The organism is Streptomyces sp. NPDC016677, from assembly GCF_055562815.1.
Genome location: NZ_JBVHEO010000014.1, coordinates 54704 through 112374 on the forward strand (window position 1 = coordinate 54704; position 57671 = coordinate 112374).

Sequence of the window (57671 nt, forward strand, 5' to 3'; positions counted from 1 at the left end):
CCGGCCCGTCCTCAACCGGAGCGGACGCGCCGTGCGGGTCGCCGACATCGACCGCGCGGTACGGCTGTCCCGGCGCGTGAGCTGGCTCGCGCTGGGCGTGTGCGCGGGCGCACGGATCGTGGGAGCGCGACTGAGGAAAGGACGTACGGCATGAACGGCGGTCTGCTCGTCGCCGGTACCACCTCCGACGCCGGGAAGAGCGTCGTGACCGCCGGGATCTGCCGGTGGCTGGTGCGGCAGGGCGTGAAGGTGGCGCCGTTCAAGGCGCAGAACATGTCCCTCAACTCGTTCGTGACGCGGGAGGGCGCCGAGATCGGGCGGGCGCAGGCCATGCAGGCGCAGGCGTGCCGCGTGGAGCCGACCGCGCTGATGAACCCCGTCCTGCTCAAGCCGGGCGGCGAACAGAGCAGCCAGGTCGTGCTGCTGGGCAAGCCGGTCGGTGAGATGAGCGCCCGCGGCTACCACGGCGGGCGGCAGCAGCGACTGCTCTGCACCGTACTGGAGTGCCTGGCCGAGCTGCGGGGCACGTATGACGCGGTGATCTGTGAGGGGGCGGGCAGTCCGGCCGAGATCAACCTGCGCCGGACCGACATCGTGAACATGGGGATCGCCCGGGGTGCCGGGCTGCCCGTCCTCGTCGTCGGCGACATCGACCGCGGCGGGGTCTTCGCCTCGTTCTTCGGCACGGTGGCGCTGCTGGCTCCCGAGGACCAGGCGCTGGTCGCCGGGTTCCTGGTGAACAAGTTCCGGGGCGATGTCTCGCTGCTGGAGCCGGGCCTGGAGATGCTGCGCGGGCTCACCGGGCGGCCCGCCTACGGCGTGCTGCCGTACCGGCACGGGCTCGGCATCGACGAGGAGGACGGGATGGCGGTGTCGCTGCGCGGCGCCGTCCGGGAGTCCCGGGTCACCGCCCCCGTCGGCGAGGACGTGCTGCGGGTCGCCGTCTGCGCGGTCCCCCTCATGTCCAACTTCACGGACGTGGACGCGCTGGCCGCCGAGCCGGGTGTCGTCGTGCGGTTCGTGGACCGGCCGGAGGAGCTGGCCGACGCGGATCTCGTCGTCGTGCCGGGGACGCGGGGGACGGTCCGGGCCCTGGAGTGGCTGCGGGAGCGGGGGCTCGCGGACGCCTTGGCGCGCCGGGTCGCCGAGGGGCGGCCGGTGCTCGGGGTCTGCGGCGGCTTCCAGCTCCTCGGCGAGCACATCGAGGACGACGTCGAGTCGCGCGCCGGGCACGTCGACGGGCTCGGTCTGCTGCCCGTGCGGGTGCGGTTCGCCCGTGAGAAGACGCTCACCCGGCCGGTGGGCGAGGCCCTCGGCGAGCGGGTCGAGGGGTACGAGATCCACCACGGGGTCGCCTCCGTGGAGGGCGGTGAGCCCTTCCTGGACGGCTGCCGGGTCGGCCAGACCTGGGGCACGCACTGGCACGGTTCGCTGGAGTCGGACGGGTTCCGGCGGGCGTTCCTGCGCGAGGTGGCCGCCGCCGCGGGCCGCCGCTTCGTGCCGGCCCCCGACACCTCGTTCGCCGCGCTGCGCGAGGAGCAGCTCGACCGGCTCGGCGACCTGATCGAACAGCACGCGGACACGGACGCGCTGTGGCGGCTCATCGAGTCCGGCGCGCCACAAGGACTGCCCTTCATTCCACCGGGAGCGCCCGTATGAGCACTGTCTTGTTGTTGTCGACCGCCGACACGGATCTGCTGGCGGCCCGTGCCGCGTCCGGTGCCTCGTACCGGATCGGCAACCCCACCCGGGTCGACGTCCAGGAGGAGCTGCCCGCGCTGCTCGACGGCGCGGACCTGGTCGTCGTACGGCTGCTCGGCGGGAAGCGGGCCTGGGAGGACGGGCTGGCCGCGCTGAAGGCGTCCGGGCTGCCGACCGTGCTGCTCGGCGGGGAGTCCGTGCCGGACGCGGAGCTGATGGCCCAGTCGTCCGTGCCGGCCGGCGTGGTCGCGGAGGCGCTGCGCTACCTGGTCGAGGGCGGCCCGGACAACCTCACCCAGCTCGCCCGGTTCCTCTCCGACACCGTGCTGCTGACCGGCGAGGGCTTCGACGAGCCGCGGAAGATGCCGGAGTACGGCGTCCACGGCGACCGCCCGTACGTCGAGGGCCGCCCGACGGTCGGCGTGCTCTTCTACCGGGCCCACGAGCTGAGCGGCAACACCGCCTTCGTGGACACCCTGTGCGACGCGATCGAGGCGAAGGGCGCCAACGCGCTCCCCGTGTACTGCGGTTCGCTGCGCGGCGCGGACGCCGGGCTGTACGAGCTGCTGGGCCGGGCGGACGCCCTGGTCGCCACCGTCCTCGCGGCCGGCGGCACGCACGCCTCGCAGGCGTCGGCCGGCGGGGACGAGGAGGCGTGGGACATCGGCGCGCTCGCCGACCTGAACGTGCCCGTGCTGCAAGGGCTCTGCCTCACCTCGTCGAAGGCGGCCTGGGAGGCGTCCGACGCCGCCCTCTCCCCCATGGACGCGGCGATGCAGGTCGCGATCCCGGAGTTCGACGGGCGCCTGGTCACCGTGCCGTTCTCCTTCAAGGAGCAGGGACCGGACGAGGTCCCGGTGTACGTCGCCGACCCCGAGCGGGCCGGGCGGGTCGCCGGGATCGCCGTACGGCACGCGGCGCTGGGGCACAAGGCGAACGCGGAGAAGAAACTGGCGCTGGTCTTCACCGCGTACCCGACCAAGCACTCGCGGGTCGGCAACGCGGTGGGTCTTGACACGCCGGCGTCGGCGGTGCGGGTGCTGGACGCGCTGCGGGCGGCGGGGTACGCGGTCGACGGGTACCCGTCCGGCGGCGACGAGCTGATCCACCGGCTGATCGAGGCCGGCGGTCACGACGTGGAGTGGCTGACGGAGGACCAGTTGGCGGCGGCGCCCGCGCGGGTGCCGCTGGCGGACTACCGGGCGTGGTTCGAGACGCTCGACCCGTCGCTGAAGGAAGCGATGCTGGAGGCGTGGGGCGAGCCGCCGGGCTCGCTGTACGTGGACGGCGACGACATCGTGCTGGCCTCCCTCCAGTTCGGGAACGTCGTGGTCATGATCCAGCCGCCGCGCGGCTTCGGGGAGAACCCGATCGCGATCTACCACGACCCCGGCATGCCGCCGTCCCACCACTACCTGGCCGCCTACCGCTGGCTGGACAACAGCTTCGGCGCCGACGCGATCGTGCACATGGGCAAGCACGGCACGATGGAGTGGCTGCCGGGCAAGGGGCTCGGGCTGAGCGCCGGGTGCGCGCCCGACGCGGTGCTGGGCGACCTGCCGCTGATCTACCCGTTCATCGTCAACGACCCCGGCGAGGGCACCCAGGCCAAGCGGCGCGGCCACGCCACGGTCGTCGACCACCTGGTGCCGCCGATGGCCCGCGCCGACACCTACGGCGACCTGGCCAAGCTGGAGCAGCTGCTCGACGAGTACGCGCTCGTCTCCGACCTGGACCCGGCGAAGGCGCCGGCCGTGCGGGCGCAGATCTGGACGCTGGTCAAGGCGGCGGAACTCCACCACGACCTGCACGTGGACGACCAGCCGGACGACGACGCGTTCGACGAGTTCGTCATGCACATCGACGGCTATCTGTGCGAGATCAAGGACGTGCAGATCCGCGACGGCCTGCACATCCTGGGCGGCGGTCCGGAGGGCGAGCCCCGCGTCAACCTCGTCCTGGCGGTGCTGCGCGCCTCGCAGGTGTGGGGCGGTCAGGCCAACGCGCTGCCCGGTCTGCGGGCGGCGCTGGCCGCGCACTTCGGGCTGGTGGAGAAGGAGCTGCTGGCCGAGCCGGGCGCCGCGGTGAAGGTGCCGGTGGAGCTGACCGGGCTGGTGGACGGCCCGGCCAGGACCGGCGCCGACGCGATCGACCTGCTGGAGCAGCTCTGCCGGCGGTTCGCGGAGGGCATGGAGGCGCGGGGCTGGGACGCGGCGGCGGTGCCGGGTCTGGTGCGGGAGGTGCTGGGCGCCGGACTGCCCGAGGCGGTCGCCGTGCTGGAGTTCGCCTGCGTCGAGGTCGTGCCGCGGCTCGCCCGCACGACGGACGAGATCGGGCACATCCTGCGGGCGCTGGAGGGCGGTTACGTGCCGGCGGGGCCGTCCGGCTCGCCGACCCGCGGGCTGGTCAACGTCCTGCCGACGGGACGGAACTTCTACTCCGTCGACCCCAAGGCGATCCCGTCCCGGCTGAGCTGGGAGGTGGGGCAGTCGCTGGCGGACTCCCTGGTCCAGCGGTACCTGGCGGACACGGGCGAGTATCCGAAGTCGGTCGGCCTGACCGTGTGGGGCACGTCCGCGATGCGCACCCAGGGCGACGACATCGCGGAGATCCTGGCGCTGCTGGGCTGCCGCCCGGTCTGGGACGACGCGTCGAGGCGGGTGACCGGCTTCGAGGTGGTGCCGGTGGCCGAGCTGGGCCGGCCGCGGATCGACGTCACGGTCCGCATCTCGGGCTTCTTCCGGGACGCGTTCCCGCACGTGGTGGGGCTGATCGACGACGCGGTACGGGCGGTGGCGGAGCTGGACGAGCCCGCCGACGCCAACTACGTACGGGCGCACGCCGACGAGGACACCGCCGAGCACGGCGACCGGCGGCGGGCCACGGCACGCGTCTTCGGCTCCAAGCCGGGGGCGTACGGCGCCGGTCTGCTGCCGCTGATCGACGCCCGCAACTGGCGCTCCGACGCGGACCTCGCCGAGGTGTACGCGGTGTGGGGCGGCTACGCCTACGGGCGGGGGCTGGACGGGCGGGCGGCCCGGGGGGACATGGAGACGGCGTTCCGGCGGATCGCCGTCGCCGCCAAGAACGTCGACACCCGCGAACACGACCTCGTCGACGCCGACGACTACTTCCAGTACCACGGCGGCATGGTGGCGATGGTCCGGCATCTGACGGGCGCGAGCCCCGAGGCGTACGTCGGTGACTCCGCCACCCCCGACCAGGTGAAGACGCGGACGCTGGGCGAGGAGACCCACCGCGTCTTCCGGGCCCGGGTGGTCAACCCGCGCTGGATGGCGGCGATGCGGCGGCACGGCTACAAGGGCGCCTTCGAGATGGCGGCGACCGTGGACTACCTGTTCGGGTACGACGCGACGGCCGGGGTCGTGGACGACTGGATGTACGAGAAGTTGTCGGCGGAGTACGTGTTCGCCCCGGAGAACCGGGAGTTCATGCGGCAGTCCAACCCCTGGGCCTTGCGCGGGATCACCGAACGGCTGCTGGAAGCAGCGGACCGGGGGCTGTGGGCCGAGCCGGACGCTCAGACGCTGGAGCGGCTGCGCGCCACGTATCTGGAGCTTGAGGGCGACTTGGAGGGTGACGACCAGTGATCACGACCCCGTTCCCGTTCACGGCCGTCGTCGGCCAGGACGACCTGCGCCTCGCGCTGCTGCTGAACGCCGTGTCCCCGGCGGTCGGCGGCGTCCTGGTCCGCGGCGAGAAGGGGACCGCGAAGAGCACGGCGGTACGGGCTCTCTCGGCCCTGATGCCGCAGGTGGACGTCGTCTCCGGGTGCCGTTTCTCCTGTGACCCCGACTCCCCCGACCCGGCCTGCCCGGACGGGCCGCACCAGCCGGGGGCCTTCGAGGCGCGGCCGGCCCGGATGGTGGAGCTGCCGGTCGGGGCCTCCGAGGACCGGCTGGTCGGGGCCCTCGACATCGAGCGGGCCCTCGCCGAGGGCGTGAAGGCGTTCGAGCCGGGGCTGCTGGCCGACGCGCACCGCGGGATTCTCTACGTCGACGAGGTCAACCTGCTCCACGACCACCTGGTCGACCTGCTGCTGGACGCGGCGGCGATGGGTGCCTCGTACGTCGAGCGCGAGGGTGTGTCGGTGCGGCACGCCGCGCGGTTCCTGCTGGTCGGGACCATGAACCCGGAGGAGGGCGAGCTGCGGCCGCAGCTCCTCGACCGGTTCGGGCTGACCGTCGAGGTCGCCGCCTCCCGCGAGCCCGACCAGCGGGTGGAGGTCGTCCGGCGGCGGCTCGCCCACGACGACGACCCCGCCGGTTTCGCGGCGCGCTGGGCCGACGAGGAGGCCGCCGTACGGGCGCGGATCGTGGCGGCGCGGGAGCTGCTGCCGTCGGTGCGGCTCGGGGACGGGGCGCTGCGGCAGATCGCGGCGACCTGCGCCGCGTTCGAGGTGGACGGGATGCGGGCCGACATCGTGATGGCGCGGACGGCGACCGCGCTGGCGGCGTGGGCCGGGCGGACCGAGGTGCTGGCGGAGGACGTGCGGCAGGCCGCGCTGCTGGCCCTTCCGCACCGGCGGCGGCGCAACCCGTTCGACGCGCCGGGGCTGGACGAGGACAAGCTCGACGAGACGCTGGAGGAGTTCGGGGACCGGGGCGACGGGGACGACGACCCCGACGGTCCCGGCGGTCCGGGCGGGGGCGGTGGGCAGCCGGCTCCCGAGGACGACGGTCCGCGGGGCGGTGACACCGCCGCGCGGCCCGAGGCCGGGGAGGGCGGCGAGCCGCAGCCGTCCGGCGGGGCCGGTGAGCAGCGGCCCGCGCCGGCCGCGGAGCCGTTCCGTACCAAGGTGCTGAGCGTGCCGGGTCTTGGCGAGGGTGCCGCCGGGCGGCGTTCGCGCGCGCGGACCGAGCACGGGCGGACGACCGGCGCCCGGCGGCCCCGGGGCGCGCTGACCAAGCTGCACCTGGCCGCGACCGTGCAAGCCGCGGCGCCGCACCAGCGGGCGCGCGGCCGGTCGGGGCCGGGGCTGGTGATCCGGCGGGACGACCTGCGGCAGGCGACGCGGGAGGGCCGCGAGGGCAATCTCGTGCTGTTCGTGGTGGACGCCTCCGGGTCGATGGCCGCGCGGCAGCGGATGAGCGCCGTGAAGGGGGCCGTCCTGTCGCTGCTGCTCGACGCCTACCAGCGGCGGGACAAGGTGGGGCTGGTGACCTTCCGGGGGACGTCGGCCGACGTCGCGCTGCCGCCGACCTCGTCGGTGGACGCGGCGGCGGCCCGCCTGGAGTCGCTGCCCACGGGCGGGCGTACGCCCCTGTCCGCCGGGCTGCTGCGCGCCCACGAGGTGCTGCGCGTGGAGCGGCTGCGGGACCCGGCGCGGCGGGCGCTGGTCGTGGTGGTGACCGACGGACGGGCCACCGGTGGCCCCGAGCCGGTGGCGCTGGCGGGACGGGCGGCGCGGCTGTTCGCGGCCGACGGCGTCGCCTCCGTGGTCGTGGACTGCGAGGCGGGGCCGGTGCGGCTGGGGCTCGCCGGGCAGCTCGCGGGCGAGCTGGGCGGTACCGCCGTGACGCTGGACGAGCTGCGGGCGGACTCGATCGCCGGGCTGGTCAAGGACGTACAGGGAAACAGGAGGGCGGCCTGATGCCGCAGGGACAGCCGAGTGTGGTTCCGGACGACGGTCTGACGACCCGTCAGCGGCGCAACCGGCCGCTGGTCGTCGTGCACACCGGGATCGGCAAGGGGAAGTCGACCGCCGCCTTCGGGCTGGCGCTGCGGGCCTGGAACCAGGGGTGGCCGATCGGGGTGTTCCAGTTCGTCAAGTCGGCGAAGTGGAAGGTCGGCGAGGAGAACGCGCTGCGGGTGCTGGGCGCCAGCGGCGAGGGCGGGTCCGTCGACTGGCACAAGATGGGCGAGGGCTGGTCCTGGGTCCAGCGCGACATCCAGGGTGACAACTCGACGAACGAGGAGAAGGCCCGCGAGGGCTGGGAGCAGGTCAAGCGGGACCTGGCCGCCGAGACGTACAAGCTGTACGTGCTCGACGAGTTCGCCTACCCGATGCACTGGGGGTGGGTGGACACCGACGAGGTGGTGCAGGTGCTGCGGGACCGGCCCGGTAGCCAGCACGTCGTGATCACCGGGCGGAACGCGCCCGAGAAGCTCGTGGGGTTCGCGGACCTGGTCACCGACATGTCCAAGGTCAAGCATCCGATGGACGCCGGGCAGAAGGGGCAGAGGGGCATCGAGTGGTGACCTCCTCCGTTCCCCGGCTGGTCGTCGCCGCGCCCTCGTCGGGGAGCGGCAAGACCACCGTCGCCACCGGGCTGATGGCCGCGTTCGCCGCGCGGGGGCTCGCCGTGTCCCCGCACAAGGTCGGGCCGGACTACATCGACCCCGGGTACCACGCGCTCGCCACCGGGCGCGTGGGACGCAACCTCGACGCGTACCTGTGCGGTGCGGAGCTGATCGCTCCGCTGTTCCTGCACGGGGCCGCCGGGTGCGACCTCGCGGTCGTCGAAGGCGTGATGGGGCTGTACGACGGGGCGTCGGGGGAAGGGGAGCTGGCGTCCACCGCGCACGTGGCCAAGCTGCTGCGGGCGCCGGTCGTGCTGGTCGTCGACGCGTCGGCGCAGGCGCGGTCGGTGGCGGCGCTGGTGCACGGGTTCGTCTCCTGGGACCCACAGGTGCGGGTCGGCGGCGTGATCCTGAACAAGGTCGGGTCGGACCGGCACGAGGCTGTGCTGCGGGAGGCGTTGCAGTCGACCGGGGTGCCCGTGCTGGGGGCGCTGCGGCGGGCCGCGCCGGTCGGGGTGCCGTCGCGGCATCTCGGGCTGGTGCCGGTCGCCGAGCGGCGGGCGGAAGCGGTCGACGCCGTCGGGGCGATGGCGGGGCAGGTGGTACGGGGGTGTGATCTGGACGCCCTTGAGCTGCTCGCCCGGTCCGCCGGGCCCCTGCCAGGGGGCCCCGCCCCCTGGACCCCCGGGCCTTCGCCCGCCCACCGCCCGGCTCGGCCGGCCGACAAGCCGGGTCCCCGCGTCGCCGTCGCCGGTGGGGCCGCGTTCACCTTCTCCTACGCGGAGCACACCGAGCTGCTCACCGCCGCCGGGGCGGAGGTCGTGCCCTTCGATCCGCTGCGGGACGAGGAGTTGCCGGAGGGGACGGACGGGCTGGTGATCGGCGGGGGCTTCCCCGAGGTGTACGCCGCCGAGCTGTCCGCCAACGAGCCGCTGCGGAAGTCGGTCGCGCGGCTCGCGGAGCGCGGTGCCCCGGTCGCGGCCGAGTGTGCCGGGCTGCTGTATCTGTGCCGGGAGCTGGACGGGATGCCGATGTGCGGGGTGCTGGACGCCACCGCGCGGATGGGCGAGCGGCTGACGCTGGGCTACCGGGACGCCGTGGCCGTCTCCGACAGCGCGCTGGCCGCCGCCGGGACGCGGATGCGGGGGCACGAGTTCCACCGGACGGTGATCGAGCCGGGGGCCGGTGCGGCTCCGGCGTGGGGGATGCGGGCGCCCGAACGGCGCCTGGAGGGTTTTGTACAGCGGGGTGTGCACGCGAGCTATCTGCACACGCACTGGGCGTCCGAGCCCGGTGTCGCCCGTCGGTTCGTGGAGAGGTGCCGGACGTCATGAGCAACACGCTGACCGGAGTGGGGGTCGGTCCCGGCGACCCCGAGCTGGTGACCGTCAAGGGGGTCAACGCGCTGCGGGCCGCCGAGGTCGTCGTCGTACCCGTGATGGACACGGGCGAGCGGGGGCGGGCCGAGGCGACCGTCCTGCACTACGTGGCGCCGGAGAAGATCCGCCGCGTGGTGTTCGCGCTCAACGAGCGCGGCGACCGGGCGCGGCGCGAGGCCGCCTGGGACGCGGCCGGTGAGACGGTGGCCGGGCTGCTGCGCTCCCACGGCTCGGTCGCCTTCGCGACCATCGGCGACCCCAACGTGTACTCGACGTTCACCTATCTCGCCCAGACCGTCGCCGTGTCCGTGCCGGGGACGGTCGTGGAGACCGTCCCCGGGATCACCGCCATGCAGGACCTCGCGGCGCGGTCCGGGGCCGTGCTGACCGAGGGGACCGAGCCGCTGACGCTGGTGCCGGTCACCGCGGGGGCCGCCGTGCTGAAGGACGCTCTGAACGGGCCGGGGACGGTCGTGGCGTACAAGTTCGGGCGGCAGGCGGCCGAGGTGGCCGAGGCGCTGCGGGAGACCGGGCGGCTGGACGACGCCGTGTGGGGGTCGGCGCTGGGCCTTGAGGAGGAGTCGATCCGGCCGGCCGCCGACCTCGACGGCACTCCCCTGCCGTACCTGTCGACGCTGATCGCGCCCGCGCGGCGGGACGGCGGCCGGGGCGGGAAACTGTGACCGGCGCCGCGCTATTCGGCGATGCCGACCACCAGCCAGATGAACCCCGCGCCGGCGACCGTGCACAGCAGGGTCGAGCGGGCGGGGTGCTCGTGGTGGGCCTCGGGGAGGATCTCGGCGGCGGCGAGGTAGAGCAGGACGCCGCCGAAGAGGCCGAGATAGGCGCCGAGGGCCTGTTCCGGGATGCTGAAGAGGAGGGTCGAGGCCGCGCCGAGCACGGGGGCGCAGGCGTCGGCGACCAGCATGGCGACGGCGCGGCGACGGGCGTTGCCGTAGAGGCTGGTGAGTGTGTAGGTGTTGAAGCCGTCCGCGAAGTCGTGGGCGATCACCGCCAGGGCGACCGCCACGCCCATGCTGCCGCCGACCTGGAAGGCCGCGCCGATCGCCACGCCGTCCATCGCGCTGTGCCCGACCATCGCCGCGGCGGCCGTCAGGCCCACCTCGGGGGCGTGGTGACCGTCCTCGCCGGCGCCGTGCGCGGCGCGGCGGGCGGCCAGCAGGCGTTCCACCAGGTGGGCCAGGAGGAACCCGGCGACGAACAGCAGCAGGGCCTCCGGGACGCCGAACACCTCGCGGCCGGCCGCCTCCAGCGCCTCCGGCAGCAGGTCCAGGCCGACCACGCCGAGCATCAGGCCCCCGGCCAGGCCCAGCACCAGGTGGCGGCGGTCGGTCACGCGCTGTGCCGTCCAGCCGCCGGCCAGCGTCATCAGGAACGCGCCGAGCGCGACGAAGACCGCCATGTGCCCTTGCTATCCGATCGTCCCGCGTCCCCGCGCGTCCGACAGCCGCAACCGCAGTAAGTATGAGTAGGAGAGGACCCGATTCCATGGCCGATGCCGATGCCCCCGCGGGCAAGGTGACCTTCGTCGGTGCCGGCCCCGGTGCCGCCGATCTGCTGACGTTCCGTGCCGCGCGCGCCATCGCCGAGGCCGATGTCGTGATCTGGGCGGCCAGCCTGGTGCAGGCCGAGGTGCTGGAGCACGCCCGGGAGGGCGCCGAGGTGCTCGACTCCGCGGCGATGTCGCTGGAGGACGTCGTCGCCGTCTACGAGCGGGCCCACCGGGAGGGTCTGGCCGTGGCCCGGGTGCACTCCGGCGACCCGGCGCTGTGGGGCGGCACGCAGGAGCAGCTCGACCGGTGCGCGGCGATCGGCATCGCGACCGAGATCGTGCCCGGCGTGTCGTCGTTCTCCGCCGTCGCCGCGCTCGCGGGGCGGGAGCTGACCATCCCGGAGGTGGCGCAGTCCGTCGTCCTCACCCGGCTGGGCGGCGGCAAGACGCCGATGCCGCCCGGGGAGGAGGTCCGCGAGTTCGCCCGGCACGGCACGACCATGGCGGTGTTCCTGTCGGCCGCCCGCAGCGGACAGCTGGTGCGGGAGCTGCTGGAGGGCGGCTACCCGACGGACACGCCGGTGGTCGTCGCCTACCAGGCGACCTGGCCGGAGGAGCTGATCGTCAGGTGCACGATCGGCACGCTGGAGGAGACGGTCAAGGAGCACAAGCTGTGGAAGCACACGCTGTTCCTGGTCGGTCCGGCCCTCGACGCGCGCGGCACCCGCTCGCACCTCTACCACCCGGGCCACTTCCACGGCTACCGCAAGGCCGACCCCCAGGCCCGCAGGGCGCTGCGCGGCCGGAAGACCGGCGACGCCCCCACCCGTACCGAAGGAGTTCCCCAGTGATCGGCCTTGTCTCCGCCACGGCGGCGGGTGCGGCGGCCCGCGACCGGCTGGCCGCCGCGTGGCCCGAGCGCACCCGTGTCTACGAGGGTCCGGTCGCGGACGCCGTACGGGCCGCGTTCGCTCAGTGCGAGCAGCTCGTGTGCTTCCTGGCGACGGGGGCCGTGGTGCGGCTCGTCGCGCCGCTGCTGGCGGACAAGCGGACCGACCCGGGCGTGGTCTGCGTCGACGAGGCGGGACGGTTCGCGGTGTCGCTGCTCGGCGGGCACGGCGGCGGGGCCAACGGGCTCGCCGCCGAGGTGGCCGGGGTGCTGGGCGCCGAGCCGGTGGTGACGACGGCGACGGACGCGGTGGGCGTACCGGGCCTGGACACGCTCGGGCTTCCCGTCGAGGGCGATGTCGCCGGGGTGACCCGGGCCCTGCTGGACGGGGAGCCGGTGGCGCTGCGGGCCGAGGTGTCCTGGCCGCTGCCGCCGCTGCCGCTGGCCGCCGAGGGGGCGTACACGGTCCGGGTGACGGACCGGCTGGTCGAGGAGACCGCCGGGGAAGTGGTCCTGCGTCCGCCGTCGCTCGTCGTCGGGGTCGGGGCGTCCCGGGGCGCGCCCGCCGAGGAGGTGCTCGGTGTCGTCGAGGGCGCCCTGCGCGAGGCCGGGCTCTCCCCCGCGTCCGTGGCCCGGATCACCACCGTGGACGCCAAGGCGGCCGAGCCCGGCATCGTGACCGCGGCGCGGCGGCTCGGGGTGCCGCTCGTGACGTACCCGGCCGGGGAACTGGCCGGTGTCGAGGTGCCCCACCCCTCCGACGCGCCGCTCGCCGCCGTCGGCACCCCCTCCGTCGCGGAGGCCGCCGCCCTGCTGGGCGGCGGTGAACTCCTCGTGCCCAAGCGGAAGTCCGAGCGCGCGGACGGCCGGCCGGCGATGGCGACCTGCGCCGTCGTACGGCGGCCGGGGCGCGGGCGGCTCGCGGTGGTCGGGCTCGGCCCTGGCGCCCGCGACCTGCTCACCCCGCGCGCGGCGGCCGAGCTGCGGCGGGCGTCGGTGCTGGTCGGCCTGGACCAGTACGTCGACCAGATCCGCGACCTGCTGCGGCCCGGCACCCGGGTGCTGGAGTCGGGGCTGGGCGCCGAGGAGGAGCGGGCCCGCACCGCCGTCGAGGAGGCCCGGCGCGGCCACGCCGTCGCGCTGATCGGCAGCGGCGACGCGGGCGTGTACGCCATGGCCTCGCCGGCGCTGGCCGAGGCGTCCGACGACATCGACGTGGTCGGGGTGCCGGGGGTGACCGCGGCGCTGGCGGCCGGGGCGGTGCTGGGCGCGCCGCTCGGCCACGACCACGTCTCCATCAGCCTGTCCGACCTGCACACGCCGTGGGAGGTCATCGAGCGCCGGGTGCGGGCGGCGGCCGAGGCCGACCTGGTGGTGACGTTCTACAACCCGCGCAGCCGGGGCCGCCACTGGCAGTTGCCCAAGGCGCTGGCGATCCTGGCGGAGCACCGGGAGCCGGCGACACCGGTCGGGGTGGTGCGCAACGCCTCCCGCGCCGACGAGTCGGCCCGGCTGACGACGCTGGCCGCGCTGGACCCGGGAGCCGTCGACATGATGACGGTCGTGACGGTCGGCAACACCGCCACCCGCGAGATCGCCGGGCGCATGGTGACGCCGCGCGGCTACCGGTGGCAGGAGAGCGCCCGATGACCCCCGAACCGCTTCACTTTTCCCGATTCCCCGAGGAGACGTTGTGACCACCCCGCCCGCCCTGCTCATCGCCGGACACGGCACCCGGGACGACGCCGGGGCCGAGGCGTTCCGGGACTTCGTGCGCGAGCTGGGCCGCCGCCACCCCGGACTGCCCGTCGCCGGCGGGTTCATCGAGCTGTCCCCGCCGCCGCTGGGCGACGCGGTCGCCGAGCTGGTGGAGCGGGGGGTGCGCCGGTTCGCCGCCGTGCCGCTGATGCTGGTGTCCGCCGGGCACGCCAAGGGCGACATCCCGGCGGCGCTGGCCCGCGAGAAGGAACGGCACGCCGGGATCTCGTACACCTACGGCCGTCCGCTGGGTCCGCACCCGGCGCTGCTGCGGGTCCTCGAGCGGCGGCTGGCCGAGGCGATGGACCCCGGCTGGGACCCGGCCGAGGTGACCGTGCTGCTGGTCGGGCGCGGGTCGACGGACCCGGACGCCAACGCCGAGGTGTTCAAGGCGGCGCGGCTGCTGTGGGAGGGGCGGGGGTACGCGGGCGTGGAGACGGCGTTCGTGTCGCTGGCGCGGCCGGACGTGCCGGGCGGCCTGGAGCGGTGCGCGCGGCTCGGCGCCCGACGGATCGTGGTGCTGCCGTACTTCCTGTTCACCGGCATCCTCCCGGACCGGGTCCGGTTCCAGACCGAGGAGTGGGCGGGGGCGCGTCCGGAGATCCAGGTGCGTTCGGCGGACGTCATCGGGCCGGAGCCGGAGCTGCTCGACCTGGTGTGGGAGCGGTACGAGGAGGCGGTGGGCGGTGATCTGCGGATGAACTGCGACTCGTGCGTGTACCGCATCGCGCTGCCGGGCTTCGAGGACAAGGTGGGGGCGCCGCAGCAGCCGCACTTCCACCCCGACGACGACGGCCATCACCACCACGGCCACGGGCACGCGCACTCCCATGCTCACTGAGGGGACCGTGCCCGCCGGGAGCGGCCACGACCTGCGCCACCACGGCGACGCCGAGGTCCGGGGCGACGGGGCCGCGCTGGTGGACCTCGCGGTCAACGTCCGCGCGGGCACCCCGCCGGCCTGGCTGCGCGAGCACCTCGCGGCCTCGCTCGGCTCGCTCGCGGCCTACCCGGACGGCCGGGCGGCGCGGGCGGCGGTGGCGGCGCGGCACGGGCTGCCGGTGGAGCGGGTGCTGCTGACGGCGGGCGCGGCGGAGGCGTTCGTGCTGCTGGCGCGGGCGCTGAAGGTGTGCCGGCCGGTCGTGGTGCACCCGCAGTTCACGGAGCCGGAGGCGGCGCTGCGGGACGCGGGGCACACGGTGGACCGGGTGCTGCTGCGCGCCGGGGACGGCTTCCGGCTGGACGCGGCGGCCGTGCCCGAGGACGCCGACCTGGTGGTGGTCGGGAACCCGACCAACCCGACGTCCGTGCTGCATCCCGCCGCAGCGGTCGCCGCGCTGGCCCGGCCCGGGCGGACGCTGGTGGTGGACGAGGCGTTCATGGACGCGGTGCCGGGCGAGCGGGAGGCACTGGCCGGGCGCACGGACGTGCCCGGTCTGGTGGTGCTGCGCAGCCTCACCAAGACCTGGGGGCTGGCCGGACTGCGGATCGGGTACGTGCTGGCGGCGCCGGACGTCATCGGCGAGCTGGAGCGCGCGCAGCCGTTGTGGCCGGTGTCCACGCCGGCGCTGGCGGCGGCCGAGGCGTGCGTGGGGCCGCGGGCGCTGGCGGAGGCCGCGCACGCCGCCCACCGCGTCGCCGCCGACCGGGACCGTCTGGTCGCCGGGCTGAAGGGGTTCGCCGGTCGGGGGCTGCGGGTGGTGGAACCGGCCGAGGGGCCCTTCGTCCTGGTACGGCTGCCGGGGGCCGCCGACGTACGCCGGCGGCTGCGGGAGCTGGGGTACGCGGTCCGGCGGGGGGACACGTTCCCGGGGCTGGACGAGGGGTGGCTGCGGCTGGCGGTACGGGACCGGGCGACGACGGACGGCTTCCTGCGGGCGCTGGAGCGGGCGGTCGGGCGGGGCTGAGCGGGGGGCGGCGGGGCGGGAACGGCGGGCCGGGACAACCGTCCGGAACTCACCCCCTCACTTTTGACATGACATTGACAATCCTGTGCGAGGCGTTGGTACACAAGTGGGCCTGAGCGCTCTCTGTGAGCACTCTGTGTCTACGGGGACAAGGAGCCCGCCATGGCGAGACCACGCCTGCGCACCCGCTTACCAGCCCGCCTCCGCACCCGGTCACGACTGCGCGCCGCCCTGGTCGGCGCCGCGGCGACCGCGCTGCTCCTCGGTTCGGCTCCGGCCGTACCCGCCCAGCAGGGCGATCAGAGATCCGCCGCCGGACCCGACACCAGTGACCCGCGCGAGGGCTGGCGCTCCAACAGTGAGCGGGCCGACGACGAACCCGGGTTCTGGGACCGCCTCTTCGGGGACGACGGCGGGGACGACGGCCGGGACGACGGGACCGCGGCCGCCGGCGACCCGGGCCGTATCACTCTGGACCGAGGACGCGGCTCCTCCCCCGTCTCCTGGCGGGTGGCCGGCGCGGCGAAGGGCGTGACGATCCGCGCGCCCCGCACGCTCCACCCCACCGGCGCGGAGCTGACCTGGAGCGCCTACCAGGGCAAGGACCTGCTGGAGTACGAGGTCCACCGCTCCACGGCGAAGGACTTCACCCCGAGCGCCGAGACGCTGCTCGCCCCCGTCGGCCGCGACAGCCGCGCCTTCACCGACCGTACGGCGGCCCCGGCCCGCGCGGGCGCCGACGGACCGGCGTACACCTACCGCGTCGCGGTGCGCACCACGCAAGGCAGGCTGCTGGCGAGCCCGGCACGCACGGTCGAACTGCCGGACCTCGGGCAGGCCGCGGCCCCGGAGGCCTACTTCCTGCCGTACACGCCCGCCCGGGTCGTCCCCGGCGAGCGGTACACCGTCGAGGCGACCCTCACCAACACCACGGACACGGTGTGGAAGAAGGGCGAGCGGGTCCTGTCGTACCGCTGGACACTGGGCGGCAAGGACGTCACCAACCTGCTCAACAAGGACGCCACGCCGCTGCCGCAGGACATGGCGCCCGGCGCCAGCGTCACCTTCGAGGCGGAGCTGAAGGCCCCCGTCCTCGCCGACCCGCTGGACAAGCGGCTTGCCTTCGGCCTGGAGTGGGACCTCAGGGAGAAGACCACCGGGAAGTGGCTCTCCGAGACGGACGGCGTGCCGCCCTCCGTCCACCGGGTCACGGCCGAGTACCCGACCTCCGGCCAGCTCGGCCTGGAGGACTTCTACTCCTACGCCGGGAAGAACACCGGCGCCGGCTCGGCGCTGATGAGCAACCTGTACGCGGGCAACGCCGTCTGGTCCTACGACGCCTTCTCCAACCCCTCCCTGGGCTTCTCGACCTTCCTGCGGCTGGCGTACAACTCGCAGGACGCCTCGCACACCCCGGCCGGTCCCGGCTGGTCGCTCCAGGCGTCCTCACCGGTGCGCCTGGGCTCCCCGCTGGACTTCCACCCCTCCGCGCTGCTGCCCGCGCAGATCACGCTGACCGACGGCGACGGCACCAGCCACGTCTTCAGCAAGAACAAGAAGGGCGGCTGGGACAGCCCCGCCGGGGTCCACTTCCGGGTCGAGCAGCTGGAGAAGGACTGCCTGCTCAAGCCGCACCAGCGGGAGGCGTGGGAGTTCCTGCGCCCGGACCGCACCCGGTTCCTCTTCGACTGCCAGGGCTATCCGAGCGCCCAGGTGGACAAGAACGGCAACCGGATGGAGTTCACCTACGAGAGCCACCTCCTCGGCCACAAGCGGCTCGCGTACGTCACCGACGCGGAGGGCCGGCGCACCCTCTCCCTCGACTACTGGGAGACGGGCGAGAAGTACGCGTACGTCGACAAGGACGGCGAGGTCCGCACCGGTGACCACCTGCTCAACCCGCTGATCATCGGCAACGTCCAGTCCGTCACCGACATCTCCGGCCGCCGCGTCGACCTCACCTTCACCGCCAAGGGCCTGCTCGCGCGGCTCACCGACGGCGCGAACGCCGAGGCGAAGCTGCGCAAGGTCTTCCGGTTCGACTACGGCACGGAACTCGACGTTCCGGCGGTGAAGCTGGAAAAGATCACCGACCCGCGCGGCAACGCGACCCGCCTGGACTACGTCGGCCCGCACGACGACAAGGACCAGCTCCCCTTCCTGGGCCGCACCAAGGCGGTCGAGGACCGGCTCGGCGGGCTGACCCGCTACCGGTACGAGGACGCCGACGGGCACGACGGCAAGGCGGTGCGGACCGTCGTCACGGACGCCGAGGACCATCCGTCGGCCCAGCTGATGGACAGCTACGGCCGCCCGGTGAAGCTCACCGACGCCAAGCAGCGCACCACGAAGCTGGCCTGGGACGCGGACAACAACGTCACGCGCCTGGAGGAGAACAACGGCGCCGCCCGCACCTGGACCTACGACCCGAAGACCGGCTACCCGCTGGAGACCAGGGACGCGGAGAGCGTCGAGCACGACCGTCCCGCCGCGACCTTCGCCTACGCCACCGGTGAGGACGGCTACATCGCCGACCTGGTGCGCAGGGTCTCCCCGGAGGGCCGGACCTGGGAGTTCGGCTACGACGCGCGCGGCAACCTGACCTCGGTCACCGACCCCAAGGGCGTCGAGAGCGAGGCCGACGGCGACTACACGTCGACCAACACCTACGACGGCCGCGGCCGGCTCGCCACCGCGACCGACGCCAACGAGCACACCACCCGCTTCGAGGACTACCACCCCTCCGGCTACCCGCGCGCCCTCGTCGACGCGCTCGGCAACCGCACGCAGACCACGTACGACGTGCGCGGCAACGTCACCGGGCTGCAGGAGGCGAACGGGGCGACGACCACGCAGACGTACGACGTCTTCGGCCGTCCGCTGGAGAACCGCCGGCCCAAGGACCAGGAGGCCGGCGACTTCATCGTGACGCCCGCCCCCGAGTACGACGCCAACGGCAACACCCTGGTGTTCACCGCCCCGAACGAGGTGCGGGGCACCAGCGAGTACGACGCCGCCGACCAGCTCGTGAAGTCCACGCAGCCCGGCGACGAGGAGGGCTCGCCGGCCCGGGTGTCGACGTTCACCTACGACAAGGCAGGCAACCAGCTCACCTCCACCGAGCCCAAGGGCAACCTGACCGACGAGCCGGGCGACTTCACCTCCACCACGAAGTACGACGAGGTGTACCAGCCCGTCGAGGCGGTCAACGCGGCCGGCGGGCGGGCCACGGCGGTCTACAACGACGTCGGTGACCTGGTGGAGGTCCGCGACGCCCGCAAGAACGAGAGCGAGGACCCGGACGACTACACCACCCGGTTCCGCTACGACCTCGACCACCGGCTCCTGGAGACCACCGACGCGGCCGGGAAGTCGACGACGAGCACCTACGACTGGGACGGGCTGACCACCGCCACCACCGACGCGGACGGCAACCGCACCGAACTGGTCCTGGACGCCCGCGCCGCCCTGGTCGAGGCCCGCGCCCCGCACGACGACTCCGTCACCCGCGCCACCCGCTTCGAGTACGACGAGGTGGGCAACCAGACCCGCGTCATCACCCCGCGCGGGGTGGAGACCGGCGACGACGACCGGGACTTCGCCGCCGAGACGGTCTACGACGAGCTGAACCGGGTCAAGGAGACGCTCACCCCGTACGACCCCGACGACACCCGGTACGACACGCCGGACCGGACGACGTACACGTACGACGAGGTGAGCCGGCTGACGAAGGTCAGCGCGCCGCCGTCCGAGGGCCAGTCGGTCCGCAACGAGACGGAGTACACCTACTTCGACACCGGCTGGATCAAGACGTCCACGGACGCCTACGACATCGTCAACCGCTACGAGTACAACGACCTCGGCCAGCAGATCCAGAACACGCTGACCAGCGCGGGCGGTTCGGTCTCCCGGACGCTGAACTCGTCGTTCTACCCGAGCGGCGCGCTGAAGTCCCGGTCGGACGACGGTGTCCCGGTCGGTCTCGCGGTCGCGCTGGTCGACAACTCCGACATCAACAACACGGCCACCCGGGGCACCTGGGAGGAGACGGCGCCCGCCGGGTCGTACGGCTACAACGCCCACACCCACCCGGCCGGTTCGGGCGAGGCCCGCTTCGTCTGGCAGCTCACCGTGCCGCAGGACGGCGACTACACCGTCTACGTCCGCCACCCGGAGGTCGACGGCGCGGCGAAGGACGCCAGGTACGAGATCAAGCACAAGGACGGGACGGAGACCCGGACCCTCGACCAGACGGAGCTGCCGGGCGAGTGGCGGTCCCTGGGCGAGTACGCCTTCACCGAGGAGCCCGGGCAGGCCGTCACCCTCACCGACGAGGCCACCGGCACGGTCGTCGCCGACGCCGTGCGGCTGGTCCGCGACAACGAGGGCGACACCGACAACGAGGCCAAGGACTTCGCCTACCGCTACGACGCCAACGGCAACCAGACCGAGATCACGGACAACAGCCCCGGGGTCCAGGTCGACCGCTACACCCTGGAGTACGACGGCCTCAACCAGCTCAGCAAGGTCGTCGAGCACGCCGGGGACACCGTCCGCAACACGACGGCGCTGACCTACGACGCCAACGGCAACCCGCTCACCACCACCCACGACCTGACCTGGAGCAAGCTGGAGTACGACGCCCTGGACCGGGTGCAGCGGATCACCAACGCCGACTCGCCCACGGCCGGGGACCGGCAGGTCACGACCCTGGAGTACACCGCCCGCGGCGAACTGGCGAAGCAGACCAAGCCCAACGGCAACGTGCTCACCGTCGACTACTACCTCGACGGGTCCACCAAGAAGACCAGCGAGCACAAGCCCGACGGCACGGTCGTCGCCGAGCACGCCCTGAAGTACACCGCCAACGGTCACAAGCTCGAAGACGTCCTGAAGCTGATGGACGCCGACGACCACGGCTCGACCATCGACAACACCTACGCGTACACCTACGACCCGCGGGACCGCATCGCGAAGGTCGCGAAGTCCGGCGACGACGAGGCGACGGAGGAGTACCGGCACGACGCGGCCGGCAACGTGGTGTGGCAGACGGTGGACGACACCACCACCACCCACCGCTACGACCGCAACCGCCTGCTGACCTCCACCGCCGACGGTGTGTCCTCGACGTACAACTACGACCCGCTGGGCCGGCTCGACACCGTCTCCTTCGGCGGCGAGACGATCCAGAAGTACCGCTACGACGGCTTCGACCGGCCGGAGTCCGTCACGGCGGGCGCCGGGGAGGCTGCGAAGACCACGCGGATGACGTACGACGCCTTCGACCGCACGGTGAAGGAGACGGCGGGCAGCGGCGACGACGCGAAGACGACCCTGTTCACCTACCTGGGCATCACGTCGCACTCCTTGAAGGAGTCCGTCACCGACGAGGGCACGACCGCCTTCCAGTACGCGTCCTGGGGCCAGAAGCTGACGCAGATCAAGGACGAGGAGGCCGACGAGAACGCGGACCCGGAGACCGCGCAGTTCCTGTACCACCCGCACGGTGACGTCGAGGCCCTGACCGGCGAGGACGGGAACACCGAGACGACGTACGGGTACACCGCCTACGGCAAGAACGACAACGCCCAGTTCACGGGCGCGGACGCGCCGGGAGCGGGTGGTGAGGAGCCGTCGGAGCCGTACAACTCCTACCGCTTCAACGCCAAGCGCTACGACACCACGTCCGGCACGTACGACATGGGCTTCCGGCAGTACGACCCGGGCCTGAACCGGTTCCTGACCCGGGACATGTACGGCGGCGCGCTGGCCGACATGGGGCTGACGACCGACCCCTTCACCGGCAACCGGTACGCCTTCGCGGGCGGCAACCCGGTCTCCTTCATCGAGATCGACGGCCACCTGTTCGGGCTGTCCTGGTCCGACATCGGGCACGCGGCCCTGGACGTGGTGGGTCTCATCCCGGCCGTGGGCGAGGTCGCCGACCTGGCCAACTGCGGCTGGTACGCGGCCGAGGGCAACTACGTCGACGCCGGCCTGTCCTGCGCCTCGGCGATCCCGTTCGCGGGGTACGGGGCGACGGCGGCGAAGGCGGCGCGCTACGGCGACCGGGCGCTGGACGCCGTCGACACGGCGGGCGACGCGGCCCGCGCGGCGGACAACGTGGCGGACGCGGGACGCGCGGCGGACGCCGGCACGCCTCCGGCGGCGACGACGCCGGACGCGCCGACGACACCGCGGGACCCGGACCCGGCTCCGGCCCCGGCCGACCCGGCCCCCGCGCCGGCGGCGCCGGCCGCCCCCGCGCCGGCCCCGCCGAAGGTCCCCGAGGCCCCGCCGGCCAGCGGCGCGGCGTGCAAGCTGGGCAACAGCTTCGTGCCCGGCACCGAGGTCCTGATGGCGGACGGCACGACCAGGCCCATCGAGGACATCGAGGAGGGCGACAGGGTCGCCGCGTCCGACGTGGAGACGGACGACGCCCAGTCCCGCACGGTCACCCGCACCATCGAGGGCGACGGCACCAAGCACCTGGTGACCATCACCGTCGACACGGACGGCCGGGCCGGCGGCAGGACCTCCACCCTCACCGCGACCGACGGCCACCCGTTCTGGCTGCCGGACCTGGCCCGGTGGGTCGAGGCCGGCGACCTGGAACGCGGCCAGTGGCTGAGCACGGGCAGCGGCAACTGGGTCCGGATCACGGCGGTGACGTCCCGGACGGCCGAGGCGACGGTGCACAACTTCTCGGTCGAGGGGTTGCACACGTACTACGTGATGGCCGGGGGCGTGCCCGCACTGGTGCACAACTGCGGGGACGGCTCCGTCTCCGACCAGGTGATGAACGAACACATCCTGCCCAGGCACGACCCGAACCACACGGACGCCTGGACGGAGTGGCCTGAGAAGTCCAAGTTCGACGACTGGGTCACCCCCGGCCACATCCGCAACTGGGCCCGGCTGGCGATGAAGAAACCGATCGACGGCCTGAACGTCGGTACCGGTTCGGCCCACCAGCACATCCTCACCATCACGGGCCGCACCAACCCCGTCGGCTACGACGCGGACAACAATCCCCTGTTCTCCATCGCGGTATGGGTGGAGAACGGCAATGTCACCAGCGTCCATCCGAACTGAACGAGGGAGTCCATGATCAACCTTCAGGTGCGCACGGGGAGCGGCGACATCGTCTCGCGCGGGTCCTGCGGACTCGACTGGGCGACGGCTCTCCAGCGCATCGACGAGGACAGGTTTCCGTTCCTGGGCAGCCTGCTGCCCTACGCGGACACCATGTTCAACTCACGGCAGACCCGACGGCTGCTCAGGGAGACCGCGGACCCGGCCGTCCGTGACCTGCTCGGTCAGGAGGCCGTGACGGAGATCGAGCGGCTCTGTCGCGAAGTCGAACGACAACCGCACCGGTACCTGTGGTTCCTGGGCGACTGAGAGGTGGTGGACGGGCGGGTCACCGGGAAGTCACCCCACGACCCGCCCGTTCACCACCACCCGCGACGGGACCCCCAGCACCCGCACATCCGCCCGGGGGTCCCGTTCGTACACCACCAGGTCGGCCGGGGCGCCCTCCCGCAGGGCGGGGCGGCCGAGCCAGGCGCGGGCCGACCAGGTGGCGGCCGAGAGGGCGGTGAGCGGCGGGATGCCGGCCGTGACCAGTTCCGCGACCTCCGCCGCCACCAGCCCGTGCGGCAGCGTGCCGCCCGCGTCCGTGCCGACGTAGACCGGGACCCCGGCGTCGTGGGCGTCGCGGACGGTGTCGTAGCGGCGGGCGTGGAGCCGGCGGAGGTGGGCGGACCAGCGGGGGAACTTGGCCTCGCCGCCGGCGGCCAGGTCCGGGAAGGTCGCGATGTTGACCAGGGTGGGGACGATCGCGACGCCCCGGGAGGCGAACAGCGGGATCAGCTCGTCGGTGAGACCGGTGGCGTGTTCGACGCAGTCGATGCCCGCCTCCACCAGGTCGCGCAGGGAGTCCTCGGCGAAGCAGTGCGCGGTGACGCGGGCGCCCAGGCGGTGGGCCTCGGCGATGGCCGCCTCCACCGCGCCGCGCGGCCAGCACGCCGACAGATCCCCGAGGTCGCGGTCGATCCAGTCGCCGACCAGCTTGACCCAGCCGTCGCCGCGCCGGGCCTCCCGGGCGACGTAGGCGGGCAGGTCCTCGGGTTCCACCTCCCAGGCGTAGCCCCGGATGTAGCGGCGGGTGCGGGCGATGTGCCGCCCGGCCCGGATGATCTTCGGCAGGTCCTCGCGGCCGTCCACCCAGCGGGTGTCGGAGGGCGACCCCGCGTCCCGCAGCAGCAGCGCCCCCGCGTCCCGGTCGGCCAGCGCCTGCCGCTCGGCGACGTCGGCGGGGACCGCCCCGTGCCGGTCGAGGCCGACGTGGCAGTGGGCGTCGACCAGGCCGGGCAGGGTCCAGCCCTCGACGGTACGGACGTCCCGGGCGCCGGCCGGACGGTCGTAGGAGACCCTGCCGTCGATCACCCACAGCTCGTCGCGGACCTCCTCCGGTCCGACGAGCACCCGGCCCTTCACGTGCAGCACCGCGCCATCGCTCATGTCCCGCAGCCTAGTCAGCCCCCGCGAGGGCTCGCCGTGCGGTCGGGTGACCGCCCGCCGCCGTAGCGGAAGCCAGGGTTCCGGGCGTGACCGTGTCGCAACGGACGGGCTCCGGCGCGAGTCGGGAGGCGTGCCGCGGTTACCCTCGACCCGTACGCCCCGCGTACGCCGACCCGTGTGCAGTGACCCCTGTGCTGTAGTGAAGAGAGCGCCACCGTGACCAACCCCTTCCTGGACCTCCCCCCGCTGAGCGCCGGCCGTTTCGCCGCGATCGAGGACCGGGTGGCGCGGCTGCTCGGCACCGCACAGGACGTGGTGATCACCCAGGGCGAGGCGCTGCTGCCGCTGGAGGGCGCGATCCGCGGGACGGCCGGGCCGGACACCGTGGCGCTGAACGTGATCACGGGACCGTACGGGCAGACCTTCGGCGACTGGCTGCGGGACTGCGGCGCGACGGTGCACGACCTGGCGGTGCCCTTCCACGAGGCGGTGACGGCGGACCGGGTGCGGGAGGCGTTGGCCGCGCACCCGGAGATCGACTTCGTGTCGCTGGTGCACGCCGAGGCGGCGACCGGGAACACCAACCCGGTCGCGGAGATCGGCGCGGTGGTGAAGGAGCACGGCGCGCTGTTCTACCTGGACGCCGTGGCCTCCGTGGGCGCCGAGCCGGTACAGCCGGACGCCTGGGGCGTGGACCTGTGCGTGATCGGGGCGCAGAAGGCGATGGGCGGTCCGGCCGGGGTGTCGGCGGTGTCGGTGAGCGAGCGGGCCTGGGCGCGGATGGCGGCGAACCCCGGGGCGCCGCGCCGGTCGTACCTCTCCCTCCTGGACTGGAAGGAGCGCTGGATCGACGGCGGGCGCACGGCGCTGCCGCACGCTCCGGCGCAGCTGGAGATGCTCGCCCTGGAGGCGTGCGTGCAGCGGATCGAGGCGGCGGGCGCGGCGTCGGTCATGGCGCGGCACGCCTCGGCCGCGGCGGCCACCCGCGCGGGAGCCCTGGCGCTGGGCGGGGGCCTCACGCCGTACGTGCGCGCGGCGCGCGACGCGGCGCCGGTCGCCACGACGCTGCGGGCGCCGGCCGGCCTGGACGCCTCGGAGCTGGTGGCGCGGGCCCTGGAGCTGGACCCGGCGCTGCCGCTGGCCGCGGGCGGGGGCGCGCTGGCCAAGGAGATGATCCGGGTCAACCACTACGGGCCGCACGCGACCCGCGGGGCCGTCCGCGGCTGTCTGGACGCGCTCGGCGCCGCGCTGGCCGAGAAGGGCCTGCCGACCGATCCGGAAGGCGCCCACCGGGCCGCCGAGGGCGCCTGGCAGGCGTAACGGGATCTGAATTCGGGATTCCTTCGGGGAGATAATCAAAAACAATTCAGAATTCTTTCCAGGGCAGCTTCCCGTATTCTTCTGCCCGCTTTCCCGAGGGCTAAACACTAAGATTTCGCGAACGCTTCCACCGGGTTACCTGATTGTGACCCGTTACACAAGCGGTCCGTTTCGCACCATAAGTCCCGGGCAAATCACCACAAACCCCAGGCCCCTCCTGCGACCACTCGCGCCCGCGTGATAACACACGCCATCGCCATTCGTAACCCCGCCCGGCGATGCAATTTTGCATTTCCCTGGGTAAGTTCAATTTGCATGACTGCCGCACAAGCAGACCTGCACATCGATCGTCCGAGAGTGGCGGACGGAGCCGCGCTGTGGCGTATAGCGAGGGATTCGAAGGTCCTGGACCTGAACTCCTCCTACGCCTATCTGCTGTGGTGCCGTGACTTCGCCGCGACCTCGGCCGTCGCTCGCGCGGCGAGCGGCGAGGCGGTCGGGTTCGTCACCGGCTATGTGCGGCCGGACCGTCCCGGCACCCTGCTGGTCTGGCAGGTGGCGGTGGACGAGGCGTACCGCGGTCGTGGACTGGCCGCGCAACTGCTCGACGGTCTGGTCGCGCGCGCCGTGACGGAGCAGGCGCTGACCACGCTGGAGACGACCATCAGCCCGGACAACCTCCCCTCCCGACGGCTGTTCACCTCGTTCGCCGAGCGCCACGGCGCCGCGCTGGAGCGAGAGACGCTGTTCGACGCCGGTCTGTTCCCCGACGGACCGCACGAGCCCGAGGTCCTGTACCGCATCGGCCCCCTGTCAGCGGCCCGCTGACACCGGACCCCCACCGACTTCGACTTCCCTCACCTCACCCCTCACCGCACCGAGGAGCGATTCGTCGTGACCATCACCCAGCCCGACCTGAGTGTCTTCGAGACCCTGGAGTCCGAGGTACGCAGCTACTGCCGCGGCTGGCCCACCGTCTTCGACCGCGCGCACGGCAGCCGCATGTACGACGAGGACGGCCACGAGTACCTCGACTTCTTCGCCGGAGCCGGGTCGCTCAACTACGGGCACAACAACCCCGTGCTGAAACGGGCGTTGATCGACTACCTGGAGCGGGACGGCGTCACGCACGGTCTCGACATGTCGACCACCGCCAAGCGCCGCTTCCTGGAGACCTTCCAGAACCTGGTGCTGCGCCCCCGTGACCTGCCGTACAAGGTCATGTTCCCCGGTCCGACCGGCACCAACGCGGTGGAGGCCGCGCTGAAGCTGGCCCGCAAGGTCAAGGGCCGCGAGGCGATCGTCTCCTTCACCAACGCCTTCCACGGGATGTCGCTGGGCTCGCTCGCCGTGACCGGCAACGCCTTCAAGCGGGCCGGCGCCGGCATCCCGCTGGTGCACGGCACCCCGATGCCGTTCGACAACTACTTCGACGGCACGGTCGAGGACTTCCTGTGGTTCGAGCGGCTCCTGGAGGACCAGGGCTCGGGCCTGAACAAGCCCGCCGCCGTGATCGTGGAGACCGTGCAGGGCGAGGGCGGCATCAACGTGGCCCGCCTGGAGTGGCTGCGCGCGCTCGCCGAGCTGTGCGAGCGGCAGGACATGCTGCTGATCGTCGACGACATCCAGATGGGCTGCGGCCGGACCGGCGCCTTCTTCTCCTTCGAGGAGGCGGGCATCACGCCGGACATCGTCACCGTCTCCAAGTCCATCAGCGGCTACGGCCTGCCGATGTCGCTGTGCCTGTTCAAGCCCGAACTGGACGTCTGGGAGCCGGGCGAGCACAACGGCACCTTCCGCGGCAACAACCCCGCCTTCGTCACCGCGACCGCCGCCCTGGAGACCTACTGGGCCGACGGCTCCGCGATGGAGAAGCAGACCCGCGCCCGCGGCGAGCGGATCGAGCAGCACCTGATCTCGATCACCGAGGAGAACCTCGCCGACATCAAGGAGTACCGGGGTCGCGGCCTGGTCTGGGGCCTGGAGTTCCACGACAAGGACCGCGCCGGCCGTGTCGCCAAGCGCGCCTTCGAGCACGGGCTGCTGATCGAGACGTCCGGCCCGGAGAGCGAGGTCGTCAAACTGCTCCCGGCCCTCACCCTCACCCCCGACGAGCTGGACGAGGGCATGAAGACCCTCGCCCGAGCCGTCCGCGAGACCGTCTGAGACGGTTCCGCACCCCCCCTGTAACACCCGAGTAGGAGGCATCGCCACACCGTGATCGTCCGTTCCTTCGACGAATTCAAGGGCACCGACCGGCACGTCAAGTCCGAGGGCGGGACCTGGGAGAGCACCCGCATCGTCCTCGCCAAGGAGGGCGTCGGCTTCTCCGTCCACGAGACCATCCTGTACGCGGGCACGTCGACGGACATGTGGTACCAGAACCACATCGAGGCCGTCGTCTGCACCAAGGGCGACGCCGAGCTGACCGACCGCGAGACCGGGAAGACGTACCACATCACGCCCGGCACCATGTACCTCCTCAACGGCCACGAGCGGCACACGCTCAAGGTCAAGGAGGACTTCCACTGCATCTGCGTGTTCAACCCGCCCGTGACCGGACGGGAGGACCACGACGAGAACGGCACCTACCCGCTGCTCACCGAGGAGGTGTGAGGAACCCGTGACCGCGACCACCGAGACCCCCGCGACCACTGTCACCGATCTCTACCCCACCCGAGGCGCCACCGAGGTGGCCACCCCCCGCCAGGACCCGGTCGTCTGGGGCGCGCCCGACGCGCCCGGGCCGTTCGGGCCGAGCGACCTGCAGTCCTTCGAGCGCGACGGCTTCTTCGCCATCGACCAGCTCATCACGCCGGACGAGGTCGCCGTCTACCGGGAGGAACTGGACCGCCTCGTCACCAGCCCGGAGATCCGCGCCGACGAACGCTCGATCGTCGAGCCGCGGTCCAAGGAGATCCGGTCCGTCTTCGAGGTGCACAAGATCAGCGAGGTCTTCGCCCGGCTCGTGCGCGACGAGCGGGTCGTGGGCCGTGCCCGGCAGATCCTCGGCTCGGACGTCTACGTCCACCAGTCGCGGATCAACGTCAAGCCGGGCTTCGGCGCCAGCGGTTTCTACTGGCACTCGGACTTCGAGACCTGGCACGCCGAGGACGGTCTGCCGCGGATGCGTACGGTGTCGGTCTCCATCGCGCTGACCGAGAACCACGACACCAACGGCGGACTCATGATCATGCCGGGGTCGCACAGGACGTTCCTCGGGTGCGCGGGTGAGACGCCGAAGGACAACTACAAGAAGTCGCTCCAGATGCAGGACGCGGGCACGCCGTCCGACGAGGGGCTGACCAAGATGGCCTCGGAGTACGGCATCAAGCTGTTCACCGGCAAGGCCGGCTCGGCGACCTGGTTCGACTGCAACTGCATGCACGGGTCCGGGGACAACATCACCCCGTTCCCCCGCTCCAACGTCTTCATCGTGTTCAACAGCGTGGAGAACGCGGCGGTGGAGCCGTTCGCGGCGCCGGTACGGCGTCCGGAGTTCATCGGCGCGCGGGACTTCACGCCGGTGAGGTGACCGGCTGACGCGGCCACCGGGCCGGTGCCTCCTCGTGCGGTACGGGAGGCACCGGCCCGGTCGCGTCACCCCAGGGCGTCCAGCAGCCGGTCGACGTCCGCCTCCGTGTTGTACAGGTGGAAGGCGACGCGCAGGTTGCCCGCCCGGTCGGCGACCTGGATGCCGGCCCGGCTCAACTCGCCCTGCCGCCGGCCGAGTCCGGGCACCGAGACGATCGCCGAGCCCGGCGCGGGCACCGGCTCGTGCCCGAGCGTGGCCAGCCCGGCCCGGAACCGGTCGGCGAGCGCGAGGTCGTGGGCGTGCACGGCGTCCACCCCGAGTTCCTCGATCAGTGCCAGGGAGTGCCGGGCGGCGGCGTAGGACAGCAGGGCGGGGCTCTCGTCGAACCGGCGGGCGGAGCGGGCCAGTTCCTGGACCGGACCGTAGGTGCTCTGCCAGGGGTGCTCGCCCGCGGCCCAGCCGGCGAACAGCGGGGTCAGCCCGCCCAGGTCCTCGGGGACGACGAGGAAGGCGACCCCGCGCGGGCACAGCACCCACTTGTAGGCGACGACCGCGACGTAGTCGACGTCGGCGACGGCCAGCGGCAGCCAGCCGGCCGACTGGGAGGCGTCCAGGAAGATCCGCGCGCCGTGCTCCCGGGCGGCGGCGCGCAGTGCGGGCAGGTCGACGAGCCGCCCGTCGGCGGACTGCACGGCGCTCACGGCGACGAGGGCGGTGTCCGCGGTGACCGACTCGGCGATCCGCTCCAGCGGCACGGCCCGCACCTTGAGGTCGCCGCGTACGTGGAAGGGGTTGACCAGGGAGCTGAAGTCGTCCTCGGCGGTGAGGACTTCGGCGCCCGGCGGCAGCGAGGCCGCGATCACGCCGCTGTAGACGGCGACCGACGCGCCGACGGCGACCCGGGAGACGGGCACCCCGGCGATCCGCGCGAACGCGGCCCGGGACGCCTCGACGTCGGCGAACATGTCCGACGGCTGCCCGGCCGCCACGGACGCCACCGCGTCCCGCAGCGCGGCGACGGACCGGGCGGGCAGCAGCCCCAGAGTGGCGGTGTTCAGATAGACGGTCTCCGGCCGGAACTCGGCACGGACGAGACGATCGAAGCTCTGCATGCCCCCTACTGTGCGGCCCCGGCCGTCCCCCGTCCATCGTGTTCTCCGGCTCGCGGCACCGCGCAGCCGTCGGGGCCGCAGGCGTCGCCGCCCTCCACGGCCGCCTGCGTGCCCTGGACCATGGCGAGCGGCGCCCGCGCCTGCCACGCCTGGGTGAGTGCCTGTGCGAAGACCTCGGCGGGCTGGGCGCCGGAGACGCCGTACGCCCGGTCGAGGACGAAGAACGGCACACCGTTCGCGCCGAGCCGCGCGGCCTCCCGCTCGTCGGCGCGCACCTCGTCGGCGTACGCCGTCGGGTCGGCGAGGACCTCGCGCGCCGCGTCCGTGTCGAGACCGGCGGCGCCGGCCAGCCCGACGAGGCGTTCGTCGTCGTCGAAGACGGACCGCTCCTCGGCGAAGTTCGCCCGGTACAGCAGGTCGAGCAGCTGTGGCTGGCGGCCCCGCTCGCGGGCGAAGTGCAGCAGGCGGTGCATGTCGAAGGTGCTGCCGTGGTCGCGGCCCCGGGTGCGGTAGGGCAGGCCCTCGGCGGCGGCCTGGGTGCCCAGGTTGTCCTCACCGGCCTCGGCCTGCGCCTCGCTCATGCCGTACTTCCTGGTGAGCATCGCGATCACCGGCTGGATGTCGTCCTTGGCGCGGCCCGGGTCCAGCTCGAAGGAACGGTGCACGACCTCGACCTGCTCCCGGTGCGGGAAGGCGGCCAGCGCCTTCTCGAAACGGGCCTTTCCGACATAGCACCAGGGGCAGCCGATGTCAGACCAGATTTCCACGCGCATCGCGATCGGCACTCCAGGTCGTACGGGTACGGAGACTCCCTCCGGCGACTGCGTGAACATTCAAGGAGCCGCTTCCATTCCCCGGCCGCCCCGGCCCGTGCCTCTCAGCTACCGTCCCGCAGGTCATGCGGCCAGTGGGGCCGGTACTCGATGTGGTCGTACGTCACCACGCACCCCTCCCCCGTCGGCGACTGGGTCATGAAGCCGATCAGGGCGGCCCCCGTCTCCGTCTCGTCGCCGAGGGTGAAGAGGCGGACGAAGGTCCAGCGCTCGCCGTCCCCGGAGGCGTGGAAGGCGAAGGCACGACCGGTGCGGCTCACCCGGAGCCAGACGGAACCGCCGTCGACGGTGAAGGAGTTGGCGTCGTCGGAGTGGCCCCGGGTGACCACGGTGCAGACGGTGGGCACGTCCGGCGAGTACTCCAGGCAGAGCTTGGCCCACGCCCGCTCGCCCACGTGGACGTAGAGGACGCCCGCGTCGAAGGAGGCGGCGAAGCCGACCGTGACGCGGGCGATCAGCTGGAAGTCGCCCTCGGGCGCGCCCAGCAGGCGCGGCGCGTCCGAGGCCGGGTCCAGTGCCTCGTCGGTGGGCGGCACGAAACGGTCCTGCCGGGGTCCGGCCCATCCGGTGAGGACGCCGTCCTCGTGGGACCAGTGGCCGTCGGGGCCGTAGGTGCGCAAGGGGAAGGGCAGTTCGGGGATCTTCAGGTCCATGGCGGGATTGTCGCAGGGCGTGATCCGGGCGTACCGGTCAGCGGCCCTGGAACGCGTCCAGCGCCACGGCCTGGGCGATGGCGAGGCGCGGGTCCAGACCGGGCGCGGCCATGTCCACCACATAGCGGTCGCGCAGCCCGGGCTTCTTGTCGACCGTCATCACCGGCTCGCCGTCCGCCTCGAAGTCGAAGTGGTACGGCCACGGGAACGGCACCTGGTCCAGCGGCAGGAAGCCCCAGACGCGGCGGAGGACGGCCACGAACCAGTTGTGCTCCCGCCCGACGGCCGCGGGCGAACCCGGCTGTTCCAGGACCCACGTCGAGCGCACCAGGGAGGTGAAGAACTTCTCCTCGAACGCGCCGATGAGGTCGCCCTCCGCGTCCCGTACGTCGTAGCCGTCGCCGAGGTCGCGGAGGCCGCGGTCCGTCACGGTGAACAGGACCCGCTTCCTCGACTCGTCGGCGTAGAAGGCCGTCTCCTCCTTGAGCGAGAACCACTTCAGCTCGGCGACGGCGAGGACCGCGCCGTCGGAGCCGTCCGGCAGCGACTCCCGCACGGTGTACCGGCGGGCCGCGAGGGCGGCCTCCTGCCGCACGGTGAAACGTCCGCCGGTCCACTGTCCCGCACTGTCCACTGCTGCCTCCCGAAGACGCCCGTGCCCACGCCGTCGCCCGTGTGCGTACGGCACAGCCATCGTCACCGCGCGCCCCGCCCCGGAGCAGTCTCCGTAAGTCGCCCTCCGCAACGACCGAAGAGGACAGGCCCTCGGCGGCCGGACGTTCACTTTCGTCGCCGGAGACCGCGCCGAAGGAGGGATGCGGGCGCCCGGGGGCGAGCCTCTATCGTCTGCGCGTGGACGCAGTCGAAACACCCCGCACCGGCCTGCCGCTCCGTCACCGGCTCGCCGCCGCCTCCCCCTGGCCCCGCAAGCGGATCGTCGGGGAGGCCGTACTCGCCGTGGCGCTCTCCGGTATCGCGGGCTCGCTCTACTCGACGGAGTCCGGGTCCGTGGCGCGGGGCGTCGCCCTGGCCCTGGCCGTCGCCGTGCTGTCGCTGGCCCGCCGCGCCCTGCCGGCCACCGTGCTGCTGGTCTCGTCGGCCCTGGCCGGGTCGGTCCTCGGTACGTTCGCGCTGCTGATCTGCGCCAGTTGGTCGGCGGGCAGCCGCATCGGACGTCCGGCGCGCGCGCTGGCCGCGTACGCGGCCGGACTCGTGCTCTACGCCGTCCTCACCGTCACGACCGACGAGGTGCTCCGGTCGTCGCCGCTGGTCGCGGTCGCGCTGGGCGGCAGCCCGTTCCTGGTGATGGCGGTCGTGCCGGGGCTCGCCGCCCGGTACCGCGCCCAGCGCCACGCCCTGCTCGACGCCCTGCGCCGGCACAACGCCCAACTGATGCGCGAACAGGCGATGGTGGCGCGGCAGGCCCGGCTGCTGGAGCGGCAGCGCATCGCCCAGGACATGCACGACAGCCTCGGCCACCAGCTCGCCCTGATCGCCGTGCACACCGGGGCGCTGGAGGTGGACCCGGAGCTGAACGACCGCCAGCGGGAAGGCGTCGGCATCCTCCGGGAGGCCGCGAGGTCGGCGATGCGGGAGCTGCGCGAGGCCGTGGGCATCCTGCGGGACGACGCGGAGGCGGCCCCGCCCGGCTCCCGGGACGCCGGGCCTTCGACGGACCGCGCGGCGGCCTCCGTCGACACCCTGGTCGCGTCGTCGCGGGCCGCGGGCACGACGGTCGAGCTGCGCCGGTCCGGCGCCGAACGGGCCCTCACGCCCGCCGTGGACCGCGCGGTGTACCGCATCGCCCAGGAGGGCCTGACCAACGCCCACAAGCACGCGCCGGGCGCCCCGATCACCGTGGCGCTGCGCTACGAACCGGACAGCCTGGTGGTCGAGGTGGCCAACGGGCCGGTGCCGGCCGGGGCGCCGGCCGGGCCCCCCGCGATCAGCGGCGGCCAGGGACTGACGGGCCTGCGGGAGCGGGCCCGGCTGGTCGGCGGCATGGTGCACACCGGCCCCACCCCCGACGGCGGTTTCCGGCTCGCGGGTGTACTGCCGTACGGCGGCGACGCCGACGGCGAGCGGCCGTCCCGTGCGGACGACGCGACTTTCGTCGCCGCGGGCGGCGACTTCCGGGGGCAGACCGGCGGGGGCCCCGCGGGCGACGGTGGTGACGTCATCGAACGCACCGATCCGCACAAGGAGTTCGCGACCATCATGAGCAGCAGGAAGAACGTCGCCCTGGGATGTGCCCTCACCGCCGTGGTCCTCGTCGTGGGCATCGGCGCCCTTCTGGTGTGGGCGGGCTCGAAACTCGTGGACGAGGTGGAGAACGGCGTCATCCCGGCGAGCGTGTACGAGTCGGCCCGGGTCGGCGACGACGAGGCGGAGCTGCGGAAGAAGTTCCCGAACGGCGATTCGCTGCTCACCGACGGCGTGGAGAAGGACGGCCCGCCGCTGCCCGAGGACGCCGTGTGCGAGCACTTCGTGGACGACGAGGAGGACATCGTCTACCGGTTCTGCTTCAGCGACGGGAAGCTGTCCTCGAAGGAGTCCTACAAGCACGAGGTATGACACGGCCCGTGGCCGCGTGCGCGGCGGCATCGGGCATGATGGGCGGGCTCCACCACCCGTTCTTCCCATCGCCCTACCGACACCGCGCAGGAGGCCGCGTGATCCGGGTCCTCGTCGCCGACGACGAACCGCTCATCAGGGCCGGCATCAGGATGATCCTCACCTCGGCCGACGACATCGACGTCGTCGCCGAGGCGCGGGACGGCAGGGAGGCGGTGGAGACCGCCCGGAGCACCGCGGTCGACGTGGCCCTGCTGGACATCCAGATGCCCGTGATGGACGGGCTGACCGCGCTGGCCGAGCTGGGCCGCGCCGCGCCGGGGGTGCGCGTGCTGATCCTGACCACGTTCGGGGAACGGGACAACGTCCTGCGGGCGCTCGGCCACGGCAGCGCGGGCTTCCTGCTGAAGGACTCCGCGCCGCAGGAACTGATCCACGCGGTCCGCGCGGCGGCGGCCGGCGACGCCTATCTGTCCCCGGCCGCCACCCGGCACGTGGTGGACACCCTCGCCTCGCCCTCCGCCACGGTGCGCGGCGAGGAGGCGCGCCGCCGCCTGGCCGGGCTGACGGCGCGCGAACGCGAGGTGCTGGCCCTGCTCGGCGAGGGCCTGTCCAACGCGGACGCCGGCGCCCGCCTGCACATGAGCGAGGCCACGGTGAAGACCTACGTCAGCCGCATCCTGACCAAGCTCGACTGCGAGAACAGGGTGCAGGCGGCGCTCCTGGCCCGCGACGCGGGCCTGGAGCCGAGCGCGGGCTGAGCCTCAGCGCTCCAGCACCCCGTTGAACCGCCGCGGCAGCCCCAGCTCGTTGGCGTCCCGCAGTTCCACCGGCAGCAGCGCCTCCGGCGTGTTCTGGTACACGACGGGCCGCAGCCACCGCTCGATCGCCGTCCCGCCCACCGACGTGGACGTCGACGTGGTCGCCGGGTACGGCCCCCCGTGGTGCTGGGCCGGAGCCACCGCGACCCCCGTCGGCCAGGCGTTCACCAGCACGCGCCCGGCCAGCGGCGTCAGCTCCTCCAGGATCTCCGCGCCCCGTCCCTCGCCGGCCGCCTCGCCGGAGGACAGGTGCACCGTCGCCGTCAGGTTGCCCGGCAGCCGCGACAGCACGGCCTCGACCTCGCCCTGGTCCTCGTAGCGCACCACGACCGTGACCGGTCCGAAGCACTCCTCCAGGAGCAGGTCGTACTCGCCCTCCCGCGCCAGCCTGCTCGCCGGCACCGTGAGGAAGCCGGGGCTGACGGTGTGCTCGTCGCCCGGGCCCGGGGTCACCGGGGCGTCGACGTCGGGCAGCTCGGCCCGCTCGGCGACGCCGGCGATGAAGTTGTCCCGCATGCGGTGGTCGAGCAGGACCCCGGCGTCGGTGCCGCTGACGGCCTCGGTCAGGGACTTGACCAGCTGGTCGCCGGCCGTGCCGGCGGGGGCCAGCACCAGGCCGGGCTTGACGCAGAACTGCCCGACGCCCATCGTCATCGACCCGGCCAGCCCGGTGCCGATCGCCTCGGGGCGCTCGGCCGCCGCGGCCTCGGTGACGACGACCGGGTTGAGGGAGCCCAGCTCGCCGTGGAAGGGGATCGGCACGGGGCGGGCCGCCGCCGCGTCGAAGAGGGCGCGTCCGCCGCGTACCGAGCCGGTGAAGCCGGCCGCCGCGATCAGCGGGTGCTTGACCAGCTCGACGCCGGCCTCGAAGCCGTGCACCAGACCGACGACGCCCTCGGGGATCTCGTGCCGGGCGGCGGCGCGGCGCAGCACGGCGGCGACCTGCTCGGACAGGGCCGGGTGGTCGGGGTGGGCCTTGACCACGACCGGGCAGCCGGCCGCGAGCGCGCTCGCGGTGTCGCCGCCGGGGACGGAGAAGGCGAAGGGGAAGTTGGAGGCCGAGTAGACGGCGACCACGCCGAGCGGCACCTTGTAGCGGCGCAGGTCGGGGATGGGCGGCGTCGCGGTGTCGTCCGGGTGGTCGATGACGACACCCAGGAACTCGCCCTCGTCGACGATCTTCGCGAAGGCCCGCAACTGGTAGCAGGTACGGGCGAGTTCGCCGTTCAGCCGGACCGGGCCGAGAGCCGTCTCGGCGTCCGCGACCTCGACGAGCGCGTCCTTGGCCGCCTCCAGCTCGTCGGCGGCCGTCCGCAGGAAGGCGGCGCGGACCGCACGGTCGGCGAGCGCCTCGCGCGCGGCGTGCGCGGCGCGGACGGCGGCGTCCACGTCCTGGGCCGTCGCCTCCACCGCGACCTGTTCGCGCTGCTTCCCGGTACGGGGGTCGACACTCCAGACTGGTGTTGCTGCCACCGCGGGTCCCTCCAGATCTAGGGACGTTCGATATACTGAACGCTGTCTCCATGGATGAATACCTTCGGAGACTATTTCCCGTCCGACGAAGGGGTCAAGGCCGATGCCGACAGGCGAGACAGGCGGCGGAGCGCAGGTCAAGTCCGCGGTGCGGACCGTCGAACTGCTGGAGTACTTCGCCGGACGCCCCGGCATGCACTCCCTCGCCTCGGTCCAGGAGGCCGTCGGGTACCCGAAGTCGAGCCTTTACATGCTGCTGCGCACCCTGGTCGACCTCGGCTGGGTGGAGACGGACGCGACGGGCACGCGGTACGGCATCGGCGTACGGGCGCTGCTGGTCGGCACCTCCTACATCGACGGCGACGAGGTGGTCGCGGCGGCCCGCCCGACCCTGGACCGGCTGAGCGACGACACCACCGAGACCATCCACCTCGCCCGCCTGGACGGCACCAACGTGGTCTACCTGGCCACCCGCCAGTCCCAGCACTACCTGCGCCCCTTCACCCGCGTCGGCCGCCGCCTGCCCGCCCACTCCACCTCCCTCGGCAAGGCGCTGCTGAGCACGTACACCGACGAGCAGGTCCGCAAGCTGCTCCCCGAGACGCTGCCGGCGCTGACCGAGCACACCCTCACCGACCGGGAGGAGCTGATCGGGGAGCTGCGCCAGATCCGCGAGCAGGGCTTCGCCGTGGACCGCGAGGAGAACACGCTGGGGCTGCGCTGCTTCGGCGTCGCCATCCCCTACCGCACCCCCGCGCGGGACGCGATCAGCTGCTCGGTGCCGGTGGCGCGGCTGACCCCGGCCCACGAGCAGTCGGTCAAGGACGCCCTGTTCGACGCCCGCGACCGGCTGCTGCTGGCCACCCGGAGGCTCTGAGCGATGCGGGTGGCGCTGCGCGAGGTGCACGACAGCGACCTGCCGGTCTTCTTCCGGCACTTCCAGGACCCCGAGGCGCTGCGCATGGCGGCGTTCACCCCCGAGGACCCGGCCGACCACGCCGCCTTCGAGGCGCGCTGGAAGCGGATCAGGTCCTCGGCCGACGTGGCGCGCACGATCGTCGCCGACGGGGACGTGGTGGGCAACGCGGCGGTGTACGGGGAGCCGGGCGAGCGCGAGGTGACGTACTGGGTGGACCGCGCGTACTGGGGCCGGGGCGTGGCGACGGCCGCGCTGCGCGCGCTGCTGGCCGAGGTCCCGGAGCGCCCGCTGTACGCGCGGGCGGCCGCCGACAACGCGGGTTCGCTGCGGGTGCTGGAGAAGTGCGGCTTCCGTCCCGGGGCACGGGTGAGGGCCTTCGCGCAGGCGCGGGGCGAGGAGATCGAGGAGATCGTGCTGACGCTGTCGCGTTCATGAGACGACGCGTTCATGAGACGAGGATGAGAAATCGGACGGGAGGGAACGATTCCCTCCCGCCTTTCGTCGTCTCAGCGGGATGAACAAGACGATCAGGCGCGCGTCGGTCTTCACACTGCTCCTGGTGTTCGCACTGCTGGTGCGGGCCACCTGGGTGCAGTTCTACGAGGGCCAGGCGCTGGCGGACGACACGGACAACCGACGCAACGCGATCCAGACGTACGCGGGGCCGCTCGGGAACATCATCGTGGCCGGCGAGGCGGTCACCGGATCGGCGCGGACGGAGGGCAGTGACCTCGCGTACAAGCGCACGTACAAGGACGGTGAGCTGTACGCGGCGGTGACGGGCTACGCCTCGCAGGCGTACGCGCCCACCCAGCTGGAGGGCATCTACGAGGACCTGCTCAACGGCACCGACCCGCAGCTGAGGACGGTGATGGACACCGTCACCGACCAGCGGGCCGACCCGGGCAACGTGATCACGACGATCGACCCGGACGTGCAGCAGGCCGGGTTCGAGGCGCTGGGCGACAACAAGGGCGCCGCGGTGGCGATGGACCCGAAGACCGGCAAGATCCTCGGAGTCGTCTCCACCCCGTCGTACGACCCGACGTCACTCACCGACGCCAACACGGCCGGTACGGCGTGGAAGAAGCTGAACGCGGACGACGACAAGCCGCTCACCAACCGCGCCCTGCGCCAGCCGCTGCCGCCGGGTTCGACGTTCAAGCTGGTGGTGGCGTCGGCGGCGCTGGAGGACGGCCTGTACGCCTCGGTGGACGAGAAGACCGACAGCCCCGACCCGTACACCCTGCCCGGAACCGTCACCCCCCTCACCAACGAGAACCCTTCCGCCCCCTGCGAGAACGCGACCATCCGCGTCGCGCTCCAGTACTCCTGCAACAACGTCTTCGGCAAGATGGCCGTCGACCTGGGCCAGGACAAGGTGCGGGCGATGGCGGAGAAGTTCGGCTTCAACGACGACGAGCAGGACGTCCCGGTGCGGGCGTACACCAGCGTCTACCCGTCCGACATGGACGAGGCGCAGACCGGCCTGTCGGGCATCGGCCAGTTCGACGTGACCGCGACCCCGCTCCAGATGGCGATGGTCTCCGCCGCCCTCGCCAACGGCGGCGAACTGGTCACCCCGCACATGGTGGCGCAGACCACCGACAGCGACGGCGACGTGCTGGAGGACTACGACGAGGACGCTTCCTCCGAGCGCGTCGTCAGCTCCTCCACCGCCGAGCAGCTCCAGTCGGCGATGCGGACGGTGGTCGAGGACGGCACCGGCTCCAACGCCCAGATCGACGGCGCGACGGTGGGCGGCAAGACGGGCACGGCACAGCACGGCGAGAACAACAGCAAGACGCCGTACGCCTGGTTCACCTCGTACGCCACCGACGACTCGACGGGCGAGCAGGTCGCCGTAGCGGTGATGGTCGAACAGTCGGACGCGGCCCGCTCCGAGGTCAGCGGCAACGGGCTGGCCGCGCCGGTGGCGAAGGCGATGATGGAGGCGGCGCTGGACGACTGACTAGCCCAGCAGCTTGACGAGCTGGGCGTCGAGCAGGGCACCGGGGACATCGGGCGTACCACTGAGGTAAGCGACGGTGTCCCCGGCCCGCAGCACGAAGGCCCGCGTCCCACCGGCGCTCAGCCCGACCGCCTGATCGGCCCCGTCGGGCGCGGTAGCGGCAACGACCTTCCCGAACTCCCGCCGCTCACCATCGACAGTCCCCTCGAACCCCTCCGCACAGGAGTCGAACGCGGCCCCGATCGCGTCCAGCGCACCGGCGGCCTGACCGGCCCCGTACTCGGCGACCACGACCCGCACCTCGACACCCTCCCCCGCCACGTCCCGCACGACGACGGACGAGGGCGCACCGACGACCGAGCCGGCCAGCACGGACCCGAGCGGAGCACAGGCGTCCACGCCGACGGTGACCTCGGCCCGCGCCCCTTCCTCCACGCTGAACCCCTCCACGTCCTGCCCACCGAGCACGGCACCATCCACCCCACCCGGCCTCGCGGAGACACTCGCCTGAACACTCGGCTTCAGCAACCCCTCCGCGGAGTCACCCCCACCGGCGACCACGTCACACGCCGCCAGCGCCCCGCACAGAACGGCCAGCACCCCACTGCGCCCCACCCGCCGCACATCCACCGTCGCGCTCCGCTCAACTAGTACTGCAGCCGCAGTTGCTGTGACCGCTGGGCTCAGGTCACGAGGACAATGCTGCTCGCTCGGATTCGGCCAGCAGTATGCAGAACTCGTTGCCTTCCGGGTCGGCGAGAATCACCCAGCCCCAGCCGTCGGGCTTGCGGTGATCGGCGACCAGGGAGGCGCCCAGCTTCAACAGCCGCTCAACCTCTGCGTCCCGTGAGGTATCCGGGCGCAGGCACAGATGGAGCCTGTTCTTGGCCGACTTCGGCTCTGGGACCTCGTTGAAGTGCAAGGCCGGGCCGCCGGGCAGCATGATCTCCGTCTCGTCGTCACCCGGAGCGTCCTCGGGATCCAGCGGGTGTCCGGTCACATCGCTCCAGAACCGCGCCAGTCGGTAGGCGTTTGCACAGTCGATCGCTATGTTCGTCACCGTTGAAGGCATGCGCGCGATCCTGTCGGAGCGGCGCCCCGCCCGCCACCGGAATATAGCCGCACCCGCGGACTGCAGCCGAGATTACGGGGGTCTATGGCCTCGGCGGCGGTAGTGGCTGAGACGGGCACGGTGTTGATGGCGGCGCCGCCAGCGTGACCAGTGCAGGATGTGACCGGCTTCGTGCCGGACGGCGTGAGCGAATCTGGTCAGCAGACGGCGGATCTCGTTCACACTCAGCGGGATCAGGTCGCGGCTGGGTCCCCCTTTTCGTGCTCAGTCGCGCGGGTGGCGGCCAGGTGGGCGGCGGCCATGGCCAGGGTGATGTGCCGGTACCAGGCCGGGTATTGGCGTACTTGGTAGTGGTCCAGGCCGGCCTCGTTCTTCGCGGCCTGGAAGCACTCCTCGATCGCCCAACGGGCGCCGGCGGCCCGCACGATCTCGGCCGGCGCCGTGCCTCTTGGGGCGTGGGTGAGGTAGTAGGCGCGCTCACCGTCGGCGAGGCTGCGGCGGATCAGCAGTGCGTCTTCGAAGTCGTCGTCGCCCTCGCCGGGCAGCGGGACCAGGGCCCAGGCGTATTCGCGCAGGCCGTGGGCGCCCTCCCCGGCCGAGCGGATCTCCCAGGCGTGCTCCGGCAGGATCGCCGAGATAGTGCGGGCGTTCTGTCCGCGTGGCCCACATCGATGCTTGCAGGAGATCGCGAGCACGTAGCTCAGGCGCTGCTCGGCCAGCCAGCCTCGCAGGACGGGATCCTGGCCGTATACCTCGTCGCCGGTTACCCAGCGAAAGGGAAGCTTCGCGGCGAGGGCCCGCTCCAGCATCGCGCGAGCCAGGGCAGGCTTGGTGTGGAAGGTGACGTCGTAGCCGATCTTCGCGTCCGCCCGGCGGGCCGGATCCTCGATCCAGGAGATGGGCAGGTACAGCTCGCGGTCGATCAACGCCCGTCCCCTGGTGGAGGCGTAGGCCAAGAACACGCCCAGCTGGCAGTTGTCGATCTTCCCGGAGGTGCCGGTGTATTGCCGTTGCACGCCGGCCGACCGGATGCCCTTCTTGATGGAGCCGGTCTCGTCCACGGCCAGCACGCCGTCCTCGGCACCGAGGTGCTCCAGCACGAAGCCGCGGACCTCGTCGCGGACCGCGTCGGCGTCCCAGTCGGCCTGGTTCAGCAGCCGTTGCATGCCGTCCGGACACAACTCGCCGGCCTGCTCGGCCAGCGTCCAGCCGTTCTTGCGCTCCAACGGCGCGAGCAGCCCGTGCAGATACTCCCTTGCCCGCCGACGCGGCTCGGACCTGCGGAAATGCCCGCCGGTTCGAGCATTCAAAGCGTCCAGACCGGCCGCCCAGCGGTGCACCTCATGAACCGTGACGTCCCCACCCATGCACAGCTCAACGAGTAGCCAGACCGACCGTCACAGCAACTGCGGCTGCAGTACTAGGCCGCACACAACGCGGGCGGGGCCCGTACGGCCGCCCGCGCTCCCGCAACCTACCGTGTCGGATCTTCGGTTGCCGGGCGGTCTGACCTGTCCTCAGCGGTAAGGGCTTGGCGAGAGGCGGGATGACCACAGTTCGCCTGATCCGAGGGTGTCGTTCACGGGTACCGTCTGAGTGTTGCCCCAGAACGGAGGCAGCCGTGCCGCAAAGCATCGAGGAGCACGTCGGCGCTCGGCGGGCTCCGCAAGGGCGAACTCCTCGGGCTGCACTGGGACGACCTCGACCTCAACACGGGAACCGCCGCCATCCACCGTTCCCTCCAGCGCACCCGCACCGGCGGCCTGACCGTCCTGTACACCAAGACCCGCGCATCCGAACGTCTCATCGTCCTCCCCACCGAATGCGTCAACTCGCTGAAGACTCACCGGGAACAGCAGGAGGAGGCACGCAGGGCCGCGGGCACGAGCTGGTCGGACAACGGCCTCGTGTTCACCACCCCCACCGGCAGCCCTCTCGAACCCGCCAACCTCACCCGCAGCTTCAGTCGACTCCTCAACCGCGCAGGGCTTCGCCGCATCCGGTTCCACTACCTACGGCACTCGACCGCCACCCTGCTTCTGGAACAGGGGTCGACCTCGTCGTAATCAAGGAACTCCTGGGGCACGCCCACATCGGCGTCACCGCCGGTGTCTACGCCCACGTAAGGCCCCGCCTCCAACGCCAGGCCATCGACACCTTCGGCAACGCCCTCAGGTCGAACGATGGCGCCCACGACGACCCACCCGCCGCAGCCGTCGTCCACTGACGTTGCCGTCAGCGTTGCCGTCAAACGACTCGGGGCCCTGCTGGAAGTCAGCAGGGCCCCGAGCTTCTTTCACCGCCAGAACGGAAGCGCTTCCTACACTCTGGCGCGCCACAAGACGAATTCAGCGGCGCGTCAGAGGTCCGTGTGCGCCTCGTTCCACGCGCGCTCAAATTCTTCCGAAGTAATCACTTGGGCAGTGAATTCCGGTTGACTGGAAATTTCCTCCAGCGACGGGAAAGGGATTTCCGAGAGGCCAACAGTTGCAGTTTCGAAACTCTCGTCCGCCCATTCGAATCGACCGTCCCGATAGAACTGCACCTTCCGAGTCTCATATCCGTCGTCGCCGAGCTCGCTGAGATAGAGCACAGGATCATCAGCGAAGTCGTGAACCCATGAGACCTTGACGTACCTCACCTCTAGTTCCTTCCAGAGCTACGGATGCGGCCGGTTAGATCGAGTGGCCCACTGTTTGGGATCACGAACACTCCTGGCCTTCCTTCCACTACATCTAGCCCTCTGACGTCAATTTCGATGTAGTGAGTGAACTTACGTCCAGCCCATGGGACCCGCAAGAAGGCTGCTGAGAGCTGTCCGAGTGTCTTCGTCCCGGGCTTGATGTCCGTCAGGTACTGGCCATCCCCATAGCGAGCATCCTTCGGATTATTCGCCTTCAGGGAAGGTCTCATCTCGCCACTCGAAATGATTCCGTCGTGCCCCGCTTCATTCGTGTAGTGGTAGAGACTTTGCGGCCCCTCAGAGGCAGCCTCCGCGGCCTCACCACAGTTATGCACGAGTACCGGCGTGGCGCCTGCGAGCACATAGTACGTATGCAGGTCGCTGACGGTCAGGTTGTGGACCGTCGCCCGCTGCGTCGTCCACCGTTCGACCGCCGAGACCTGGACGTACGTGCCGGCGCTGGTGCGCAGCCACTGGCCCGGCTTCAGGTCGGTGGCGTCGATCCAGTCGCCCAGTTCGGGGACCCAGAAGGGGTGGGCGTCGGTGGCCGTGACCTCGGCGGTGGTGCCGTCGGCCGTGGTGATCTCGACCTTGACCAGGTGCTTGACGCCCTCGCCGAGGATCTCGGCGGTGACCGTCTCCACGGCTGTCTCGCCGGTCTCCGGGTCGGTGGCCAGGACCTTGTCGCCGTTCTCGATGTCCTCGATGGGCTTGGTCGTGCCGTCGGCCATCAGGACGAGGGTGCCCGGCACGAAGCTGTTGGCTTTCTTGCAGCCGACGCCCTCCCCGGAGGATTCCGACGACTCCCGGGTTTTGCCCGACGACTCGTCCTTGGCCTTGGCCTGCCGCGGCTTCGGCTCCGCCTTCTTCGCCGCCGCCTTCTGCGTCTTCTGGACGGCGTTGCCCGTCTTCCGCGCGGCTGCCTTGGCCTTGCGGGTGGCCGCCTCCTTGGCCTTCTTGCGCAGCTGGGCCGCCCGTTCGGCCGCCTTGCGCTTGGCCTCCTTCGCCTTGCGGGCCAGTTCGCGGGCCTTCTTGGCCATTTCGATGATCTTGCGGGCCTTCTCCTTGGCCTTCATCCACGCGTTGACCGCGCTCGCGATCCGCGACGCCGCTTTGATGACCGAGGGGATCTTGGTCAGTTTCGTCCACGGGATCGCCTGGATGAACAGGCTGCCGCACGCCCACAGGTCACCCCGGGAGAAACAGCCGACCACGTCGTTCCAGCCGATGAAGTCCTTCAGCGCGGCCCAGCCGACCGAGAGGATGACGTCCGCCAGGGAGGTGTTCAGCTGGTTCTTCGCCCAGGCCTCCGCCGAGGCCGAGGGGCCGCCGTACTCGCTGGTGCCGCCCTCCGAGGCCAGGCCGGTCGGGTCGGCGAAGGTGACCGGGTTGTTCTCGCAGTAGACGTACCCGTTCATCTGGACCGGGTCGGCCAGGTCGAGAACCGGGTCGGCGGAGAGGAAGCGGCCCGTGTCCGGGTCGTACTCGCGGGCGCCCAGGTGGACCAGGCCGCTGCTCGCGTCGTCGCCGCCGCCGACGTAGCTCCGGTGGGAGCGCCAGGTCGTCGACTCGGTGCGTTCCGCGCCGAACGGGTCGGTCTTGGAGTACCTCACCTTGTTGCCCGGCCCCAGCTCCACGTTGGCGTACGCGGTGCCGTTCTGGTCGGTGATCTGGACGGAGAGGGACGAGGCGCTGGTGCCCTGCGCGTAGCGCATCACCGTCGGGGCGCCCGCCTGGGAGTAGTAGCGCTCGGTGTAGGCGGGGGCGCCGGCCGCGTTGACCGAGATCGTCGACTCGCCCAGGTACAGGGTGCGTTCGGTGTTCGAGATCGCCATCAGGCGGGAGCCGTCGCCGCCGTAGACGTACGTCGTCTCGTTGTCCGGTAGCCACTGCTGGTTCGCGCCGGTGCCGCAGGTGTTCAGTTGCAGGTCGGTGCCGTCGGCCGAGTTGGACGACGGGACGTCCAGGCACTTGCCCGACGCGACGTGCTTCAGGGTCCCGGTGGCGGTCGCCGTCCACTGCTGGGCCGCCGCGCCCGTGCAGTCGGCGATGACGACCGCCGTGCCGTTCGCGGTGGCGCCGCCCTTCGGGACCGCGCACTTGCCGAGGATCTTCAGGGCGCCGGTCGACGGGTCGGCCGTGGAGGCCGAGTCGATGCGGAACTTCTGGGCCTTGCTGCCGTTGCAGGAGTACAGCTGGAGCGGGGTGCCGGCCGTCGTCAGCGCGCTGGACAGGTCCAGGCACTTGTCGGCCAGGCCCTGCCAGGCGCCGGCGCCGTTCTCGCCGAAGCCGGTGATCTTCTCGACCTGGCCGTCCCAGGTCCAGGCCAGAGCTTGTTCCGAGCCGTCGTACGTGCGGGTGGTCGTGTTGCCCGCGTCGTCGTACGTCAGGGTCGTCGCCTCGGTGACCTGGGTGCCGGAGACCGCCTTGTAGGTCGAGGACATGCCGGTCAGGGTGTGCGGCTGGGTGCCGTCCGCCTTGCCGTAGGTGTAGGAGGTGGTGGCGTCGGCGGTGGTGTCCAGGCCGGGGTCGTGCTCGACCAGCTTCGTGCGGTTGCCGAGGGCGTCGTACGCGTAGCTCTGCCAGTAGCCGCTGTTGGCGTCGGTGACGTTGGTCGTGCCGTCCGAGTAGCTGGGGGCGGCCGTCTCCTTGCCGGTGGCCTTGCACGCGGAGGGTGCGGTCCACGCCTCGGTGAGCTGGCCCAGTGCGTCGTAGTCGAAGCACTGGAGGTCGGTGGTCGAGTTCGCCCGGTCCGCGATGGAGGTGACGTTGCCGGCCGGGTCGTAGGTGTAGCTGCGGGCGTTGACGCGGTGGCCGGTGACGGCGGTGGTGTCGCTGGTGGACTCGCGGTCCACGATGGCCTGGGTCAGTTCGCCCGTCGCCTCGTCGAAGAGGTTCGTCGTCCAGACCCGGTTCGGGTTCTCGCCGCTGACCGTGCGCAGGACCTGGCCGTACGGGGAGTACGAGGTGTCGGCGGTGTACCAGTCGGTGCCGGAGGTGGAGACCGGCAGGCCGTCCTCGTTGTAGCGGACGACCAGCTTCTCGGCGGGCAGGGTGCCCACGGCGGGGAGGTTGGTCGCCTCCAGGACGCCCGTCTCCGAGTACTCGAAGCTGTAGCGGTACGTCGGTTCCAGGCCGTAGGCCATGGCGACCGACTCGGGGATGGTGATCTCCTGGCCTGTGGGCTGGTAGTCGGCGGTGTAGCCGGTGACCGCGGTGGTGTAGGCGAGGCCGTCGGTGTAGCGGGTCTGCGAGGTGGGCAGGCCGGCGCCGCCGATGAGGGTGTCGTAGACCGTCTTGGCGAGGAGGGTGCCGGTGGCCGAGCCCGCGCGCTGCTCGATGGGACGGGAGAGCTTGTCGTAGACCGTGGCGACGGTGGTGTTCTCGTCCGTGACCAGCGTGGGGCGGTCCAGGTTGTCGTACGTGGTGGTCGTCGTGCCGGTGTCCGGGTCGACCGCCTTGGTCTGCCGGCCACGGGCGTCGTACGTCCAGCTCCAGGTGTTGCCCTCGGAGTCCTCCGCCTTCACCTGGTCGCCGCGCTCGTCGAACGTGTAGGTCGTCGAGCGGTGCGCGGCGCGCAGCGCGTCCGTGAACGTGTCGACGCGGACCGTGCGGCCCAGGGCGTCGGACCAGGTGCGCTGGGCAGTGGCGCCCTCGGGGTTGATGACGGTGGAGTAGTCGAGGCCGTACTCGTTGCTGGTGGCCTTCTCCTCGGCCTCCTTGCCGTTGAGATACGGCGTCTCGGTGAGGGTGCGGCCCAGGCCGTCGTAGGAGTACAGGGTGGCGTTGGGGACCTGGTAGTCCGAGGCCAGCTCGAACAGGACCGTGGAGGGGGCACCGGCGTCGTAGTACGCGTTGTTGGTCTGGGCGATGGTGCCGTTGGCGCTGTAGAGGATGTCGGTGATCAGGCGTCCGCCGCCGACCGCCGGGTCCTGCTTCTGGCGTTCGCGGCCGAGGCCGTCGTAGATGACGGTGGAGACGTCGTAGTCGCCGTCGTCGGTGAGGGACTCGGTGGTCACCGAGACCGGCTGGCCGATGGTCGTGTCGTACGTGAACCTCGCCGACGGGGACTGGGACGTCGGGCGGGAGGGGGCCCACATCCGGGCGGCGCGGCCGAGGGCGTCGTACTCGTACGTCGTCGTCCGGCCGTTGACGTCCTCCTCGGTGAGGGAGACCCCGCGGCCCGGCTCGACCGTGGTGATCTCCTCCTGGCCGAGCGCGTTGGCGGTCTTGATCTGGAAGACCTGGCCGTCGTCGGGGACGTACGTCGTGACGTCCTTGTTCGTCTCGTCGTTCTCGGCGATGGCCTCGGCGTTGCGGGTGACCGTGGTGCGGCCGTATCCGTCGTAGGTGACCTCGCCGTCCTTCACCCAGCCGCCGCCGTCGCCGGTGATCGCCCAGGTGGTGGTGGCGTTGCCGGTGGTGGGGGTGTCGCCGTACGCGCCGCCGTCGTAGGCGACGCGGGAGCCGTCGATCCAGTCGGCGGCGGTCGCGGTGCCGGCCTCGTCGCAGGTGCCGGCGGTGGTCAGGGTCTGCCTGGCCAGGCCGATGAGGTACTTGGAGGTGTTGTGGACGTACGACATCACCGTGCAGGTGTCGTCGCCCGTGTTGTCGCTCGCGGGGTCGGGCGACCAGTCGTTGTACTCGGTCACCTCGGTGGGCAGGCCGTAGGTTTCGTCGTACTCCGTGACCGTACGGAGGACACGCACCGTGCGCTGGTCGTCGCCCGTGCCGGAGGACCGGGTGTAGCTGAGCGAATCGGGAACCGTGATGCGCCAGGCATTGAGGTCCGGGATGCCTCCGGAGCGGCTGCGGGAAGCCAGCAACTCGGCCTTCGGCTTGTCCACGGTCCGGGTGAGCCAGGTGGAGGCGGTGGCCGAGGCGTATGTGAGGGTCTCGGCGACGCGACCGGTGAAGGGTTCCTTGTCCTCCGCGATGACCGCGCCGGCGGCGTCCCTGACGGTGACCGAACGGGTGCTGCCGTCGGGAAGCTTGTCGCCGTCCATGCCGCGGAAGTAGCGGGTCTCGGTCATGCCCCGCTCGGTGGACATCAGCGGGGTGTCGCTGTCGTCGCCGGTGTAGGTGCGGACCCGGGCGAAGCCGCGCCACTGGTCGTAGGTGCGGGTCTTCTTCTTGGAGAACTCCGCCTGGTTCAGCGCCCAGGCGCCGCCGTCGAGGTACTCGTACGTGGTGGTGACCGGGTCGGCACCGGTGAGGGCGGGGAGTTCCTGGACGGACTCGACGACGTACTTGTGGAACCAGTCGACGGTCTCCACGTCGGGGTCGGCGTTCCAGTACACCGGGAAGCACAGGCCGGTGTTCTCCTCGGGCTTCGGGAAGCCGCTGCCGGTCTTGCAGGCGCCGGTCGGTGCCTTGTAGGTGACGACGGTCTCGCCGCCGTACTCGCTGACGACCCGGGCGACGCGCAGCCGGTCGAAGGCGGGGTTGGGATCGTTCGCGCCCTCCTTGACCCGGTTGGGCATGGGCTGGCTGTTGGCGAGGAACTGCACCGGGTTCAGCGCGATGGCCTCGGAGTCCGTGCCGTAGCCGGTGCGGGTGATGGACTCCAGCCACAGGGCGGTGCCCTCGTCGGTGAGGTCGGCGGGCAGGGACTGCTGGAGGGTCCAGCTGTCCACCTTCGACAGGGCGGTGGAGCCCTGGGTGCGCTGGGTCCAGGTGGTCACCTGGGCGAGGCGCTTGCGCGACCAGAAGGTGGGGACCGGGACGTAGCACTCCTTGCCGGCGGCGCAGTACAGGTCGGCCGGGGTGTCGTACCAGATGCGGTTCTTGGCGAAGTCACCGGAGGCGAAGTTGTCGTTCTCGTCGCCGGACGTGGTGCAGGTGATGTCGCCTTCCTTGAAGCAGCGCTCGTCGACGTCGAAGGCGACCCGGGAGATCGGGGCCGCGTACGGCTCGTCCGCCTTCAGGCCGTAGTCGATGCGCTTGAGCCAGCCGCCGCGGTCGTAGGAGACGGGCGCCTTGTACTTGTCGTTCTTGGCGTAGTGGTTGGTCTCCTTCGCCCACCACAGGGTCATCGCGTTGCCGTCGGTGTCGACGACGAAGTCGAGGTTCCAGCGCCAGGCCTGGTCGCAGAAGGAGCCCGCGAAGTCGCCCGCCTTGTAGCAGGGTTCCGTGTCCTGATTGCCGGCGACCGGAACCGTCAGCACCGAGTTCGTCACCGGGTCCCCGCTCGCCCGGTCGTCGTCCAGCTTGTGCTTGCCGAAGTAGTACTGGGTGCCGTCGCGGGTGGTGACCCGCCAGTACTCGCCGTCGGCGTCACCGTTGTCGAGGCCGGTGTCCCTGAGGAGTTCGACGCGGGAGCCGTCACCGCTCGCGGTGACCCAGGCGTCACCGTACGGGTCGGTCTTGTCGGGCAGGACCAGTTCGGTGGTGGTGCCGCCCAGGGTGAGGGTGGCGTTGTACGAGCCGAAGCAGAGGTCGCTGGTCTTCTTCTTGTTGTTGCCGTCGGTCATGTCGTCGCGGCACGAGGTGTACGTGCGGGTGATGGAACCCGCGTTGTACTCCCAGCCGTCGCCGATCCAGGAGGGCTGGTTGTTGGAGGCGGACGTACGGCCGTCCACGACCTGGGAGTTGTAGCCGAAGGAGACCGCTGGGGACGGGCCGCCGGGCACGCTCGGGGTCTGGAGGGTGTACGAGTAGCTGAAGCCGCCGGCATTGCCGCCGGCCGACCAGGACCCGGCGCTGACCAGCGGAGTCGCGCCGAAGTCGCCCTTGGAGCCGGAGCCGGAGTCGGTCGCGAGCAGGACGGAGGAGCCGGAGCCGTCGGCGGTCGCGGCGGCGAGGGACGCCAGCGGGGTGCCGCCGGTGGGCTTCCCGGTGCGGTACACGCCGTCCGTGACGGTGCCCTCGGTGGAGGCGGCCGCGGTCTCCGCCGGCGTACTGCCGCCCGCCGCCAGCGCCTCGGTGGCCACGGTTGCCTCGATGCGGCGCTCGTAGACCGGGTTGCCGTCGGCGTCCGTGCCGGTCTGCTCGACCACGTTGTCGGTGGTGACCTCGGACGGCTCGGAGCAGCCCTCGGTGTCCGGGGTGGTCAGGAAGCACGCCGGGTACTGCGCGAACGACAGCCGGTCCGCCCAGTTGGCGCCGTACAGCTCGGAGAAGTCGCTGTAGTCCAGGGCGATCACGGCGTCGCCGGTGGCCTCGGCGGGCGGGGTGACGGTGAGGGCCACGCCCTCGATCGCGGTGGCGGCCAGTTCGTCCTGGCCGGCCAGGACCACCTGCCACCGGCCCTCCAGGGCGGCGGCCTCGGTGGCGGTGGCGGTCTCGGGAGCGCCCACCTCGACGGGAAGGGCGGTGCCGTCGTCCTGGACGAGCGGGACCATCTCTCCGGGGGTGAGGCCGGTGAGGTCCTGGGCGGCCGAGCCGCGGGCGGGGGCGGTGACGTTGCTCGGGTCGTACTCCGCGGGCTGCTCGGCCTCGGCGGTGGTCAGTTCGGCGAGCTGTCCGCCGTTCTCGCCGTCGGCCTCCTCCGACTCGGGGAGGTCGACCAGGTCGACGCCGCTGCGGTCGTCGTCCGGCGGCAGCGCGTACGCGGCGGGCAGGATGCCCATGGTCAGCGCGACCACGGTCGAGCCGATGACGCCGGCGCGTATCCGCGCCCGTCTGCGACGTTCGGCGCGCGTGCTCACGCGCTCCCGCCTGCCGCTCCACGACAGTGATCCCCACACAGCGGCAGCCCCCGCGCACAGTTCCGTCCAATGTCGATCACGAACTTTCCGGCACGCCTTCACGAAAAGTCAACAAGTTCCCGAGGGCTGGTGATCTAGGTCACATGAACAATTGATACGACGTTCAATAAAGGGTTTTCAGCTCGCTCAAGAGGCATTAGACCGGGTCAAAGGCAAGCCAATTCACCATCACGCGAAGATGAATAGCTATCTTTTGTCCTTGCCTGCCCATTCAGCCAACCGCCTGGTCAGGGGCGATAGTTGGACACCTGGCCGAAAAATATCACCCCGCCGCTCGAATGGCTCGAAGCCGGGTGTGGCGCAACCTCGCCGCATCGGTCATGCTCTGTGCTCGTTTCCTGGGCCGACTCTTCAGTACGGCCGGAGACGCAAAGGGAACTCACAGAATTCCGGGGGTTTCGGAATTCCAGGGGGAGGGGACGCAGCACCATGGAACGTCGTCGCTTCGGCCTGCCCGCGTCCGGACGCGGACGGGCAGGGGTGGGCGCACTGGTCGCCGGCGCGCTGGGCGTCGGACTGCTCACCGTTCCGCTCCTCCACGCATCCGACGGCACTGACGGACGGGCCGGCCCCGAGAAGGCCGCCGCGCGTCCGCTGACCGAGGAGACCGCGCAGGAGCAGGCCGTCAGCAGGGGGGAGCGGGTGGAGGTCGGCACGCTGCGCGACGAGACCTCCGAGACCTACGCCCGCCCCGACGGGAGCTTCGAGACGGTCGTGCACGGCGCGCCGGTACGGGCGAAGGTGAACGGGGTCTGGAAGTCCATCGACACGACCTTGACGCAGGTGGCCGGGGGCGGGTGGGCACCCAAGGCCACCGCTGAACCCGTCGTGTTCTCCGGCGGCGCGAGCGCGGGCACCGGGCACCGGGCGGCGAACCGCGGCTCCGCGTCAGCGGTGCGCCCGGCGGTGTTCACGGCCGGCGGCGGGAACGCCCTCCGCGTCGCCGACGCCACCGACGGCTACACCGAGTTGGCCACCCTGACCAGCGCCGGGCACGAGATCACGCTGAGCTGGCCGGGCGCGGTGCCCGAGCCGGTGGTGAGCGGGCCCAGTGCCTTGTACCGGGACGTGTTCGACGGGGTCGACCTCATGCTGACCGCGCAGGCCGACGGCTTCGGTCACGTCCTGATCGTGCACAGCGCCGAAGCGGCCGCCGGTCCGGCGCTCGCCGAGCTGTCGTACGGCCTGTCCTCCCCCGACCTGACCTTCCGTCTGGACCCGGTCAGCAAGGTCGTCAGCGCGAAGGACCGCGACGGTGAGGAGTTCGCCTTCTCGCCCACGCCCTACCTGTGGGACTCGGCGGGCCGCCCCGCGGTCACCGAGGGCGACGATCCCGAGCCGACGGAGAGCGCGCCGGAGCCGGACCCGTCGTACTCGGAGGAGTCCGGGGCACCGGTCGGCGAGGAGACGGCCGCCCCCGAGGACGGGATGGACACCGACGCCCCGGCGGAGACCCCGTCCGCCGAACCCACACCGACCGCGACCGGCACCACTCCGTCCGGCGAGGCCACGGAGACGGATCCCGCCGGCACCGCGTCCGCCGGCCCGGCGAGCGCCAAGACGGCCGGCAGCGGCACGACGGGCGTCCGGCAGGCCGCCCACGCGGACGGCGCCCGCGCCTCGCTGACGGACGAGGAGGTGTTCGCCCTCACCGGACTCGCCGGGCCCGACCCCGGTACGCACATGGCGGTCGCCGGTGCCGCACTGACCGATCCCGGCGCCGCCTCCACCGGCCTGTCGATCACGCCGGACAGCGATCTGCTCACCGCCGAGGACACCGTCTACCCGGTCTTCATCGACCCCACGATCTACGGCAAGACCAAGAACTGGACGACGGCGTACAAGAAGTACCCGAGCTCCAGCTTCTACGACGGCGCCAACTACAACAGCGGCACCACCGAGGCCCGCGTCGGCTACGAGTCGACCACCTGGGGTCTGTCGCGTTCCTTCTTCCGGCTCGGCTGGAGCACGGACCTCAAGGGCGCCGTCGTCTCGTCGGCCACCCTCTCCCTGCGGGAGACCTACTCCTGGTCCTGTTCCAGCCGGGAGATGCAGGTGTGGACCACCGGGGCCATCTCGTCCAAGACCACCTGGAACAACCAGCCGGACTGGAAGTCGGAGGTCGGCACCAAGTCCTTCGCCCACGGCTACAACTCCTCCTGCCCCGACGCCTACGTGGAGTACAGCGCCAAGTCGGCCACCCAGGACGTCGTCGACAGCGGCGGCCGGACGATGACCATCGGGCTGCGCGCCACCACGGAGGACTCCGCCTACTCCTGGAAGAAGTTCCGCGCCGAGGGGGACAGCGCCCCCAAGCTGAGGATCGTCTACAACCGCAAGCCGAAGACGCCGAGTTCGGTGAAGCAGTCCCCCGGCGGGAACTGTGACTACAGCACGCCGTACATGCACATCGGCAAGCGGGATCTCGTCCTGTCGGCGAAGTCCTCCGACCCCGACGACACCTCCACCCGCAAGGACCTGGAGTACCTGGACTTCGAGCTGTGGCGGACCGGCTACGGCGACGACAAGATCCTCGACAAGAACGTCACGGTCACCAGTACCGGCACGGCGTCGGCCACGGTCTCCAAGACGCGGTTCACCAACGGGTACCAGTACTCCTGGCGGGTCCGCGCGATCGACTCCTCCGGGGCCGCGTCCGTGTACTACCCCACGAAGAGCCCGAAGGTGTGCCGGTTCGTCTACGACAGCACCGTGCCGAACGAGCCGATCGTGACCTCCGACGACTACCCGGCGGCCGACGAGGACGGGAGCGTCTGGTCGGACGTGAGGTTCGGGACGTCCGGGACGTTCACCATCGCCCCGGACGAGGACACGGACGTCACCCGCTTCGACTACTCCTTCAACAACACGACCTACGACAAGAGCAAGACGGTCACGGCGGGCAAGTCCGCCACCCTGTCCCTGTCGCCGCCCACCGCGGGCCCCAACGTCCTGTACGTGCGCGCGGTGGACAGCGCCGGCAATCCCTCGCAGGGCACGAAGTACCTGTTCTACGTGACGCCGAGGGACTCGGCGGACGAACCGGGTGACGCCACGGGGGACGGCGTCCCGGACCTGTACGCCATCAGTTCCAGCGGCAACCTGACGCTGTACCCGTCCACCGGCGCCGGTGACCTGCACGTCGGCCTGGCGGCCGGTCATGACGACGGCGTGGGTCTGCTCTCCGACGAGGACGGTGACGGCGAGGAGTACCTGCCGGGCTACTGGGTGGGCGACGACGGCGCACCCGCGCTCCTCGCGCACGGCGGAGACGCTCTCGCGGGCGACGGTATCGGTGACCTCTTCGCCCGGATGCCCGACGGCAAGCTGTACGTGTACCCCGGGGACGGCTACGGCAGCGTCGACATCTCCCGGCGCAGCACGGTCCGGTTGCCCTCCGGTTCACCCGACCCGGCGACGTTCGACCAGATCATCGTGGGTGACTACGACGCCGACGGCCGGGCCGACATGTTCGCGACGGGAACCGGCGGTGAGCTGTGGGCCTTCGACGGGTACACCGGCGCCGCCTTCCGCACGGCGAAGAGGATCAGTTCGTCGGCCTGGCTGGAGCGGGACCTCGTCTCGGTCGGTGACCACGACAAGGACGGCGCCCCCGACCTGCTGTGGCGCTCCGGCTCCTCCAGCCGCCTCTACCTGCGGTACGGGGTGAAGGACAGCGCGGGCGGGTCCACCCTCGCCTCCCTGTCGACGGCGGCGGCGTCGAAGACCGGGGACGACGAGGTGTACGCCGAGGGCTGGTCGACGGCCACCGTGCCGGTGACGCACCTTCGCGGCACTCCGGACGTCGACGGGGACGGCATCCCCGACATCTGGGCCCTGTCCGGCTCGGGGAGCGTCTACTTCCACAAGGGCGGCTCCTCCGCCATCGGCAGCGGCGCCGCCGTCATCAGTTCCGTCAGTGCGTGGGGGACGACGAAGCTCGCCTTCGGGTGAGGCGCTGAGACGTGAGGGGAATGGGGGGCGTCCAGCGTTCCGCCGGGCGCCCCCTCCTGTCGCTCCACCCCCAGCACCTGCTCCACCGGTCGATCGCGACGTACAGACGAAGCCGGCGCCGATGCCGTTGGTGATCGAGTACGTGAACGGCATCACGGCGGTGATCAGGAACGCCGGTACGGCGATCTCGTACCCGTCCCAGTCGATGTGCCTGCCCTGGGTCATCATCAGGAACGGGGCTGGGGGCCGACCTCAGCCGAGCAGGAAGACGTCCAGCTCCACGCTGTCCGGCCGGCGCTCGCCGGTGGCGACGAAGAGGCGTTCGTTGAGCCACGCGAGCCGGCCCGCGGCGGTGGTCAGACGGGGGTGGCTGCGGAAGTAGATCCGCTCCGGCGCCACTTCCTCGCCCCGGACCAGGGCCGCGATGTCCTCGGGCCGTCCCGAGCGGATCCCGGTGTCGCGCACCGCGATCCGCTCGCCGCGGCCGGTCTCCAGGGCGTACCGGGCGTCCAGTTCCGTCAGGTCGCGGTGCGCAGGACCTGGTGGTCGGCGCCGCCCGGCAGGACGGTGCCGCGCACCTCGGGCCCCTCGAAGGAGCCGCCGGCCAGGGGCACCGGCCGGCGGTGGCCGTCCGGTGCCTCGCCCAGGTCGTACGGGGCGGCGACGCGCACCGGCAGACGGGCGGAGAAGGTGAGGGGCGGCACCGGGGCGGGGGTGGGCGTGATGGTGTCACCGTCTCTCAGTTGACGCGGTCGGCGAAGCCCTCGGGCAGGTTTTCGGGGCCCACCGCGACGATGGTCTCGTCGTCCTCACCGACGTGCTCGAACAGGGTGATGCGGGCGAACTCCGGGACGACGTAGATCGGATAGGTGGGACCAGCGTCGCGGAAGGCGCGCATCTCGTCCAGGTGCTCGTTCTGGTAGAGCACCGTCTTGCTCCCGTCCTCCTCGATCCAGCGCGGGAAGAAGATCGTGCCGTGCAGGACCCGGCGGCCGGGCAGCACGTTGACGACGACCGAGGTGCCGGTCGGCTCGTTCCAGGACACCTTGTAGACGTCCTCGGCGAGCCGCACCAGGTCGATCTTCTGGTCCTTGACCCAGCGCCCGCCGACCATGCCGGTGTGGATGCGGTAGTCGATGGTCGTGGCGTTCTTCACGTACATCTCGTACTGCCAGCCGTTGGCGTACGTGTAGATGAACCGGTGCCCGGTGATACCGGACAGGTCCTGCAGCGGGACGGGGTTCTCGACGGTGGTCGGGGCGTCGGTCGCGTTGCCCATGTGGTGCTCCTCACTCCTGTCCGCGGACCCTCTGTGCGGACCGCGGCACCTTGCTACAAAATTATTGTGTCACAAAAACTGTTTGTCACAAAACTATCGAGGCGCGGGTCACAATGGGGCCATGAACGACAGGGACGAGGCAGCGGGCCGGACGGACGGCCCGGACACGGCGGGGACACCGGGAGCGGTCCGGGTGGCCACCGGGCTGGGCGGGCTGCTGGGGCCGCTGCGCCGGGCGGTCCTGCGCGCCACCCGCAACGCCGAAGGACTGCCGGACCTGCCGGAGGCCCAGATCGAGTTGTTGCGGGCGCTCTCCTCCTCGCCCGAGGGCCTCTCCCCCGGCGCCGCGGCCACCCGGCTGCGGGTGGCGCCGTCCACCGTGAGCAATCTCGTCCGCACGATGTCCGCCGCACAGCTGGTGGAACGGGTCCGCCCGTCGCACGACCAGCGGACGGTGGTGCTCACCGCGTCGCGACAGGCCCTGGAACTGCTCGACCGCTACGACCGGGCCAGCACCGCCGCGCTGGTCCGGATCGTCGAGGAGATGCCCGGCTCCGACCGGGCGGCCCTGGACCGGGCCCTGCCCGCCCTGGACCGACTGGTCCACGCACTGGAGGAGACGGACGACGGCACGGCGGGCGGCACCACGCCCGCGCCCTGAACACGACCCGGACGCGACCCCGTCCGCCGGCCGAGCAGCTCGGAATGGTTCGACCCGTCACACAACGTTCGGCACACCGCACGGAGTTGAGGACCGACGCTGGTACAGTGCCGCTTCCCGACCCGGCGCACGGTTGTTCGATGCCGGGAAAGCCGCTGCGAGGAGAGACCGTCCGTGGGCACAGTCGTCGACGACGCCGCCTCCGTGGAGTTCCATGAGTTCTTCGAGCGTCATTACGCCGAACTGTCCCGGCTGGCCCGTCTGCTGACCGGTGAACCGGACATCGCGGACGATCTGGCGGCGGACGCGCTGCTGGCGCTGTGGCACCGCTGGGACCGGGTGCGCGCGGCCGACCATCCGGTGGCGTACGCCCGGGGTGTCGTCGCCAACCTGGCCCGGACCCGGGTGCGCAGCGCGGTGCGGGAGCGGCGGCGGATCGCGCTGTTCTGGTCGCAGCGCGAGGAGCGGACCGAGAACCCGGACGTGGCGGCCGTCGTCGACGTGCAGGAGGCGCTGCGCTCACTGCCGTTCCGCAAGCGGGCCTGCGTGGTGCTCCGGTACGCCTTCGACCTCTCCGAGAAGGACACCGCGCTCACGCTGGGCGTCACGGTGGGTACGGTGAAGAGCCAGACCTCCAAGGCGATGGCCGAACTCCAGCGACGGCTGGGCACGGAGCGGGCCGCGCTGCGGGTGCGCGCGACGGCGCGGAGCGTAGGACAGGGCACCGGCACGGCCGGGGGAGGGAACCGGTGACCGTGCGCGACGGCCACGAGGAGGTGCGCGCCCGGCTGCGGGAGGCGGCCGAGGCGCATGAGCCCGACCGGGCGCGGATGCTGGCCCGGATCGAGCGCGGGATGGCCTCTCCCTCCGGTCACCCGGCGGGGGCGGCCGCTCGCGCCGGGCACCGGGCGACGCGCCGGCCCGTGTGGGGCTGGACACGGGTGGTGGCCGCCACCGCGGCGGTGGCGGGCGTCTTCGGCCTGGGCGCCGGCGCGGTCGCGCTCGCCGTCCGCGGTGCGGACCCCGCGCCCGGGACGGTCGCGGTCTCGCCGACGCCCCCGTCGTCCCCGACGCCCCCCACCGCCCCCAGTACCCCGAGCGCCTCGGCGTCCCCCACCGCTCCGGTGACCCCCACCACTCCCACGGCCTCGGCGCCCCCCACGC

The 57671-nt window shown here is 71.9% G+C and carries 42 protein-coding genes and 1 pseudogene (2 of these 43 running past the window's edge); 28 read left to right on the forward strand and 15 right to left on the reverse strand.

Features of this window, described 5'->3' with window-relative positions; translation table 11 throughout:
* The 7 genes in view from ACZ3IG_RS28530 to cobI are tightly spaced (each overlapping or abutting the next) and all read left to right on the forward strand, a layout consistent with a single transcriptional unit that may run on beyond the window.
* Window positions 1–154: the final stretch of a cobalamin biosynthesis protein gene (locus tag ACZ3IG_RS28530; RefSeq protein ID WP_467435623.1), read on the forward strand. 800 nt of this gene lie to the left of the window's left edge; the window shows 154 of its 954 coding nt (coding positions 801–954); the start codon falls outside the window, past its left edge; it ends in the stop codon at window positions 152–154.
* The gene (locus tag ACZ3IG_RS28535) at window positions 151–1659 is read left to right on the forward strand and encodes a cobyric acid synthase (RefSeq protein WP_467435624.1); all 1509 of its coding nucleotides are present in this window, start codon (window positions 151–153) and stop codon (window positions 1657–1659) included. Before ACZ3IG_RS28530 ends, ACZ3IG_RS28535 begins: the two co-directional genes overlap by 4 nt.
* Window positions 1656–5312: a cobaltochelatase subunit CobN gene (cobN, locus tag ACZ3IG_RS28540; RefSeq protein WP_467435625.1), complete on the forward strand. Its 3657-nt coding sequence runs from the start codon at window positions 1656–1658 to the stop codon at window positions 5310–5312. Before ACZ3IG_RS28535 ends, cobN begins: the two co-directional genes overlap by 4 nt.
* On the forward strand, window positions 5312–7315 hold the full coding sequence (locus ACZ3IG_RS28545) for a putative cobaltochelatase (RefSeq protein ID WP_467435747.1): 2004 nt from the start codon (window positions 5312–5314) through the stop codon (window positions 7313–7315). The genes cobN and ACZ3IG_RS28545 overlap by 1 nt, the downstream gene beginning before the upstream one ends.
* On the forward strand, window positions 7315–7923 hold the full coding sequence (gene cobO / locus ACZ3IG_RS28550; RefSeq protein WP_467435626.1) for a cob(I)yrinic acid a,c-diamide adenosyltransferase: 609 nt from the start codon (window positions 7315–7317) through the stop codon (window positions 7921–7923). Before ACZ3IG_RS28545 ends, cobO begins: the two co-directional genes overlap by 1 nt.
* Window positions 7920–9299, forward strand: a complete 1380-nt coding sequence (locus tag ACZ3IG_RS28555) for a cobyrinate a,c-diamide synthase (RefSeq protein WP_467435628.1) — start codon at window positions 7920–7922, stop codon at window positions 9297–9299. The genes cobO and ACZ3IG_RS28555 overlap by 4 nt, the downstream gene beginning before the upstream one ends.
* Window positions 9296–10027 carry a precorrin-2 C(20)-methyltransferase gene (gene cobI / locus ACZ3IG_RS28560; RefSeq protein WP_467435629.1) on the forward strand — a complete coding sequence of 244 codons (732 nt, stop codon included), beginning with the start codon at window positions 9296–9298 and terminating at the stop codon, window positions 10025–10027. Before ACZ3IG_RS28555 ends, cobI begins: the two co-directional genes overlap by 4 nt.
* Before the next feature lie 11 nt (window positions 10028–10038).
* Here the strand turns inward: cobI and ACZ3IG_RS28565 are convergent, their stop codons facing one another.
* Window positions 10039–10767 (reverse strand): ZIP family metal transporter, encoded by a 729-nt coding sequence (locus ACZ3IG_RS28565; RefSeq protein ID WP_467435630.1) that lies wholly within the window; start codon window positions 10765–10767, stop codon window positions 10039–10041.
* Between the two features lie 86 nt (window positions 10768–10853).
* On the opposite strand from ACZ3IG_RS28565, the gene cobM reads away from it, so the two are divergent.
* The 6 genes from cobM to ACZ3IG_RS28595 all read left to right on the forward strand — a co-directional run bounded on the left by cobM (window position 10854) and on the right by ACZ3IG_RS28595 (window position 22815).
* Window positions 10854–11708 (forward strand): precorrin-4 C(11)-methyltransferase, encoded by an 855-nt coding sequence (cobM, locus tag ACZ3IG_RS28570; protein ID WP_467435632.1) that lies wholly within the window; start codon window positions 10854–10856, stop codon window positions 11706–11708.
* Window positions 11705–13396, forward strand: a complete 1692-nt coding sequence (gene cobJ, locus ACZ3IG_RS28575; RefSeq protein ID WP_467435633.1) for a precorrin-3B C(17)-methyltransferase — start codon at window positions 11705–11707, stop codon at window positions 13394–13396. Before cobM ends, cobJ begins: the two co-directional genes overlap by 4 nt.
* Before the next feature lie 43 nt (window positions 13397–13439).
* The gene (locus tag ACZ3IG_RS28580) at window positions 13440–14345 is read left to right on the forward strand and encodes a sirohydrochlorin chelatase (protein ID WP_467435634.1); all 906 of its coding nucleotides are present in this window, start codon (window positions 13440–13442) and stop codon (window positions 14343–14345) included.
* The gene (gene cobC / locus ACZ3IG_RS28585; protein ID WP_467435636.1) at window positions 14335–15411 is read left to right on the forward strand and encodes an Rv2231c family pyridoxal phosphate-dependent protein CobC; all 1077 of its coding nucleotides are present in this window, start codon (window positions 14335–14337) and stop codon (window positions 15409–15411) included. Before ACZ3IG_RS28580 ends, cobC begins: the two co-directional genes overlap by 11 nt.
* Before the next feature lie 162 nt (window positions 15412–15573).
* Window positions 15574–22506: a golvesin C-terminal-like domain-containing protein gene (locus ACZ3IG_RS28590; protein ID WP_467435637.1), complete on the forward strand. Its 6933-nt coding sequence runs from the start codon at window positions 15574–15576 to the stop codon at window positions 22504–22506.
* Window positions 22507–22518: 12 nt separating this feature from the next.
* Window positions 22519–22815, forward strand: coding sequence for a hypothetical protein (locus tag ACZ3IG_RS28595; protein WP_467435638.1), 297 nt, complete (start codon window positions 22519–22521; stop codon window positions 22813–22815).
* Window positions 22816–22845: 30 nt separating this feature from the next.
* Here the strand turns inward: ACZ3IG_RS28595 and ACZ3IG_RS28600 are convergent, their stop codons facing one another.
* Window positions 22846–23937 (reverse strand): amidohydrolase family protein, encoded by a 1092-nt coding sequence (locus ACZ3IG_RS28600; protein ID WP_467435639.1) that lies wholly within the window; start codon window positions 23935–23937, stop codon window positions 22846–22848.
* A 216-nt stretch (window positions 23938–24153) separates the two neighbouring features.
* On the opposite strand from ACZ3IG_RS28600, the gene ACZ3IG_RS28605 reads away from it, so the two are divergent.
* The 5 genes from ACZ3IG_RS28605 to thpD all read left to right on the forward strand — a co-directional run bounded on the left by ACZ3IG_RS28605 (window position 24154) and on the right by thpD (window position 28792).
* Window positions 24154–25257: a pyridoxal-phosphate-dependent aminotransferase family protein gene (locus ACZ3IG_RS28605; protein WP_467435640.1), complete on the forward strand. Its 1104-nt coding sequence runs from the start codon at window positions 24154–24156 to the stop codon at window positions 25255–25257.
* Between the two features lie 315 nt (window positions 25258–25572).
* Window positions 25573–26085: a diaminobutyrate acetyltransferase gene (gene ectA, locus ACZ3IG_RS28610; RefSeq protein WP_467435641.1), complete on the forward strand. Its 513-nt coding sequence runs from the start codon at window positions 25573–25575 to the stop codon at window positions 26083–26085.
* Between the two features lie 66 nt (window positions 26086–26151).
* Entirely contained in the window at window positions 26152–27423 is a 1272-nt protein-coding gene (gene ectB / locus ACZ3IG_RS28615) for a diaminobutyrate--2-oxoglutarate transaminase (protein WP_467435643.1), read from the forward strand.
* A 51-nt stretch (window positions 27424–27474) separates the two neighbouring features.
* Window positions 27475–27873, forward strand: coding sequence for an ectoine synthase (locus ACZ3IG_RS28620; protein WP_403536595.1), 399 nt, complete (start codon window positions 27475–27477; stop codon window positions 27871–27873).
* 7 nt (window positions 27874–27880) lie between these two features.
* Window positions 27881–28792: an ectoine hydroxylase gene (gene thpD / locus ACZ3IG_RS28625; RefSeq protein ID WP_467435645.1), complete on the forward strand. Its 912-nt coding sequence runs from the start codon at window positions 27881–27883 to the stop codon at window positions 28790–28792.
* Between the two features lie 65 nt (window positions 28793–28857).
* On the opposite strand, the gene ACZ3IG_RS28630 is transcribed toward thpD, so the two are convergent.
* The 4 genes from ACZ3IG_RS28630 to ACZ3IG_RS28645 all read right to left on the reverse strand — a co-directional run bounded on the left by ACZ3IG_RS28630 (window position 28858) and on the right by ACZ3IG_RS28645 (window position 32024).
* Window positions 28858–29904: an aminotransferase class V-fold PLP-dependent enzyme gene (locus ACZ3IG_RS28630; RefSeq protein ID WP_467435646.1), complete on the reverse strand. Its 1047-nt coding sequence runs from the start codon at window positions 29902–29904 to the stop codon at window positions 28858–28860.
* A gap of 5 nt (window positions 29905–29909) precedes the next feature.
* Entirely contained in the window at window positions 29910–30677 is a 768-nt protein-coding gene (locus ACZ3IG_RS28635) for a DsbA family oxidoreductase (RefSeq protein WP_467435648.1), read from the reverse strand.
* A gap of 104 nt (window positions 30678–30781) precedes the next feature.
* On the reverse strand, window positions 30782–31390 hold the full coding sequence (locus tag ACZ3IG_RS28640; RefSeq protein ID WP_467435649.1) for a DUF1349 domain-containing protein: 609 nt from the start codon (window positions 31388–31390) through the stop codon (window positions 30782–30784).
* Window positions 31391–31427: 37 nt separating this feature from the next.
* Window positions 31428–32024 (reverse strand): LURP-one-related family protein, encoded by a 597-nt coding sequence (locus ACZ3IG_RS28645; protein ID WP_467435650.1) that lies wholly within the window; start codon window positions 32022–32024, stop codon window positions 31428–31430.
* Window positions 32025–32242: 218 nt separating this feature from the next.
* Between ACZ3IG_RS28645 and ACZ3IG_RS28650 the strand changes: the two genes are divergently transcribed.
* Together ACZ3IG_RS28650 and ACZ3IG_RS28655 are read left to right on the forward strand one after the other, a co-directional pair.
* Window positions 32243–33964, forward strand: a complete 1722-nt coding sequence (locus ACZ3IG_RS28650; RefSeq protein ID WP_467435652.1) for a sensor histidine kinase — start codon at window positions 32243–32245, stop codon at window positions 33962–33964.
* Window positions 33965–34062: 98 nt separating this feature from the next.
* Window positions 34063–34725: a response regulator transcription factor gene (locus tag ACZ3IG_RS28655; protein ID WP_467435653.1), complete on the forward strand. Its 663-nt coding sequence runs from the start codon at window positions 34063–34065 to the stop codon at window positions 34723–34725.
* Window positions 34726–34728: 3 nt separating this feature from the next.
* Here the strand turns inward: ACZ3IG_RS28655 and ACZ3IG_RS28660 are convergent, their stop codons facing one another.
* Entirely contained in the window at window positions 34729–36258 is a 1530-nt protein-coding gene (locus ACZ3IG_RS28660; protein WP_467435655.1) for an aldehyde dehydrogenase (NADP(+)), read from the reverse strand.
* Window positions 36259–36361: 103 nt separating this feature from the next.
* Here ACZ3IG_RS28660 and ACZ3IG_RS28665 point away from each other — a divergent pair, with 103 nt between their 5' ends.
* The 3 genes from ACZ3IG_RS28665 (at window position 36362) to ACZ3IG_RS28675 (ending at window position 39149) form a co-directional block, all read left to right on the forward strand.
* Complete coding sequence (locus ACZ3IG_RS28665; protein ID WP_467435656.1) at window positions 36362–37135, forward strand: IclR family transcriptional regulator; 774 nt, start codon at window positions 36362–36364, stop codon at window positions 37133–37135.
* A 3-nt stretch (window positions 37136–37138) separates the two neighbouring features.
* Entirely contained in the window at window positions 37139–37612 is a 474-nt protein-coding gene (locus ACZ3IG_RS28670) for a GNAT family N-acetyltransferase (RefSeq protein ID WP_467435657.1), read from the forward strand.
* Between the two features lie 79 nt (window positions 37613–37691).
* Entirely contained in the window at window positions 37692–39149 is a 1458-nt protein-coding gene (locus tag ACZ3IG_RS28675) for a peptidoglycan D,D-transpeptidase FtsI family protein (RefSeq protein WP_467435659.1), read from the forward strand.
* Here the strand turns inward: ACZ3IG_RS28675 and ACZ3IG_RS28680 are convergent, their stop codons facing one another.
* The 3 genes from ACZ3IG_RS28680 to ACZ3IG_RS28690 form a co-directional block, all read right to left on the reverse strand.
* Complete coding sequence (locus tag ACZ3IG_RS28680) at window positions 39150–39617, reverse strand: hypothetical protein (RefSeq protein WP_467435660.1); 468 nt, start codon at window positions 39615–39617, stop codon at window positions 39150–39152.
* A gap of 220 nt (window positions 39618–39837) precedes the next feature.
* Window positions 39838–40221: a VOC family protein gene (locus ACZ3IG_RS28685; protein ID WP_388091659.1), complete on the reverse strand. Its 384-nt coding sequence runs from the start codon at window positions 40219–40221 to the stop codon at window positions 39838–39840.
* 233 nt (window positions 40222–40454) lie between these two features.
* Entirely contained in the window at window positions 40455–41588 is a 1134-nt protein-coding gene (locus tag ACZ3IG_RS28690) for an IS701 family transposase (RefSeq protein ID WP_467435661.1), read from the reverse strand.
* A gap of 291 nt (window positions 41589–41879) precedes the next feature.
* On the opposite strand from ACZ3IG_RS28690, the pseudogene ACZ3IG_RS28695 reads away from it, so the two are divergent.
* Window positions 41880–42448: pseudogene (locus tag ACZ3IG_RS28695) on the forward strand (site-specific integrase); the annotation flags it as partial.
* A gap of 132 nt (window positions 42449–42580) precedes the next feature.
* Here ACZ3IG_RS28695 and ACZ3IG_RS28700 read toward each other — a convergent pair.
* Window positions 42581–42862: a DUF6881 domain-containing protein gene (locus tag ACZ3IG_RS28700; RefSeq protein ID WP_467435662.1), complete on the reverse strand. Its 282-nt coding sequence runs from the start codon at window positions 42860–42862 to the stop codon at window positions 42581–42583.
* 2 nt (window positions 42863–42864) lie between these two features.
* Window positions 42865–50553: an HYD1 signature containing ADP-ribosyltransferase family protein gene (locus ACZ3IG_RS28705; RefSeq protein WP_467435663.1), complete on the reverse strand. Its 7689-nt coding sequence runs from the start codon at window positions 50551–50553 to the stop codon at window positions 42865–42867.
* Between the two features lie 489 nt (window positions 50554–51042).
* Between ACZ3IG_RS28705 and ACZ3IG_RS28710 the strand changes: the two genes are divergently transcribed.
* A complete protein-coding gene (locus tag ACZ3IG_RS28710) occupies window positions 51043–54567 on the forward strand; it encodes a DNRLRE domain-containing protein (RefSeq protein ID WP_467435664.1) in 3525 nt (1174 codons plus the stop codon).
* A 252-nt stretch (window positions 54568–54819) separates the two neighbouring features.
* Here the strand turns inward: ACZ3IG_RS28710 and ACZ3IG_RS28715 are convergent, their stop codons facing one another.
* The 3 genes from ACZ3IG_RS28715 to ACZ3IG_RS28725 are packed head-to-tail and all read right to left on the reverse strand — an operon-like array spanning window position 54820 to window position 55846.
* Window positions 54820–55032 carry a DUF3237 family protein gene (locus ACZ3IG_RS28715; RefSeq protein ID WP_467435665.1) on the reverse strand — a complete coding sequence of 71 codons (213 nt, stop codon included), beginning with the start codon at window positions 55030–55032 and terminating at the stop codon, window positions 54820–54822.
* Window positions 55033–55085: 53 nt separating this feature from the next.
* A complete protein-coding gene (locus ACZ3IG_RS28720; RefSeq protein ID WP_467435666.1) occupies window positions 55086–55271 on the reverse strand; it encodes a DUF3237 family protein in 186 nt (61 codons plus the stop codon).
* Window positions 55272–55306: 35 nt separating this feature from the next.
* Window positions 55307–55846 (reverse strand): phenolic acid decarboxylase, encoded by a 540-nt coding sequence (locus ACZ3IG_RS28725; RefSeq protein WP_467435667.1) that lies wholly within the window; start codon window positions 55844–55846, stop codon window positions 55307–55309.
* A gap of 121 nt (window positions 55847–55967) precedes the next feature.
* Between ACZ3IG_RS28725 and ACZ3IG_RS28730 the strand changes: the two genes are divergently transcribed.
* From ACZ3IG_RS28730 to ACZ3IG_RS28740, 3 genes are all read left to right on the forward strand, one after another.
* A complete protein-coding gene (locus ACZ3IG_RS28730) occupies window positions 55968–56507 on the forward strand; it encodes a MarR family winged helix-turn-helix transcriptional regulator (protein WP_467435669.1) in 540 nt (179 codons plus the stop codon).
* A gap of 174 nt (window positions 56508–56681) precedes the next feature.
* Window positions 56682–57260 carry a SigE family RNA polymerase sigma factor gene (locus ACZ3IG_RS28735; protein WP_467435670.1) on the forward strand — a complete coding sequence of 193 codons (579 nt, stop codon included), beginning with the start codon at window positions 56682–56684 and terminating at the stop codon, window positions 57258–57260.
* Between the two features lie 2 nt (window positions 57261–57262).
* Window positions 57263–57671 carry the beginning of a hypothetical protein gene (locus ACZ3IG_RS28740; RefSeq protein WP_467435749.1) on the forward strand. 449 nt of this gene lie beyond the right edge of the window, so 409 of the gene's 858 nt are visible here — the first part of the coding sequence; it begins with the start codon at window positions 57263–57265; its stop codon lies beyond the right edge, outside the window.

Bases quoted from the DNA above. Each gene is read 5' to 3' on its own strand.
- cobI (WP_467435629.1), top strand. From the start codon at position 9,296: ATGAGCAACACGCTGACCGGAGTGGGGGTCGGTCCCGGCGACCCCGAG.
- ACZ3IG_RS28630 (WP_467435646.1), bottom strand. From the start codon at position 29,904: ATGCAGAGCTTCGATCGTCTCGTCCGTGCCGAGTTCCGGCCGGAGACC.
- ACZ3IG_RS28635 (WP_467435648.1), bottom strand. From the start codon at position 30,677: ATGCGCGTGGAAATCTGGTCTGACATCGGCTGCCCCTGGTGCTATGTC.
- ACZ3IG_RS28640 (WP_467435649.1), bottom strand. From the start codon at position 31,390: ATGGACCTGAAGATCCCCGAACTGCCCTTCCCCTTGCGCACCTACGGC.
- ACZ3IG_RS28565 (WP_467435630.1), bottom strand. From the start codon at position 10,767: ATGGCGGTCTTCGTCGCGCTCGGCGCGTTCCTGATGACGCTGGCCGGC.
- ACZ3IG_RS28535 (WP_467435624.1), top strand. From the start codon at position 151: ATGAACGGCGGTCTGCTCGTCGCCGGTACCACCTCCGACGCCGGGAAG.
- ACZ3IG_RS28600 (WP_467435639.1), bottom strand. From the start codon at position 23,937: ATGAGCGATGGCGCGGTGCTGCACGTGAAGGGCCGGGTGCTCGTCGGA.
- cobN (WP_467435625.1), top strand. From the start codon at position 1,656: ATGAGCACTGTCTTGTTGTTGTCGACCGCCGACACGGATCTGCTGGCG.
- ACZ3IG_RS28670 (WP_467435657.1), top strand. From the start codon at position 37,139: ATGCGGGTGGCGCTGCGCGAGGTGCACGACAGCGACCTGCCGGTCTTC.
- ACZ3IG_RS28590 (WP_467435637.1), top strand. From the start codon at position 15,574: ATGGCGAGACCACGCCTGCGCACCCGCTTACCAGCCCGCCTCCGCACC.
- ACZ3IG_RS28685 (WP_388091659.1), bottom strand. From the start codon at position 40,221: ATGCCTTCAACGGTGACGAACATAGCGATCGACTGTGCAAACGCCTAC.
- ACZ3IG_RS28690 (WP_467435661.1), bottom strand. From the start codon at position 41,588: ATGGGTGGGGACGTCACGGTTCATGAGGTGCACCGCTGGGCGGCCGGT.
- cobO (WP_467435626.1), top strand. From the start codon at position 7,315: ATGCCGCAGGGACAGCCGAGTGTGGTTCCGGACGACGGTCTGACGACC.
- ACZ3IG_RS28665 (WP_467435656.1), top strand. From the start codon at position 36,362: ATGCCGACAGGCGAGACAGGCGGCGGAGCGCAGGTCAAGTCCGCGGTG.
- ACZ3IG_RS28710 (WP_467435664.1), top strand. From the start codon at position 51,043: ATGGAACGTCGTCGCTTCGGCCTGCCCGCGTCCGGACGCGGACGGGCA.
- ACZ3IG_RS28725 (WP_467435667.1), bottom strand. From the start codon at position 55,846: ATGGGCAACGCGACCGACGCCCCGACCACCGTCGAGAACCCCGTCCCG.
- ACZ3IG_RS28675 (WP_467435659.1), top strand. From the start codon at position 37,692: ATGAACAAGACGATCAGGCGCGCGTCGGTCTTCACACTGCTCCTGGTG.
- ACZ3IG_RS28595 (WP_467435638.1), top strand. From the start codon at position 22,519: ATGATCAACCTTCAGGTGCGCACGGGGAGCGGCGACATCGTCTCGCGC.
- cobM (WP_467435632.1), top strand. From the start codon at position 10,854: ATGGCCGATGCCGATGCCCCCGCGGGCAAGGTGACCTTCGTCGGTGCC.
- ectA (WP_467435641.1), top strand. From the start codon at position 25,573: ATGACTGCCGCACAAGCAGACCTGCACATCGATCGTCCGAGAGTGGCG.
- ACZ3IG_RS28730 (WP_467435669.1), top strand. From the start codon at position 55,968: ATGAACGACAGGGACGAGGCAGCGGGCCGGACGGACGGCCCGGACACG.
- cobC (WP_467435636.1), top strand. From the start codon at position 14,335: ATGCTCACTGAGGGGACCGTGCCCGCCGGGAGCGGCCACGACCTGCGC.